At 52.5% G+C, this 57671-nt stretch carries 52 protein-coding genes, 1 tRNA gene, 1 other RNA gene and 1 pseudogene (1 of these 55 running past the window's edge); 6 read left to right on the forward strand and 49 right to left on the reverse strand.

Annotated features, from left to right (window positions below; genetic code table 11):
• From ET33_RS32940 to ET33_RS32970, 7 genes are all read right to left on the reverse strand, one after another.
• The coding region (locus tag ET33_RS32940; protein ID WP_051775963.1) for a condensation domain-containing protein at positions 1–1420 on the reverse strand (1420 nt) is incomplete at its 3' end.
• A 38-nt stretch (positions 1421–1458) separates the two neighbouring features.
• The gene (locus ET33_RS32945) at positions 1459–1857 is read right to left on the reverse strand and encodes a 3-hydroxyacyl-ACP dehydratase FabZ family protein (protein WP_036692473.1); all 399 of its coding nucleotides are present in this window, start codon (positions 1855–1857) and stop codon (positions 1459–1461) included.
• Between the two features lie 22 nt (positions 1858–1879).
• The gene (fabF, locus tag ET33_RS32950; RefSeq protein ID WP_081890616.1) at positions 1880–3124 is read right to left on the reverse strand and encodes a beta-ketoacyl-ACP synthase II; all 1245 of its coding nucleotides are present in this window, start codon (positions 3122–3124) and stop codon (positions 1880–1882) included.
• A gap of 33 nt (positions 3125–3157) precedes the next feature.
• Complete coding sequence (locus ET33_RS32955; RefSeq protein WP_036692476.1) at positions 3158–4843, reverse strand: thiamine pyrophosphate-binding protein; 1686 nt, start codon at positions 4841–4843, stop codon at positions 3158–3160.
• Positions 4840–6063, reverse strand: coding sequence for an aldehyde dehydrogenase family protein (locus ET33_RS32960; RefSeq protein WP_036692489.1), 1224 nt, complete (start codon positions 6061–6063; stop codon positions 4840–4842). The genes ET33_RS32955 and ET33_RS32960 overlap by 4 nt, the downstream gene beginning before the upstream one ends.
• 48 nt (positions 6064–6111) lie before the next feature.
• Entirely contained in the window at positions 6112–7572 is a 1461-nt protein-coding gene (locus ET33_RS32965; protein WP_036692492.1) for a class I adenylate-forming enzyme family protein, read from the reverse strand.
• Positions 7573–7661: 89 nt separating this feature from the next.
• A complete protein-coding gene (locus ET33_RS32970) occupies positions 7662–8396 on the reverse strand; it encodes an enoyl-ACP reductase FabI (protein WP_051775965.1) in 735 nt (244 codons plus the stop codon).
• 649 nt (positions 8397–9045) lie between these two features.
• Between ET33_RS32970 and ET33_RS32975 the strand changes: the two genes are divergently transcribed.
• A complete protein-coding gene (locus ET33_RS32975) occupies positions 9046–9660 on the forward strand; it encodes a DJ-1/PfpI family protein (RefSeq protein WP_036692503.1) in 615 nt (204 codons plus the stop codon).
• Positions 9661–9862: 202 nt separating this feature from the next.
• Positions 9863–10507: an SGNH/GDSL hydrolase family protein gene (locus ET33_RS32980; RefSeq protein WP_036692504.1), complete on the forward strand. Its 645-nt coding sequence runs from the start codon at positions 9863–9865 to the stop codon at positions 10505–10507.
• Between the two features lie 12 nt (positions 10508–10519).
• Here ET33_RS32980 and ET33_RS32985 read toward each other — a convergent pair whose 3' ends face one another.
• From ET33_RS32985 to ET33_RS36855, 4 genes are all read right to left on the reverse strand, one after another.
• Entirely contained in the window at positions 10520–12904 is a 2385-nt protein-coding gene (locus ET33_RS32985; protein ID WP_036692506.1) for a polyprenyl synthetase family protein, read from the reverse strand.
• 363 nt (positions 12905–13267) lie between these two features.
• Positions 13268–13732 (reverse strand): hypothetical protein, encoded by a 465-nt coding sequence (locus tag ET33_RS32990; protein ID WP_200879268.1) that lies wholly within the window; start codon positions 13730–13732, stop codon positions 13268–13270.
• Between the two features lie 57 nt (positions 13733–13789).
• The gene (locus ET33_RS32995) at positions 13790–14746 is read right to left on the reverse strand and encodes an NAD(P)H-binding protein (RefSeq protein WP_036692510.1); all 957 of its coding nucleotides are present in this window, start codon (positions 14744–14746) and stop codon (positions 13790–13792) included.
• Between the two features lie 213 nt (positions 14747–14959).
• Positions 14960–15406 carry a hypothetical protein gene (locus tag ET33_RS36855; protein WP_051775967.1) on the reverse strand — a complete coding sequence of 149 codons (447 nt, stop codon included), beginning with the start codon at positions 15404–15406 and terminating at the stop codon, positions 14960–14962.
• A gap of 179 nt (positions 15407–15585) precedes the next feature.
• Here ET33_RS36855 and ET33_RS33005 point away from each other — a divergent pair, with 179 nt between their 5' ends.
• Entirely contained in the window at positions 15586–16716 is a 1131-nt protein-coding gene (locus ET33_RS33005; protein WP_036692513.1) for a DUF4261 domain-containing protein, read from the forward strand.
• A 181-nt stretch (positions 16717–16897) separates the two neighbouring features.
• Here the strand turns inward: ET33_RS33005 and ET33_RS33010 are convergent, their stop codons facing one another.
• The 3 genes from ET33_RS33010 to ET33_RS33020 form a co-directional block, all read right to left on the reverse strand.
• On the reverse strand, positions 16898–17377 hold the full coding sequence (locus tag ET33_RS33010; RefSeq protein ID WP_036692517.1) for a DUF6530 family protein: 480 nt from the start codon (positions 17375–17377) through the stop codon (positions 16898–16900).
• 205 nt (positions 17378–17582) lie between these two features.
• Positions 17583–18791 carry an MFS transporter gene (locus ET33_RS33015; protein ID WP_036692521.1) on the reverse strand — a complete coding sequence of 403 codons (1209 nt, stop codon included), beginning with the start codon at positions 18789–18791 and terminating at the stop codon, positions 17583–17585.
• A gap of 2 nt (positions 18792–18793) precedes the next feature.
• A complete protein-coding gene (locus tag ET33_RS33020; protein WP_036692524.1) occupies positions 18794–19273 on the reverse strand; it encodes a DUF6530 family protein in 480 nt (159 codons plus the stop codon).
• A 288-nt stretch (positions 19274–19561) separates the two neighbouring features.
• Between ET33_RS33020 and ET33_RS40110 the strand changes: the two are divergent.
• Positions 19562–19747 (forward strand): annotated as a pseudogene (locus ET33_RS40110) (IS3 family transposase); the annotation flags it as partial.
• 156 nt (positions 19748–19903) lie between these two features.
• Here ET33_RS40110 and ET33_RS33030 read toward each other — a convergent pair.
• The 13 genes from ET33_RS33030 to ET33_RS33085 form a co-directional block, all read right to left on the reverse strand.
• Positions 19904–21916, reverse strand: coding sequence for a stalk domain-containing protein (locus tag ET33_RS33030; RefSeq protein ID WP_036692527.1), 2013 nt, complete (start codon positions 21914–21916; stop codon positions 19904–19906).
• Between the two features lie 246 nt (positions 21917–22162).
• Positions 22163–22526, reverse strand: a transfer-messenger RNA (tmRNA) gene (ssrA, locus tag ET33_RS37090).
• A 238-nt stretch (positions 22527–22764) separates the two neighbouring features.
• Entirely contained in the window at positions 22765–23244 is a 480-nt protein-coding gene (smpB, locus tag ET33_RS33035; RefSeq protein WP_036692530.1) for an SsrA-binding protein SmpB, read from the reverse strand.
• Between the two features lie 88 nt (positions 23245–23332).
• The gene (rnr, locus tag ET33_RS33040) at positions 23333–25807 is read right to left on the reverse strand and encodes a ribonuclease R (protein ID WP_036692532.1); all 2475 of its coding nucleotides are present in this window, start codon (positions 25805–25807) and stop codon (positions 23333–23335) included.
• A 29-nt stretch (positions 25808–25836) separates the two neighbouring features.
• Positions 25837–26640 carry an alpha/beta hydrolase gene (locus ET33_RS33045; protein WP_036692534.1) on the reverse strand — a complete coding sequence of 268 codons (804 nt, stop codon included), beginning with the start codon at positions 26638–26640 and terminating at the stop codon, positions 25837–25839.
• Positions 26641–26772: 132 nt separating this feature from the next.
• Positions 26773–27012, reverse strand: coding sequence for a preprotein translocase subunit SecG (gene secG / locus ET33_RS33050; protein WP_025845137.1), 240 nt, complete (start codon positions 27010–27012; stop codon positions 26773–26775).
• A gap of 120 nt (positions 27013–27132) precedes the next feature.
• Positions 27133–27843, reverse strand: coding sequence for a M50 family metallopeptidase (locus ET33_RS33055; protein ID WP_036692537.1), 711 nt, complete (start codon positions 27841–27843; stop codon positions 27133–27135).
• 175 nt (positions 27844–28018) lie between these two features.
• On the reverse strand, positions 28019–29311 hold the full coding sequence (gene eno / locus ET33_RS33060; RefSeq protein WP_036692539.1) for a phosphopyruvate hydratase: 1293 nt from the start codon (positions 29309–29311) through the stop codon (positions 28019–28021).
• Positions 29312–29356: 45 nt separating this feature from the next.
• The gene (gpmI, locus tag ET33_RS33065; protein ID WP_036692541.1) at positions 29357–30901 is read right to left on the reverse strand and encodes a 2,3-bisphosphoglycerate-independent phosphoglycerate mutase; all 1545 of its coding nucleotides are present in this window, start codon (positions 30899–30901) and stop codon (positions 29357–29359) included.
• Position 30902: 1 nt separating this feature from the next.
• Positions 30903–31655 carry a triose-phosphate isomerase gene (gene tpiA, locus ET33_RS33070; protein ID WP_036692544.1) on the reverse strand — a complete coding sequence of 251 codons (753 nt, stop codon included), beginning with the start codon at positions 31653–31655 and terminating at the stop codon, positions 30903–30905.
• A gap of 12 nt (positions 31656–31667) precedes the next feature.
• Positions 31668–32849: a phosphoglycerate kinase gene (locus tag ET33_RS33075; RefSeq protein ID WP_036692547.1), complete on the reverse strand. Its 1182-nt coding sequence runs from the start codon at positions 32847–32849 to the stop codon at positions 31668–31670.
• A 264-nt stretch (positions 32850–33113) separates the two neighbouring features.
• Positions 33114–34118 carry a type I glyceraldehyde-3-phosphate dehydrogenase gene (gap, locus tag ET33_RS33080; protein WP_036692549.1) on the reverse strand — a complete coding sequence of 335 codons (1005 nt, stop codon included), beginning with the start codon at positions 34116–34118 and terminating at the stop codon, positions 33114–33116.
• Positions 34119–34217: 99 nt separating this feature from the next.
• Positions 34218–35246, reverse strand: a complete 1029-nt coding sequence (locus ET33_RS33085) for a sugar-binding transcriptional regulator (protein ID WP_036692552.1) — start codon at positions 35244–35246, stop codon at positions 34218–34220.
• A gap of 308 nt (positions 35247–35554) precedes the next feature.
• Here ET33_RS33085 and ET33_RS33090 point away from each other — a divergent pair.
• Positions 35555–35629 (forward strand) — tRNA-Arg (locus ET33_RS33090).
• Between the two features lie 123 nt (positions 35630–35752).
• On the forward strand, positions 35753–36334 hold the full coding sequence (gene clpP / locus ET33_RS33095; protein ID WP_010500415.1) for an ATP-dependent Clp endopeptidase proteolytic subunit ClpP: 582 nt from the start codon (positions 35753–35755) through the stop codon (positions 36332–36334).
• A gap of 150 nt (positions 36335–36484) precedes the next feature.
• On the opposite strand, the gene ET33_RS33100 is transcribed toward clpP, so the two are convergent.
• The 22 genes from ET33_RS33100 to lgt form a co-directional block, all read right to left on the reverse strand.
• On the reverse strand, positions 36485–38260 hold the full coding sequence (locus ET33_RS33100; protein WP_036692556.1) for a stalk domain-containing protein: 1776 nt from the start codon (positions 38258–38260) through the stop codon (positions 36485–36487).
• A gap of 188 nt (positions 38261–38448) precedes the next feature.
• Entirely contained in the window at positions 38449–38718 is a 270-nt protein-coding gene (locus ET33_RS33105; protein ID WP_010500412.1) for an HPr family phosphocarrier protein, read from the reverse strand.
• 258 nt (positions 38719–38976) lie between these two features.
• Positions 38977–39906, reverse strand: a complete 930-nt coding sequence (gene whiA / locus ET33_RS33110) for a DNA-binding protein WhiA (protein WP_036692559.1) — start codon at positions 39904–39906, stop codon at positions 38977–38979.
• A 5-nt stretch (positions 39907–39911) separates the two neighbouring features.
• Positions 39912–40901, reverse strand: coding sequence for a gluconeogenesis factor YvcK family protein (locus ET33_RS33115; protein ID WP_036692561.1), 990 nt, complete (start codon positions 40899–40901; stop codon positions 39912–39914).
• A complete protein-coding gene (rapZ, locus tag ET33_RS33120; RefSeq protein WP_010500408.1) occupies positions 40898–41797 on the reverse strand; it encodes an RNase adapter RapZ in 900 nt (299 codons plus the stop codon). Before rapZ ends, ET33_RS33115 begins: the two co-directional genes overlap by 4 nt.
• Positions 41798–42118: 321 nt before the next feature.
• A complete protein-coding gene (locus ET33_RS33125) occupies positions 42119–43069 on the reverse strand; it encodes an ROK family glucokinase (RefSeq protein WP_036692564.1) in 951 nt (316 codons plus the stop codon).
• A gap of 487 nt (positions 43070–43556) precedes the next feature.
• Positions 43557–44504, reverse strand: coding sequence for a thioredoxin-disulfide reductase (trxB, locus tag ET33_RS33130; RefSeq protein ID WP_036692566.1), 948 nt, complete (start codon positions 44502–44504; stop codon positions 43557–43559).
• Between the two features lie 36 nt (positions 44505–44540).
• Positions 44541–46289, reverse strand: a complete 1749-nt coding sequence (locus ET33_RS33135; protein WP_036692568.1) for a tetratricopeptide repeat protein — start codon at positions 46287–46289, stop codon at positions 44541–44543.
• Positions 46290–46452: 163 nt separating this feature from the next.
• Positions 46453–47403, reverse strand: a complete 951-nt coding sequence (locus ET33_RS33140) for a ribose-phosphate diphosphokinase (RefSeq protein WP_036692571.1) — start codon at positions 47401–47403, stop codon at positions 46453–46455.
• A gap of 112 nt (positions 47404–47515) precedes the next feature.
• Positions 47516–48343, reverse strand: coding sequence for a histidinol-phosphatase HisJ (gene hisJ / locus ET33_RS33145; RefSeq protein ID WP_036692573.1), 828 nt, complete (start codon positions 48341–48343; stop codon positions 47516–47518).
• Between the two features lie 67 nt (positions 48344–48410).
• Entirely contained in the window at positions 48411–49094 is a 684-nt protein-coding gene (gene hisIE / locus ET33_RS33150; protein ID WP_036692574.1) for a bifunctional phosphoribosyl-AMP cyclohydrolase/phosphoribosyl-ATP diphosphatase HisIE, read from the reverse strand.
• Positions 49091–49849, reverse strand: a complete 759-nt coding sequence (hisF, locus tag ET33_RS33155; protein WP_036692576.1) for an imidazole glycerol phosphate synthase subunit HisF — start codon at positions 49847–49849, stop codon at positions 49091–49093. Before hisF ends, hisIE begins: the two co-directional genes overlap by 4 nt.
• Before the next feature lie 21 nt (positions 49850–49870).
• Positions 49871–50599, reverse strand: coding sequence for a 1-(5-phosphoribosyl)-5-[(5-phosphoribosylamino)methylideneamino]imidazole-4-carboxamide isomerase (gene hisA, locus ET33_RS33160; RefSeq protein ID WP_036692578.1), 729 nt, complete (start codon positions 50597–50599; stop codon positions 49871–49873).
• Positions 50600–50700: 101 nt separating this feature from the next.
• Positions 50701–51309, reverse strand: a complete 609-nt coding sequence (hisH, locus tag ET33_RS33165) for an imidazole glycerol phosphate synthase subunit HisH (RefSeq protein WP_036692580.1) — start codon at positions 51307–51309, stop codon at positions 50701–50703.
• Positions 51310–51312: 3 nt separating this feature from the next.
• Positions 51313–51924 (reverse strand): imidazoleglycerol-phosphate dehydratase HisB, encoded by a 612-nt coding sequence (gene hisB, locus ET33_RS33170; RefSeq protein ID WP_036692583.1) that lies wholly within the window; start codon positions 51922–51924, stop codon positions 51313–51315.
• Positions 51917–53206, reverse strand: coding sequence for a histidinol dehydrogenase (gene hisD / locus ET33_RS33175; RefSeq protein WP_036692584.1), 1290 nt, complete (start codon positions 53204–53206; stop codon positions 51917–51919). The genes hisB and hisD overlap by 8 nt, the downstream gene beginning before the upstream one ends.
• Positions 53207–53259: 53 nt before the next feature.
• On the reverse strand, positions 53260–53901 hold the full coding sequence (gene hisG / locus ET33_RS33180; protein WP_036692585.1) for an ATP phosphoribosyltransferase: 642 nt from the start codon (positions 53899–53901) through the stop codon (positions 53260–53262).
• 13 nt (positions 53902–53914) lie between these two features.
• Positions 53915–55120 carry an ATP phosphoribosyltransferase regulatory subunit gene (locus tag ET33_RS33185; RefSeq protein WP_036692588.1) on the reverse strand — a complete coding sequence of 402 codons (1206 nt, stop codon included), beginning with the start codon at positions 55118–55120 and terminating at the stop codon, positions 53915–53917.
• A 275-nt stretch (positions 55121–55395) separates the two neighbouring features.
• Positions 55396–55515, reverse strand: a complete 120-nt coding sequence (locus ET33_RS40115; RefSeq protein ID WP_374701700.1) for a putative holin-like toxin — start codon at positions 55513–55515, stop codon at positions 55396–55398.
• Positions 55516–55639: 124 nt separating this feature from the next.
• Positions 55640–56146 (reverse strand): acyltransferase, encoded by a 507-nt coding sequence (locus tag ET33_RS33190; RefSeq protein WP_036692591.1) that lies wholly within the window; start codon positions 56144–56146, stop codon positions 55640–55642.
• Positions 56147–56149: 3 nt separating this feature from the next.
• Positions 56150–56797, reverse strand: coding sequence for a pyrophosphatase PpaX (gene ppaX / locus ET33_RS33195; RefSeq protein WP_036692594.1), 648 nt, complete (start codon positions 56795–56797; stop codon positions 56150–56152).
• Positions 56798–56801: 4 nt separating this feature from the next.
• Positions 56802–57671: the 3' portion of a prolipoprotein diacylglyceryl transferase gene (lgt, locus tag ET33_RS33200; protein ID WP_036692597.1), read on the reverse strand. The gene runs 126 nt beyond the window's last position; the window shows 870 of its 996 coding nt (coding positions 127–996); the start codon falls outside the window, past its right edge — the gene reads right to left on this strand; it ends in the stop codon at positions 56802–56804.

The raw sequence follows: 57671 nt of genomic DNA on the forward strand, positions 1-57671 counted from the left end.
GCGTCCGCTCCACCTGCTCCTCGAACAGCTCATGAATCGTCTTCTCTTGAGGATACTCGGCAGCCGTATCGTTAAACAGCGTCAAGATGGTATGCTTTTCTTCTTCCGAAATCAGCGATAGGTCCGAAATTTTTTGATGCGGCTTGTAAATCATATATTTAACAATGGTGAGAAGATGCTGAATAAATCCCGCTATTTCTGTTTCTTCGAATAGATGGGTACGATAATCCACATGGAAAACTAGCCGGTGCTCATCTAACAATTCCACGATACGCAGCAACATATCGTTAACTTCTTCCCCGTTAAAATCATAATCAGTTTGAATTTCTACTCCGCCCATATCTTCCCGATCCAATTGCCTGTATTCCATAGAAATGCCAAATAGCCGTTGAAGGTCCGGGCTATGATGCAAGGCCCTTAAATCTTGAATTAATTGATTGTACGGATACCTTTGATGACGAAGTATTGAAATTTGTTCCTTTGATACCGTTTGAATAAAGCCCAGTAACCCCAATTCGGGATCTACATTTCCCCGAGTTGCAGCCGTGCTTACGAACATGCCCATTGTGTTTTTTTCTTTCTTTGTGGTTCTGTTCGCGTAGGATGCACCAATAACAATATCCTGCTGATTGGTAACTTTGTGTATGTAAATATACATCGAAGCCATAAAAAAGCTGAACAAGCCAATATTGTTTTCCTTGCAAAAAACTTTGAGATCATTATACAAAACGGTATCTACAGTAAATTCTGCACGTTTCGCTTCCGTGCTTAGAGTCAGTGGATTATAAGCTTCCAAACCCGTAATTTCAGGCAAATAGGAGAACTTGTCCAGCCAATATGCCCGGTCCTTCTGGTAACGTTCCGACTGTTCGTAAGATTGCTCCGTTTCTATATAATCTATATAAGAATACAACTCAGTGGGCTGGGGCTCCTCCCCCTTAAGCAGACTGAGATAGTTTTCCGTAATTTTTTCCACGAAAATACCCATGGAAATTCCGTCAGAAATAATATGGTGAACCTTCATCGTAAACCAGTACTCATTCTCATCTATATTAATAAAAACAAATTGATAAAGAGTGGAATCAAACAGCTCCATGGGGGTTTGCCGGAACTGCTCCAACCATTCCTCCAGTTGAGCCGGGCTTTCAAAATCGGAAATGTCCAAGCACTGAAATTCCGTCTCTTCACATGGCACAACATATTGCTGGGGTATCCCATTCTCTGCCGTGATGCGGGTACGAAACGAATCGTTGTCCCGAATCAACATATGGATAGACCGCTTGAAGGCATCCATGTTTATTTTGCCCTTCATCTTCGTGGTCGCCAAAAGCAGGGACGCCGACGTATTGGGGTACAGCAACTCCGTATACCAAATCCGTTGCTGAGCTTGGGTTAACGGAAATAAATGGACATTTCTCATTGTCACTTTCTCCTCTCGGGTGATTTAAAACTAGCTGCTTATGTTTTGATGAATGATACGATTTCTTCCGCTTTAAGAATGATCCGATCTCCCACGCTGGCCAGTCCCTTGCCGAGAAGATACCCTTTTCTTCGCTTGGTCACCTCGAAATATAGATCCAACCGGTCCCCGGGCTTCGCCAAGGAATGCATCTCGACTTGGTTAAGCGAGGATAAAAAGGAGATGCCTTTTTCATCGATCGCAGCAAAAGCGCTCAACTGTGCCAAGGCTTCAACGACGAGCGGATGAGGCATGTACGGGCAATCTTGAGAAATAAACCATTCATTCCACGTAATATTCTTGTAGCCTTTGGCATAAACGGACTGCTCAGCTTCGACAATCCGATCGATCATAAGAAAGGGAGCGCGATGAGGCAGCACATCAGGAATATGGAACATGGGTTATTCAACTCCTTGCGAATCAATGTCCCCGCCATTTGCGAACTGCCAAGCATACATTGTGGCCGCCGAATCCGAACGAATTGCTTATGGCAGCCTCGATTTCCCGTTCCTGAGCGACATGTGGCACAAAGTTCAATTCCGGATCTTCCGGATCGTCGCAATTTAACGTTGGCGGCACTTTGCTGTGAACGATGCTTAATACGCTGGCAATCAGTTCGACGCCGCCTGCTCCGCCCATCAAATGGCCGGTAATCGATTTGATGGAGCTAATGGCCAAGTTCGGAGCGTGCCCGCCGAATACCGTCTTGGTCGCATTGATCTCCATTTGATCATTGAACGGAGTACTCGTCCCGTGCGCATTGATGTAGCCGACATCTTCCGGCGACAGTCCCCCGTCCTTTAATGCGATTCGGATGGCTTCCGCAGCGCCGAACCCTGTCGGGTCGGGAGCGGTGATATGGTGCGCATCCGTCGTACATCCATAGCCAACCAATTCGGCCAGGATAGGAGCCCCACGTTTCAAAGCATGCTCCAGCTCTTCAAGCACCACGATTCCCGCGCCTCCGCCGATGACAAACCCGTCGCGATTGCGGTCAAACGGACGGCTCGCCTTCTGAGGTTCATCGTTTCGTCTCGACAGCGCGTGGATATTCGCAAACGACGCCAAATCCAGTATACCGAAATTGGATTCCGAACCGCCTGCAATCATGACGTCCACCGTACCGTACTGGATCGCACGCAGCGCCTCGCCGATCGCATTGCTTCCGGTCGCGCACGCCGTAACGACGGCGTAAGACGGACCTTTTGCCCCTAATGCAATCGAAATTTCCCCTGGTGCGGAATTAATCATCATCGATGAAACGTAATACGAGCTCACCCGCTTGGGACCGTTCTGAAAGAGCTTATTGTAATTCTCTTCCACCACATCCGTGCCTCCGGCTCCGGACCCGACAACGACGCCAACGCGCGAGGCATTGGTTTCATCAATGCGCAGCTGCGCCTGCTCCACGGCTTGCATGGTAGCCGCCAAAGCAAACTGGGTGAATTGCGCCATTTTGTTCGCGTCCTTTTTGCTCATATAGAGCAAAGGATCGAATCCGTTGACTTCCGCTCCAATTTTTGTCGGTATGTCTTTTGTATCAAACAAGGTGACAGGACCGATCCCGCTTTTCCCCTCGATCAACGATGCCCAGAATTCATTCACATTCAATCCTACCGGCGTGATGGCTCCTTGTCCCGTGATCACTACGCGTCTCTTCAACACGATTCCCACCCTCTGTCGCAGTATTCTAGCCCGTTATTTTTCATAAACCGGAAAATCACCATAAATATGCTGGATCTTATCGTGCACATCCTCAATCGCTACAGGAACGATCACCACGACCAGCTTGTTCGTTTGATACTGGGCAAAAGCCAAGCGCAGCTTCTCACTCAACTCTTGCTTCTCTTGAATGACGATTTGTTCCACGTAATCATGCTGCATTACGTTCATATGCTCGAGTGGCGTTTCCGATACGAACCGGAACGGCTCACCCGGAAGTTCCAGTTGATTCAGTTGATACTGCAGCCAGCCGTAGCCTCCGTTGTTCATCACGATATAGATAAGCGGAATACGATACCGGACAGCCGTACTCAGATCGGACTGGAACAGATTGAAGGCCCCGTCCCCCACAAGAGCCACTACCGGACGGCGGTCGGCCAAACTTGCCCCGACGGCTGCGGCTGCGCCGAATCCCAAGCTGGTTTGATCGCTGGGGACGATGGAAAAGCGGTTCCCCGTAAACCGGTAGTACGGATAAAAATAAGACCACATATCCTGAAGACCGTTTTCTTGTACCAGGATGCAATCATCCGGAAATTCCGCCTGCATGGCATCCAGTACTTCCGATACATGGATATGGGGCATCGTTCCGACTTGACGGATATACGCCTCTTTGCTGCGGAACGCTTCTTCTTTACAGCTTGCGATTCGAGCGAGCCAATCCCGATCAGGCTGACGATGGAATCGCGATAACCAGTGCTCGGCCGCCAAGTACCCGTCTCCCAGCACCTTCACGCCACGATACTGATGCGAGAAATCGTCCAAATGGACATTCACCTGAACGATCGGCGTATGCGTCAGCACCACATCCCACTCGAATGTCGCCGTTTCCTCCAACCGACTGCCCAGCGATACAACGACATCGGCTTCCTGCCAAATGGTTCTCATGCTTTTATCCGTATACAGACCCGCTACTCCGCAAAATAAAGGGTGATCCTCGTCTACCGTGCCTCTGCCCGATGCGGTAGTAAAAATGGCCGCACCCCATTTGACAGCCAACGGCTCAATAAGCCCTTGTACTCCCGGTTTCATCCCTCCGCCGACCAGAAGCACCGGTTTACTTGCTTGCGATATCGTATCCCAAGCCGTGTCGAGATCGCGGGAAGAAGGGGAACTGCTCAATCTTTCCAGCGGTTGGAACGGAAGGTCTACCGCCACGGCTTGATCCGCGATGTGTTCCGGCAGTTCAAGATAAACTGGGCCCTTTCCCCCGTTAACGGCCATAAACGCCGCTTTCTCCAACGCCCATACCAACCGGTCCGGATGCTCGACCCGATACGCCCATTTCACCAGAGGCTTGACCAACGAAAGCTGATCCGCTTCCTGAAAAGCTTTCGTTCCCAGCTTATCGCTGCCGGTTCCAAGCGCAATTAAGAGCAAGGGAGCTCCCAGATGTTGAGCTTCCAGCAATCCTGTTACCGTATTGGTAAGAGCCGGCCCTTTCCCCACAATGCACACCGCCAATTGGCCGGATGTCAGCGCATAACCGGAGGCCATGAATAGACTGTTCCTTTGATCTTTGCAAATGATCATACGAATGTCCGATGATTGAAGCGAGGACAACGCTTTCAAATCGTCGCTGGGCAGACCGAATATCGTTTCCAAGCCTAGAAATTGAAGATAACGGACGATTGCATCCCAGGCCGTCATACTTGTTTTCATACTTCGATCCTCTTTTCGGAAAGGAATTCCGCAACAACCTCGGAAATCAAAATCGGTTTCGAGACCAGCTGCATATCGTAGAAAATATAGTTTGACATCGTTCCGTGCCCGCCGAATGCTTTATTGCCTTGCTCCACGTCCTCCAACGTTTGGTTGATCGTAAGCGTATGTTTTCTGCGCAGCTTGTCGGCCAAATGCTCCGAGCCGTACAAGCTGCACCCCATGGCGCGCTCGCTGAAGTAGCTGGAACCGATCAATTTCATGAGCTGTTCATCGTTCGGGTAGCTGACCACATTGAATACCGGAGAGAAGTACTCCGCAATTTCCAGCCGGTCTTCCAGCTTGCTGTATAAAATCGTCGGCTCCATCTTCTTCGTACGGAAATCAATGCCCCCGCCATAAGTGATGTACTTGTCGTTATTGTTAAAGTACTCCGACATGGCCGTCAGGATATCTTTATAAAAAATAGGCGAATAGTTGGCGTTCGGATCGTCATTGGCTCCGAAGGTCAGTGCTTCCACTTTTTCTAGCAGCAGATTTTTGAAGCTTTCCGCAATGCTTTCGTGGGTCAATATAATATCCGGCCCCAGGCAGTCTTGTCCGGAATTGAACAACCTCATCCGAATCACATCGTCGGCAGCCAGCGACAAGTCCGCGTCAGGTCCGATAATGAACGGGTTGATGCCTTGTCCGAAAAAGATATAGAGCTGTTCCCTTCTCAATTGCTTCTTGATTTGTTCCGCATTCTGATAGGTACCGGTAAACACGACAATATTCCCTTGGCTGACGGAATTCGCCATGAAAGCCTTTTGACTTACTTTAAGATTGCTGATCGGCAGCTGATGCACCTCTTTCAGCTTGTCGTGCAGCAGGCCGACATATTCCGCAACGTGCGAGGAAGCTCTGAATTCAATTCGGTTTACAAATAAAGAAGGAATGAGTAAATACAGCGCATAGGAATACAAAATCACATTGGAAGGCATAAAGACGGCCATCGAATCCTGACAAGCCGGACGATACGTCTCCACTTCCTGCAAAGCGCCCTGCAAGGTTTTAATCGTGGAATCGATCTCGGCATTGGCCGCCCGATAGGACGAGATATTGGATAAAATGCTTAAGATTTCACTTCGATGGGTCGTTAAATATTCGACGCACTTTTCGATGCTTTCGTATCTTTCGGTAAAAAGAGTATTTCCCTTCGTTCCCAAATTGGTCGTCATTACTTCGCTTCCCTTCGTTTTGTTTTTTGGGATATGGATGTTTATATATCACACTTCTTGCACCATGACCCGTTCCTGAGCCATACGTTCAAGCTCCAGTCGGTCGAGTTTTCCGTTCCGGTTTAAAGGGAACTGGGTGACAAGCAGCAGAATATCGGGATACATGTAAGTAGGAAGCATCCGATTAATATTTTTGCGGAGCTGAGACAATTCTTGCGTCGATTCGCTTTCGACAAATACGACGAGCAGCGTGCCTTTTTTCTCATCGTCCAAGGGAACGACACAAGAACGGTGGCCTAACCGGCTGATCTGGTTCTCGATATATACCGGAGAGAACGTATATCCCATTCGGTTGATGGATTTGCCGTTCCGCCCAATCACATGTAGGTTTCCTCCTTGCAAGAAGCCCAGATCGCCCGTCTTGAACCATCCGTCTTGAATGACCGCGCGGGTGAGCTCCTCCTGATGGAGATATCCCTCCATGCATCCGGGCGTGCGTATCCAGACCTCGCCGACTTCACCTTCACTGCGCTCGATACCGCTTTGATCCCGGACGCTAGTCTCCACTCCGGGAAGAGGCCTGCCGCAGCCTTCGGGATTTTCCAGTGTCCCCATGGTGACATTGCCAAGCTCAGACAATCCGTAGCCGTTCAGCAGGCGGTGTCCGAATACTTCCGCGAATTTCTCCTCCAAATCCTTCGTCAAAGGCGAACCGCCTACACACCACATGCGTACCGAGGTATTTTTCACTTGTTCCAATTGATCCGGCTTTCTTAATAACATACGAATAAAGGCGTAAAAAGCAGAGGGATTTGCATCAACGACAGTAGCTTTTTCTTTGACTACACTGCTGACGACACTCCAGAGATTCTTATGGTTGCAAATGATCAAGGAGCATTGCGTCAACCACCACGAAAAAATAAGGGAGATTCCGTAAAAATGGGAGAAAGGAACAATTGGGAGCAAGCGATCGCTCGACACATAGTTCATGGCCTCTACGGATAACTTGATATTATCCATAAAAGAACGGCCCGATTTCACTATGCCTTTGGGCTTGCCTGTCGTTCCCGAAGAGAAAAGGATCAGTGCATCTTTCATTTCCATCCACTTATCGAAATGAATCGGCGAAGAGTTTACCTCCTCGGCCCAATATTCGTAAACCGACTTCTCCTGAATCATGCTCTCGATGATTAAAATCGTCGCTTCCGGAATATCCGGAGCAGCATCGGTCAGGATGCAGCCGGCCCCGATGTCCGCATAAATTTGACCCAGCTCGTCCGCCTGGATTTGCTCATCCACCACGGCGATCGATACCGCAAGCTGGCACAAGGAGAACAACGTCACCACGAACCAATACGAATTGCCCGATTTCAGGATGACTCTGTCACCCTCGGAGAGTCCTCGAACGCCTAACATTCGAGAGAACACTTGAACATCTTTTTCAAACTGATCCTTGTTATAGGTATAGCGAGGAGTAATGATCTGACTTTCGGATTGAGCAACAATCAATGTTTTTCACTCCTATGATGTATTATCGATGGGCGAATGATTGACTCATGTTTACGACTGCTTAAGAGGGTTCCTCCTTTTCTTCAAAATTACATGCCGACAATGTGGTAACCGGCGTCGACATGGATCACTTCTCCCGTGATTCCCCTCGAAAGCCCGGAGAGCAGGAATAGTGCCGTATCGCCAACTTCGGAGGCGTCGATACTCTTGCGGAGCGGCGTTATTTCTTCGATCTTTTTCAACATCGTATTAAAATCTTTTATGCCGTAGGCGGCCAAGGTACGAATCGGACCTGCAGAAATCGCATTAACCCGAATGTTAAATTGCCCCAGATCATTGGAAAGGTACCGTACCGAAGCTTCCAGCGACGCTTTCGCCACCCCCATGACATTGTAATTTTTAATGGCGCGTTCGGCCCCGATGTAGGTCATCGTAACTATGCTTCCGCCTTCCGACATCAACGGGTAGATTCTTTGGGCGACCGCTGCCAAGGAATAAGCGCTTACTTCCTGTGCAAGGCGAAAGCCATCCCGCGAAGTTTCGACAAACATCCCGTCCAAATCCTCGCCCTTGGCGTAGGCCACACTGTGAACGTATCCATGCAGGACACCGACACTTTCTTTCAAAATTTGCCCTAAAGCATCAATTTCTTCATCGACGGTTACGTTACAGGCATAGGCTTCGGCCCCGGGCAGCGTTGCAATCAGACTGCGGACCCGCTCTTCCACCCGCTCGTTTTCATACGTGAAAATAAGCTTAGCCCCTTGACTTGCCAAAGATTGCGCCGTTGCCCAAGCGATGCTTCGATTATTGGCAACACCCATAATTAAAATATTTTTTCCAGTTAACAGTTGAGAAGCCACAACGAATCACCATCCAAATGTCGAATTTTATCCTATAATTCAAGAATAAATGAGATTCATTTAATAACATGTAATATTTCCATCATAAACCTTCTAGCATAATATTTCCCATAATATCACGGAGCAATTAATTTGGAAACTATATTTATAAAGATTTATATAAAATTTGTAAACAATTCGACTCCATAGGGACTAAAGATCTAGATGTACAGACAATTAAAGATATCGTTCGTGTTCCCATCAAGCCTTGAAATATAAGGAAATTTTCGCACTACTTACATTTGTTAAGCAGAATTCGACAATCCATTTAGTACGATAGACCGATCTTTTTCCATTGCAACTCTATTACTTAAGATGAACTCCGTAATTTATCTAATTTTGTAAAAATTTATCATAATATGACGACTTGGAGCATGAAGTAGTGTCCGATAAGCCGCCGCGAATCACGATAGTGCACAATTTGTCGAAATTCCGGAGCTCCATCTAAAAATAGCACCTTGTAGTTATTTTATGTTCGGGGTTCTGCCTATATAATGTACCAATAAGCGCAGCTTGGCGGAGACAGACCGTTGAAGGCGAGATTTGAAAATTAAACCGAGGAGGAGATCGTATGAAATCTTGGAATGTCGGTATTTTGTTGTTTGATCAGGTGGAAATTCTTGATTTTGCCGGGCCGTACGAAGTGTTCGGTCTTGCTGTGCACGACCGCTATCAACCGACCGAACGCTTGCTGTTCAACGTCACCACGATATCGGAATCCGGGAGTCTGATTGTAACAGAGAACAACTTGAAAGTGACTCCCGATTACAGTCTGACCACCGCCCCTGCCTACGATCTGCTCGTGATCCCCGGGGGGCCGGGAGTGAGGAAGGCTCTCTTGAATCAAACTCTTGTCAACTGGGTTCGCGCCCGTTCGGGCGATACGCCATGGATTACTTCCGTATGTACGGGGGCACTGCTGCTGGCTCAAGCGGGTCTTCTGGACGGGAAAAAGGCAACGACTCATATTGACAGTATCGATTGGATGCGTACACAATTTCCGGCGATCGATGTCATCGATGGCGTCAAATACGTGGACGAAGACCGGATCGTGACTTCGGGAGGCGTTGCCTGCGGCATGCACATGTCGCTGCATATGGTGGACCGCCTGGCGGGAAGGGAAGTCGCCGAGGATGTGTCCCGCATCATGCAATTCGAGACGGACTTCGATAAATACTCTTGCTGAAGAGGAGCACATGTAAAAAGGAGCTTGCCGCCGTATTTTCAGCGGCAAAGCTCCTTTTTCATTTTGCGCGAAAATCAAGCCTCCCAGACTTCTTCTTAATCCAACTTAACCCCCCTCTCCTAAAATCGCTAGCGTCCACACAACATGTACCTGACTGCAATATGATATTTTATGATCAAAAGTTGGAGTTGGTGATATCTTGATGATCTATACAGCTCTTGGAGATTCCATTACATTTGGCGAAAATGCCTCCTCTTGGGCAAAGGCCTATCCTCAATTGACCGTGTCCGCCTTAAATTCGGATTCGCGCAAGGTTCGCGGGGTTGTTCTGGCGCGGTCCGGTTGGAGCAGCGATGATCTATTGGATGCCGTGATATGGCGGGGGGCCTCCGCGATCGCCCTTTCCTCGGTCGTTTCGGTCTGGATTGGCGGAGTGGATTTAGCCAACGCGGCGCTGGCTTCCTTTACAACCAAGCAGCCGCTTGCCGTAAAATACCTAATAGCCGGCTATAGGCGTAATGTCAATGCCATTTTGACCCGAATCAAAAAAGGGAGCCGGGCCCGGATCGTTTGCTGCACGCAATACAACCCGTTTCCGAACACCCCTCTTGCGGTAGAGGCGATAGGACAATTGAATCGGATGATCACCGAGCTCGCCCATCGCTGCGATGCCACTGTAGCTCCCACTCATACGTGGTTTGAAGGTAAGCAGGCAGAGCTTGTGCATGGTTTTCGAAACGGAAAGGTGGAAGACGCGTTAAGCGGATCGTTGCCCATCCATCCGAACGATCGGGGGCACCGGGTGATTGCCACGGGACTGGCCCCGTTTCTGATTGCCCGCAAGTAATCTTTGTTCATCCTAACGGTTTCTGTTGACCATATAATCCAACAAATGCCTCAGAAAAACGGTACGGCGCGGCATTTCCTGCAACGCTTCCATGGCAGTATAGTAATGCTCCCACATCCTTTTGTTGGCGCCCTCCTGTCCAAGGATGGTGACGAACGTCGAATTGTTGTTTTCAGCATCCTTGCCAACAGGCTTCCCAAGCAACCGCGCGTCTCCTTCCAAATCAAGCAAATCGTCCTTGATCTGAAAAGCAATGCCTGCATGATAAGCGAATGTTTTCAACACTTCGATTTCCTTCTCGTTCACCTGCGCGAGAATAGCGGGCATCACCAAAGCGGCCTCAAACACAATGCCGGTTTTGTAAAAGCAAATCGTATTCAACTGCTCCAGAGTCAATGCTTTCCCCTTGGAGCTTAAATCCATCGCCTGTCCTACACACACGTTTTCCGCCATTTCGGCCGAATATTTCATCAGGGCAAGCACGGTTTTCGCATCAAACCGATCCAATGAAGCTTGTTCCTGAATGGCCTTCTGAATCAGCAACAGACCGGTCAATTCCGCCGTGGCGCTATTATGCACCCGATGCAGTGTCGGACGCCCTCTACGGATCGACGCGTTATCCTGGGACGGCAAATCATCGAAGATCAGGGAAGCGGTATGCATATATTCCAGCGATCTCAGCAAGGGAAGGATGGACTCTGCACGGAGTCCATATTCTTGCACGCCCATGACCCAGGTCACGATCGGACGCAGACGTTTCCCGTTCCCTTCCAGACTGTAATTTGCCGCATCAATGAGCGACTCTTTCATCGCCGGAACGCCGTCAGGCTTGGCAATCTGCAAAGTGTCGTTGATCTGCCGGCGTACCGTTTTGACGGTTGCGGCGAACTCTTCTTTTTCGTCCCGGTCTCTTTTTAAAATGGCAACCAGTTGGTCCCGAAGCAGCTTATCGAAAAATTCCACATCTTCCGCTTTTTCAACCATATGTTGAACAAGCCGGTTGAACGCCGGATTTTCCGAAGCAAAACTCTCCATAATGCGGTTATATTTTTCGGTGCCGATGCGCGTTTTGCAACGTTTTAGACCGTTGATGGCACGAGCCAGGATCACCTCGCGGGCCTTCGCATCGGAGCGATACACGTCATGAATGAGATGGGCAATGACCGTCCAGTATAATTCAAAGGGATTGATCAGATCCGGCCGTTGGTCACGGTACGTTAAATAATAGGTGTAGGGCGTCACCGCGCCGTCTCTCCTATCGTCGAACATATCCGCGAAATCGTCGGCTAGCTGGTTGAAGATACCATAAAAGAAGGTTCGAGCCTCAAAGCCTTCGTCCAAGGGAACGCGAAGGATCGAGCGGGCAATCAAGCGGGAAGAGGCGGACTTTAAAATGATAGGTACATAAAGCTCTTCATTGGTGTACGTGGCATGGGTCAGCTCCTTTGCACGGTCCAACTCTTGCGAGTGAAAGAAAACGTAGGCTTGCTCGAAAAACAAATGTTGGGTTTCCGGCCGCTGGCGGCTTTTCATATATTCAAAGGCTTCCCGCAGCTCTGCGTGCACGTATAGAATCATAGCTTTACGGGCTCCGGACCACTCGCCCAATTCCGGCACCGATCCCGTAAGAAGCGCAGTCCGTATCATATCGGAATAATGTGTTTTCTCTTGAGCAGTTAAGACCTGCGCATCCAGAAGATCGTCGATGAACGGATAGGTGAGACCATAGGAATAACCGAGCCGGATCGCTTCATCAAGTCTCCAGGCACGCTCTTCAGGTGATGGCTCATTGCCCATCTCTTCGATCGCATGCATGACAACCCCAACAATGATCTTGATCAGTTTGCGCTGGGCATCCTCGGCATTCATTTCCTCCGGAATATGGGCCGCTACGCTCTTCAGCTTGTCTATCACCCATATCGCGGCCGTTTCAATGCCTTCTTTCTGAGCCCATCGATACAGCCCCGCAAAACTGACAAACGCCGGCCGTTCTTCCCGGTTGGTTGCGGCGGGGAGAAGCAAGCGATGCTTGACGTCGGCAGCTGCACGCTTCATCTTGGCCTGAGCTTCAGGAGAATCGATGGCTTTGCCCAGATCCCGCATGTAAATATAGGATACGCTTCGATCCAGGTAATCATCTAATTTGCCCGTATGCTTCAGCCATTGGATATAGCGGTGATACTCCCCGGCATCGGACTGCCGCTTGCCTCGCGCGACAATGGACAGCCACGATTGACTGCGAATATGATCTCTTTTCCACCATTCGAAATCTTGCGTAAGGACAGGCACATACGTTTTTTCCATGACTTGCCGATAGAGCGTCGCAAAGTAGCCGGCAGCCTTCTGCTCAGCCCGCCGATAACAGGCATCGGCATGAATTATATATTCCTCATTCATAGGGGTACGACCTCAACTTCTATTGTTGGTATAGGGGTAAGCTTTTTGGGGAGGATGAGGTTTGCCGCAAGCTGTATCGGATTGAAGTTGGAGTGCCTTCCGCAGCAGCTTCGTCGGCTCCGTTTCATGTTTTAAATACGGGAGAGGATATTTTAGGTTGCGAATCATGATAAAGGAACGTCTTGAACCGCCCGAATCATTCTCGTATTACAATATGCGGAAGCTGCCTGCTAAATTCAACGACGTAATTTAAATGCCATTTGTACTGGACAAAAAAGGGGTACCTCCTTTTTTGGACCAAACGGTCTAATAATTTTCAAAAAAGAACGAAGCGTCCGGCCATGCAGCCTAGAAGCGCTCCGTTCAGGAATCAAGCGCAGAAAGCGTCACTTGTACAATATCGTCCAACACTTTCGGATCCGAAGTTAATTTAGCGGCTTGCGTCAGCGAATATCTGGAATGATTCAAATAGCGGGCAAGCGCCCTCAGATCGCCATGACGATCGCTTAATTCACCTTGTTCGTAAGCACGCATCAATGCCTGATAGAACGCCTCTTCCAGTTGGGAGGCATCTTGCTCTAAGAAAGCGGCAATTTCGGGAACGTGAGGAACCTGGTCGATCGCACTGTGCATGATGAAGCATTCCTTGCGCCGGGCCTCGTCTTTCAACACCGCCGCGATCTCGCGAAAAATATCGGTAATGGCCGCCTTAACCGAACCGGGACGATCAAGTCTTGTGAGCACGGCCGCACTTTCTGTCACCGCACACAGAATCGCGTGGTTAAAGCTTCGTTTTCTTGGATGCGTATAGATAATAAGATGATTCATTCCTTTCCTCTCCAATATTGGTAGTGATCAATCAATTACTTTTGGATAGAATGAAAGTTATTTTTTCTTCTTCAACGCGCGCATCGTATTCGTGATTCCTTCTTCAAAGGACGTCGCCCGCACCGGTCCGATCAACCGCATGTATTTGTCCCCGCTCAGCACAAGCGGCTCTTCGGTCAAATAGAGCATCTCCACGACCTCCTTCATGACCGGTACGGCCATGCCAAGCAAGGATAGACCGCCTCTTCCGAGCGGAATGACCGGTTTGCTGCTCCCGCTTGCTTGCCGGGCAATTCGCACGATTTCCCTGCCCGAGATCAAGCCCGCGCCCGGAATATGCCAGTTCTCCCCGTAAGCCTCGTCCCTTGCAGCGAGCTCCGTAATCATGAACGCAGCGTCCGGCAAGTAGACATACTCCCGCGGGACACGCATATTTCCGATGAAAAAGGCCATTTTGCCCGCCGCGATAGCTTCGAGCGTAGAGCCCAGATAGGAAGCCTCGTTCGCCGTGGGACCGTAATAGTCCGGCAAGCGAACGATCAACACCTTGGCCTGGCTCCATCGATCTTCGAACAGCATCTGCTCGTAAGCGAGTCTAATCTTGCCTTTCCTCGTATGCGGTTGTTTTGGATGATTCTCGGTCGCCCGGTCCATCCGTCTTCTTCCATAGGGATAGATGCCGTCTATCACGACTACCTTCAGGCTAAGCTGGTTTGCGGCTTCCATCACGGATTCACCCAGCGGAATCAGCTTGTTTACCATCTCATGATACGGCACGTTTGCACAATGAAACAGAACGTCCGCACCTTCCGAAGCCGTGACGATGTCATTCGGACGGAAAGCGTCGCCTACGGCAATCGTCAAATGATGCGGATTACCCAGATTAGCCTTGAGCTGTTCAAGCTTCCCACGGGATCGCCCGAAGGCGACCGTTCGAATCCCTCGTCTAACTAGTTCCTCCGTAACCGAAGCGCCGGTACCGCCAGTTGCACCTACCACAATTGCTTTTTTCATGGGTTTCACCTCATCAAAAGTTATTGATCAATCACTAACTTAATGACAATGTATCATGTCATTAGTGATTAGTCAATCACTAACTTTGTCGGGAATCGCCAAGGCTGCGGCAATGCTGCATAGCGCCCCGCAAGCCAAGAGCGAGAAAAACGAAAGATGCCTTGGCCGCGATAATTTAAGCTTGTTCCGCGACTTTTGCGGCTTCTTGCCTTTTTAATAGCGAGCATTCACCATACGAATTTTGCATCCCAATAGCTGTTCAACCATTCTCAACTGCTCTACTGTCACTTCTTCCTCGGGGTTCTCGATTTCAAAAATGAGGCGCGAGAATCCTGCCGGGAAATCATAATGAAGACGGTGAAGAGTACTATGCGCCGAACAGCAAGGGAGCTGCACGTCCAAGTCCTTGAATGCGCTTTGCCATGCGCTATCCATCGCTTGGTGCCACCATTTTAAATCAATCACCGTGCCGCAGCTCGGACACGTAATTTGAACGAAATTTTCGCCCTGATCGACGAATTGAATCTCTTTTGATTGCTCGATGGATATCTTATCGGCAGGGAATATGGAAGCTAGATAGGACCTAACTTGCTCGACATTTTCTTTTTCCGGCACAAAATGTACATCCTCAGGTATCAACTTATAGATGGTGGATGACATGAATTTCACCTCCTGTATTTTTCAACTTCAAAATATAGCCCCATAATCATATTAACTATATTGAAAAGAAATCTCCACTTTAACGCGGGATAGGAAGCAATCTACTAAACCAATTTGCATTCATCGTTTAGTAGTATATACAATGGATAGAGCGCATACTTCTACTAGGAGAGGATACAATGACAGCCCAACAACAAGCCGCAATGCAATCCATGATTAACTGGCTATCGGACGAACGCGAGCTCGGCCGCAAACCAAGTAAAATCGAAATCGCAGGAGAATTTGATTTGCATGACATGCATTACTACATATTCAAGTACAAAAAAACATTGCTCGGAAAATGGCTCCTTGCTGTCTGCGGCGGCTATGAAGATCCATCCGATACGGAGCATTGCGGCCACATATTCAGTGAGATGCAGCCCTATGACCCGGCTTCTGCGAAGCAGGAAGCCATTGCTATGGTAGAAATGATCCGCGAATACTGGATGAAGCAGGCGGCCGCTATTGAAGCTGCACAGCAAGAAGGCGGCGCGGAATCTCAGGACGATTCATCCGGGTCCGGCATTTTTAACGGGTTCGTTCTGCTGAATTCTTCGGAGTGCGATCTTGAGCAGGTGAAGGAGAACCTTCTGAAGGATTGGAACATCTCCTCTTCATCAGCAGAGGGAGAAAGTCACCCCGAGGAAGAAAAAGAAGGAATCCTTGTCTTCGAAGTGGACGGCTTCACTGCAGCCTTAAGCTTTGTCGATGCTCCTGTACCGAACGGAGAAGCAGAGCATTATGCGCAGGGCAACTACCTCTGGCGGGAGGCCGCGGAGATTACCAAAACCCATGTGTCCCAAATTATTGTGGCCGTATTTACTCGATCCGGCTCCCCGTTGGACAGCGGCAAGCTTTACACTAAGCTGGCGGCGAGCTGCTTGAAGCTTCCCAATGCGATCGGGCTCTACTCATCCGGTACCGTGTTTCAACCGGAGCTTTTTCTGGAAATGGCCGAAATGATGAAATCGGATGACCCTTTTCCATTATTGAATTTGGTTCACGTTGGTCTGGTCGGAACCGAAACAGGAATGAACGGCTATACTCACGGGCTGAAATCCTTTGGCAAAGATGAAATCGAAGTGTTGAACAGTCAGACTTCCCCTGCCGAGCTGCGCGATTTTCTGATCGACATTTCCGGTTATATTGTGGAGTATAACGTAACTTTAATGGACGGAGAAACAATCGGCTTTAGCGCTGAACAAAAGCTGCCGATTACCCGTTCGGAAGGCGTATATGTTAACGGAGAGAGTCTTAAAATCAAGTTCTGATCTCCTGAATTTCCACAAAACAAAAGCACCGGCCGCCTTAGGGCCGATGCTTTTTACTTTATGGAGACCAGTCGCGGCTTGATCATACCTGCTACCCGCCGCCGCGCGATACTGAGATGGAGCGGTAGGCGAAAAACGAAAACAAGAAGCAAGCTAATCATTTTTCAGTATTTCATCTTCTTCAATATCCCATATCCTTTAATATTTTTGATAACGTACGCAGGCGTTCGCTGATCATTTCATCGTCCTCACTTAAAGCTTGGCTGAACAGTTTGATATCTTCATTAATTCTCTCATTGTCCGTACATATCGCTACGGTCATGGCATCCCCTTGCAGGCCAACCCGGTCGATGACAGGCTGCTGCGGATCATATAGATGCTCGTATCTGTAGGCTTCGCGAAAATGCGCCAAGGACCGACAAATCAGAATGGACAAATCAAGAACGCGATGAAGCGGCAGTTCCTCCGATTGCCTTGACCATTTTTCTCCCGTGTATCTCCATACCTTAGCGGAAATATCGATCTTCCCTCTATCATTCCACTGTGCCAATCCTAAAGAAAGGCCTTTTGCATCTGTATTTCGAGCGAGTCGGCCGTCAATCTGCTCATAATTTTCCGACACGACAACAGGCTTATGCTTTAAGGTCGTAGGTATTTTCATATTCGTTCCCTCTTTCATTTACTGATTTACTGACCCACTAAATGACTGTTTCATCTTATCTTGGATTTCAACGTTAGTCAATCTGCGTGAATCAAAAGCCCCCGGTAAATGAACAAGCGGCAGTCTTGGGTGGAAAAAGGTCCCGGACTACCGCTGTTTTAAATGATCTTAAACTAATCTGCCTTAGGCCCCCATAGCCAATCCGTTATGATGCCTTTCCTCTCTCATCTTTTCGTCCCTTCTCAACAATAAGAGGGGTTAGCATGAGTACACCGGCAATAATCAAAACACCGCTTACGACATATACGGTCAGCAGGGAAAACGATTCCTTCAAATAGCCGGATAGGAACATGCCAATCACCATCATCCCCATAAAAACAGGCGTGATCACCCCGGATACTCGGCCCATAAATGCGCCTTCCGTATTACGGACGATAAGCGTCTGGATTCCGCCATGAATACACGGGTAAAACAATCCGCTAATCACCAATAGAACAATGGTCAGCCAGATTATGGAAGAGGCGCCTATTCCCATTGTACAGACGGCGGCGACAAGCAAGCCTATCATGAGCAGCAGCTGCGGCTTCACCTTTTTGGCTATTCCCATTATGACAATTCCGCCTACGAACATGGCTGCCCCGTTGGCCATAACAAACCATTGCAAAGATTGTTTGTTCAGTCCCAATTTCTCGATGACAAGGAAGATCTGAAGAGGTTGAGTTAGTCCTGATGCCAATCCGACAGCCGAGAAGGTCAAGCAAAGTGTTCGTAAGGCTTGATTGGACCCGATATAGCGCAGACCGGCCGTTAATTCTTTCATAAAGCCGCCGGCATCCCCGGACTTCGGTTCCTCCGCATCGCGTGGAAGCGATGATAATATAAGCGAAGATCCCAGGAACAGAACCGCCGTCAGGATTAGAGATACGTTAATTCCAAGCTGTATGAATATAAACGTGCCAATGACCGGACCCAAGACCGTAAAGACAGCGACAAGAGTTTGGGAAATCGCCATAACGCCCTGCAGTTGTTCACCCGGCACATGCCGCTTGTATAGTTTCATGGCCGAAGGCTGAGAAAATTGAGACAGGCTGGCGGAAATGAATGATCCGATGAGAAGAGCAATCCATCCGCCGTTCATGACGGCGAGCAGTACAGCCACAACGGACAAGGCAGACAGCAGGTCGCTCCATACCATGGTCCGCTTCGGCCGCCATCGGTCGGCAAAGGTTCCGCCAATAAGTCCGAATATAAAGATCGGAGCGAATTCCGCAACCGAAATCAGCGATACATAAACCGGATTATTGTTTGTCAAATCGGTAACATAAAGAAGGACGGCATAGTTCCGGATCCATATTCCCAACTGCAATAGCACCCGAGAAAAGATAATAGTTCGAACATAACGATTGGAAAACATTTTTAATACCCCATATCCTTTAATATTTGCGATAACGGACGCAGACGCTCGCCGATCATCTCATCATCTGCGCTCAAAGCTTGGTTGAACAGCTTCATATCTTCATTGATTCTCCCATTACCCATATAGATCGCCACGGTCATAGCTCCCCCCTGCAGACCAATCCGGTCAAGGACGGGCTCCTGAGGGTCATAGAAATACTCATATCTGTACGCTTCGCGAAAATGCGCCAAAGACCGGCAAATCAGAATGGACAAATCAAGAACTTGATGAAGCGGCAGTTCCTCCGATTGCTTTGACCAATTTTCTCCTGCGGATCTCCATACCTTGGCTGAAATAGCAGCCTTTCCTCTGTCGCTGCACTGGGCCAACCCCAGGGAAAGACCTTTCGCATCTGTGTTCCTGGCGAATCGGCCGTCAACCCGCTCATAGTTTTCCGACACGACAATAGGCCTGTGCTTTAAGACAGCAGGTAATTTCATATTTCACCCCTCATTTCATTTACTAAATTACTTAATTATTAATTTACTGATTTACTAAATTACTGCTTCAGTTTATCTTGGATTTCATCGTTAGTCAATCTTTTTTTATCGCCATCTCGGCCCAAATCATTGGAGAAACGAAAAATAGGCCGATAAAGCCGACCAAAGCCTTGAATCCGAATCACCGTCAGGAATCCTGTAATGGCTTCGGCCAAACCAGAAAAAAGCCGCATTTTATGCGACTTTTCAATTTCTGCTCTTGTTCGGCCACATAATCCAGCTCCTAATTTCCATAGTGACCGAGGTTTCCAATATACAGGAAAAACATTCAAGAAAAAGCGTGCATTAACAATGGCCCGATGGAGTCATTCTGGGGTGTTGAAATCCGAAATGTATTATCTCAATAAGTTCAATACGTACGAAGAATTGGAAGCAGCAACTGTGGAGAACAGCGAATACTACAATAATCGTTGATACCAGAAGAGACTAAACTTTATGACACCATTGGAGTACAGGCAATACCTTCTCAGTTCAGCAGCATAAAAATGGCACCAACCATAACGATATGGCCGGTGCCAGAGCTTTTTGTTTTTTCACTGTCTACTTGACGGGGGGCACTTCATTTTAAAATTAACGCAGCTGCATTAGATTGGCATCGTTAATGTCGTACAAGGTGCCATGATTACTTTGCACAAGCTTGATAATTTGCTCATTGGCCAGTCCGCTTTGCGGTGCAATGGCATCAAGAGTAACTTGATTCGCTTGCAGTTTAGCGTTAATTTCTTCAAGAGAGAAGCCGGCCATTCCTGGCGAGGTGCCTTTATCGTGAACAGGGGCATCGGTTATAAAGATGATTCTTTTGGAGCTCTTGCTCCCTGATAATTTTTGGACCGCCTTATCAATAGCCTCCAGTCCGGATTCCTCCACATCTTCTCCGCCGGAAGCCACTAAGCTATCTAATTGAGCTTTTAACAAATCTTTATTATTCGTGAAATCAAAAATCTCGAAATCCGGATTATAAATATCCACAAAATTAATATCCCGATAAGCAACGATAGCAAAATTAGAGCCGGATGGGACGGAATCCACGAAGTTGCTGACCGTTTCTTTCACATAGTCGATGACTTCCCCCATACTGCCTGTAACGTCAATTACAAAAACGATATCCGAGGAGTCCGTAATCCCTTTCGATATCTTTTGTAAAATAGGCGAAGAAGCCGACGATTCAGATGGTTCTTGCAATCCTTCTTCAATTGCAGTTTTCTCGCTTTCAGCGGTTGTAGGAATAACGGGCTTATTTTGAAAAACAATAACCGACTTGGATGCCTCGTTCCACTCTACAACTCCGCCTAGAGCTTCACTCACGAAGCGAACAGGAACCATGGTACTTCCATTGATTAATTGTGCGGGTGCACTCAAAGTTACAGGAACGCCATTCACGTAAGCTATACTGGAACCAATCGTTAATACGATCGTTTTGCCTTCTCTTGTTGCCGTGACCGTTTGGGTGGTGCTTTCCCATTCCACTGCTGCGCCGAGCGATTCGAAAATGGCCCGAAGCGGAACAAGCGTACTTCCGTTCCAATTTACAGGCGCCTGCGTATAACTTTGCATTTGTCCGCCAATAAAGACTTGAATAGTTTGCGGCTCATTGTTAATCGGAACGAATTGAGGGATCGATGCCGCCAACCCTCCCGATTGATTAATAGTCTTCAAGTAAAAGTAATATCCCCCCGATGGCAGCCCAAGCTTGCTCAGTGAATAAGTTGAAGGGCTATTGGAGGTAACCCGGATTTGCCTAACGAGCTTGCCCTTCGCATTTTTGACCATTAAATAGGTAAAATAGGTCGGCCGTGAAGTTGCAGCTGTCGTATTCACCGTGAGTGTATGATCCGGGTTTAGCGCAATCGTACCGGGAAAGCTTGCTCCACCAGGTACTTGAAATTCCGGTTTAACGGCAGTATTGGGAGAAGGAGCTGCAACCGCGCCTGACGGAGGATTCGGTGTAGATTCCCCGCGGGATGGCTGGACACCGGTAATGGAAGTTTTGGGAAAATAAAAGTAAATTTTCGACTTCGCGCCCGGTGCCCGGCGTTTTTCTAAAATCGTTACCGTATTATTCTCATGGTTAAAAGTAAATTCCGAAGAGCGGACTTTAGAACCATCTATGTATAAACTAACATTTTTACTAGAGTTGATGGTATACCGGGAAGTTACTTTAAAAACTCGCGTGGACCCATCCCCCTCGGAAAGAGCATTTCCAATTTTGTCTGTGCCCGACTCCCCTTCTCCCCATTCAAAGGTAGGGCCAATTAAGTATTTAATGGAAATTTCGGCCCCTAAGTCGGGAGCGTGGCGCATCGTTATGGTGTAATTTTCATAATCAACCGTATACTCCTTAGACTCAATTTCACGTGAATTGATAAACAAGCGAAGCTTCGTATTCGTGGCCGTAATTCGATTACCTGGCGTGAATTTAAAAACGCGCTCCTTTCCATCCCCATCTCGAAGAATATTTACCAGATAATCGCCCTCTCTGAAATCAAGCCGGTCATCCGCACTTGCAATTCCGGCATGAAAATCCAAGGCTCCGAGAAGCAACACGAAAACAATAAACAAACTAATCATTTTTCTACTATTCATCTACTTCACCCCGTTACGAAAGACATGGTTAAATATTATGCTGCAAAAAAAAATACTCTGCGATAAGTAACTCCGATTTCTTGACCCCATCCTCTCTGATAATTGAAAATAAACTTTCATTAGAATCTGCTCTGCCATCCTTACATCTATATCGGAAAAATCACACATAAAATGTTACATTCTTCTGCCTTCGTTTCTCCTAAAATAAAAAGCACCGACCATTTTCGGTCGGTGCTCTTTGTACTTTAATGGAGACGAGGGGAGTCGAACCCCTGTCCGAAGATAACGCCACACAGGCTTCTACGGGTGTAGTCACAGTTTTGATGTCACCCGAGCAACGCCCCGTAACCGGCTTTGCGTTGGGTCAGCCTGATTGTCTTCTTCAGCTAGCCGCAGGCGGAGACTAGACAGCGTATCCCACTAAAGTTGAGCCCCTATCCCGGCACATGGGCGATGCAGAGTAGGAGCACGCTCACAGGTTATTAAGCTGCGAAAGCGTAGGATTGTTGTTGTTTGCCATTTAATTGGCTTTAGCGTTGATAAAGCGGACGCGTCCCCACTACCCGCAACCCATGCTCGAACTATCCCCGTCGAATCCAAGAACGTCCCCGCATAGGCGGGCCTCCCATCGGATGAGAGACCCTAATATAAAGGTTATGAAATAAAACTTATCTACCTGTAAATCTAAACTTGCTACGCTACGAACAACTTCTGCTGACTTTTACTTGAAAAGTTGTGCACTTCCCCAAGTGCTCTTTCATTATAACATATCCTTGAGCAAAATGAAGGGGCGAGTTGTTGGAAGCGATACCAGAACCTAAACATACTGGCGGATTTCCGCCAAAACGTTACCTTGCGACCTTCTGCTTCTCGCGCAGCGCCCGCTGAATATCCCGCTGAGCATCGCGCTTCGCCGCCGTATCGCGTTTGTCGTATTGCTTCTTCCCTTTGCCCAAGCCGAGCAGCAGCTTCGCGTAGCCGTTGCGCACATATACCTTGAGCGGCACCAGCGTATAGCCTTCCTGCTTCGCATGGCCCAGCAGTTTGTTAATCTCGGCCTTCTTGAGAAGTAGCTTGCGGGCCCGCGTCGGATCGCTGGGGTTAAACCGGTTGCCTTGCTCGAATGGGCTGATGTGCATATTGTGCACGAACGCTTCGCCGTTCCGGATCGTCGCGAACGCGTCGCCGATATTGGCTCGTCCGAGCCGCAGCGATTTGATCTCCGTCCCGGTCAGCACCAGGCCGCATTCGTAAGTATCCTCGATAAAATAATCGTGAGACGCTTTTTTGTTCTGCGCCAGCACTTTTCCATCGCTTTTTTTGCTCATGCCCCCGTAGCCGCTCCTTCCCATACCGATTTCCAAACAGAGGGATGGAGTCCATTGTACCAACTCCATCCCCGGAAATCAAGGGGAACTAGCGCTTGACGGTCTTTTTGCGCTTCTTCTTGGCGAAACCGATGCCCACGCCGCCGCCTTTGGCCGTTTTACCCACGGCTTTGGCGCTTTTGCGCCCTGCGGCACGGCCGGTCGCCGTGGCGCCCTCGCCGGTGCGCACCGCCTCCAGCGCGCGCGTCTTCGCCGCTGCCGGGCCCTTCCCACGCCCGCTGCCGCCCGCGCCTCGCTTCCCGGCACGTTCGCTGCGTCCAGCGCGTGCTCCGCCTGCGGCGGCTTTGCCTGCCCGGCCGGGACGGCCGTCGCGCTTGGTTTTGCGCACGGCGTTCAGCGCGTCGACCAGGCTCATTTTCTGCGGCCGCGGCTTCATATCAACCATCTCGAAATCGATGGTATGCTCCTCCATGTTCACCCGCGAGATGCGCACCTTCACTTCATCGCCGAGGCGATAAATTTTGGACGTGCGCTCGCCGATAAGCGCGTGCTGAGCGTCATGGAAGTGGTAATAATCGTCCGTCAGATCGGATAGACGAATGAGCCCTTCCACGGTATTTTCCAGCTCCACAAACATCCCGAAACTAGTCACGCTGCTGATAATGCCGTCGAATTCCTCGCCGACTTTGTCGAGCATGAATTCGGCTTTCTTCAGCGCCTCCGTCTCCCGCTCCGCATCGACGGCCACCCGCTCCCGCTCGGACGATTGCTTGGCAATATCGTCCATCCGCGAAGCCAAGTATTCGTGCCGCGCTTCGCTGAGCGTACCGCTCTCCAGCACCTCGCGAATAACGCGGTGTATGATAAGGTCCGGGTAGCGCCGGATCGGCGACGTGAAGTGCGAGTAAAATTCCGCGGCCAGGCCGTAGTGGCCCAGGCTCTGCGAATCGTACTTCGCCTGCTTCATCGAGCGCAGCATCACCGTGCTGATGACCGTTTCTTCCTTCGTTCCCTTGATTTCCTCCAGCAGCGTCTGCAGCGCCCGGGGATGCACCGAATTGCCTTTCCCCCGGACAACATAGCCGAAGTTCGTGATGAACTCCATAAAATGCTGCAGCTTCTCCGCGTCCGGGTCCTCGTGAATCCGGTACAAGAACGGTACCTTCAGCCAATGAAAATGCTCCGCCACCGTTTCGTTTGCCGCAAGCATGAACTCTTCAATGATCATCTCGGCGATCGTCCGGTCCCGCTTCACGATATCCGTCGGCTTGCCGTCCGCATCGACCAATATTTTCGATTCCTGAAAATCGAAATCAATCGCACCGCGGCGCATCCGCTTCGACCGCAGCTTCATCGCCAGATCTTCCATTAAACGGAAATCATCCATCAGGTACGCGTATTTTTCCAGCAGCTCCGGCTCCGGCGCTTCCTCGGTCAGCAGCTTGCGGACGTTCGTATACGTCATCCGCTCGCTTGTCTTGATCACACTTGTAAAAATATCATGGCGCACCACGTTCGCATCCGCGTCGAATTCCATCTCACAGGACATCGTAAACCGGTCCACCTGTGGATTCAACGAGCAGATCCCGTTGGATAAACGATGCGGCAGCATCGGGATGACCCGGTCTACCAAATACACGCTGCATCCACGGTTGTACGCTTCATTGTCGAGCGGCGAGCCCTCGCGCACATAATAGCTGACGTCGGCGATGTGCACGCCGAGCACATAGTTGCCGTTCGGCAGTCGCTCCACGTTGACGGCATCGTCCAAGTCTTTTGCATCTTCTCCATCAATGGTAACGATACGCTTCCCGCGCAAATCGCGGCGGCCCTTCAAATCTTCTTCCGAGATCGTATCCGGCGCGGCCGACGCTTCTTCCATCACCTCGTCCGGAAACGCTTCGGGCAGCTGGTGCTTGCGGATAATGGAGAGAATATCGACGCCTGGATCGTTTTTATGACCCAGAATCTCCACCACTTCGCCTTGTGCCGCCGCGCGTCCTTCCGGGTACGATACGATTTTTACGACAACCTTGTGCCCGTCCATGGCACCGCCGAACGATTCCTTCGGAATAAAAATATCCCGCACCACCCGCTTGTCGTCCGGAATGACAAACGCATACTCCTCATGGGACTGAAACAGACCGACGATCTGCGTATTGCCCCGGCTGACCACCCGTACCACTTCGCCCTCCATCCGGCCGCCGGACGGGCTCTTCGAAGTGATCCGCACGAGCACAATATCCCCGTTCATCGCCGTCCCCATGTCGTTGGCATGGATGTACACGTCCGGATGATCCCGGTCGTCGGGAATGAGGAAGCCGAAGCCTTTGGCATGCGCCTGCAGCTTGCCGCGCAGCAGATTCATCCGCTCCGGCACCCCGTACCGTTCGTTGCGCGTACGTAGAATAAGTCCTTCATTCTCGAGCTCATTGAGCAGCTTCAGGAACTCCTTGAACTCCTGCGCGCTCTCCAGCACGAAGTGCTGCTCCAGCTCATGGTACGTCATCGGCTTATAAGCCGTTTCTTTCATAAAATCTAGCAAAGCTTCACGCGTTATCAATGTTCTCACCTGCCTTTTCTTTCTATAACCTATGTCTGAATTTCCACGACCGCCTGTTTCCATGTCCCGGCCTGGTCAAGCCTCGCCAAAAAACGGGATATATCTTCGTATACCCGTTCCCGCCACTCGTCAAGCAGCAAGCCATGAGAGGAATGGGGGTAATACTCGATTTGACGGACAAGCGAGGAGACATGCCGGTAAATGTACTCCGCGCTTTTCGGAAGGACCATCCCGTCTTTCTCTCCCTGCCCGACAAATAACGGTGCCGACACTTGGCCCAAGTCCGCCTTTACGAGCTTCATCAGCTTCCGAAGATCGACCACGCACCGGACCGGCGTCTTGTCATATGTACAGGCTTCCTCCACCAGATGCGCAGCCGCCGCCGGCCTCCGTTCGATGTATTTGATAAAATACTGCAGCAGCAGAGCCAGCGAGGTTTTCCGGCTGGACAAAAACATCGGCGCCGCCAGCGAAACCACACCGTCAAGCCTTCGCTTCATCGCCAGCTCCAAAGCCAACAGCCCTCCCATGGAATGGCCGATCACCACAATTTTGCCCTCGCGAGCCCGACTGGCAGCCATCGCATCATAGCTGCGCAGTATATGACCGGACCAATCGTGCAGGCCAGTTCGGATCATATCCTCCGGCGTCGTTCCATGCCCCGGCAGCAGGACCGCATTAACAGTATAGCCCAGATCGTTCAAATAATAGCCAAGCCGCCGAAGCTCCGACGGGGAACCCGTAAAGCCGTGAATGAGCAGCAGTTGCGTCGAAGCCCGCTCACCGGTACCTTCCAGCCGAAAAGGCTCCGTTGTCTTGTATACTCGTTTCAAGCGCCCCGCCTCCGTCTCGCACCCTTCGGGATATTCAAGGCCGCCTCTTCCTTCCTGGAGCGAGCTCTATCCATGTGAAAAGCTACAAAAAAACAGCAGGAGTAATATTCCCCTGCTGTCGCCTTTTTATGTTTACGCGCCTTTTACAAAGTACGCCACAATCAAAGATAAGACGAAGAATACAACGGCGAGACCCATTGTCAAACGGGACAAAAACAGCTCCAGCCCCCGCGCCTTCTTCTTTCCGAACAGATGCTCCGCCCCTCCGGAGATGGCACCGGACAAACCTGCGCTTTTTCCCGGCTGCAGCAAAACGGCTGCAATCAAGCCAAGCGAAGCGATGACCAGGATGATCTTCAATGCTAATTCCATGATTCCACCTCCTGCAAAAATAAACGGACTTGTCCGAAAATAGACAGCATGCTTAGTATACCACAAAAAATACGCACTGACAAATCCTGTTGGATCGTCTAGGCGTATTTTACAAAATCTTTACTCTTCGAACTGCTGCCGGTACGCGGGGCGGGAGGATCGTGACGATTTGCGTCCGCCGAGAAACAATTTCAGCGCCCGTACTGCGCACCATAAGGAAAACAGCGTCAACAGGACAGCCCACCCGATCGCCGGGATCGGAGTCACCAGACTGAGGTTCGTCGCATCGCCCGCCTTCGCCGGATCGTTCCAGGCATACAGGATCAACGAGAACGGTCCGAAAACCGACTCTTCCAGCGTCAGGAAGGCCAGCAGCAAGTAATACAGATCGCTGAGCCAGCGCGGCATAAACGCCAGCATGATCGTATTTAAGATAATGAAGCCGAGCAGCCAAAAGATTCCGAACTCGTTGCGCACGAACAGGATCAGAGCCACGATGGCAATCGCCGTCATCACCTGCAGTCCGAGCCGCTGCTTGTCACTGGCCCGCATCCGGAACATAAAGAGTGCAAACAGCGAGGCCGTCGTGTACCCTGCCAGCGCAATCGGAAGGAGACTCCACCGGCTCGTTACCTGCGAATACGTCACGCCGCTATGATTCGCGAACAGCTCGATGTACATCACTTTGCCGGAGAGCGCCAACGTCACGATCGCGTGGCCAAACTCGTGAATCATCGTATCGAGATTGCGGAAGAAATCACTGAAGGGAATCAGATGCGTAAGAAAGGCCGATAAAATCAGAAAAAATACGGTCTTTATCAAATTACTCATGTGATCCCCTCCGGGTGAGTGTCAGTCGTCGTTGTAGGATTAACGTTCGTACGGTTACGGGTATTGCTGTCCCCCTGCTACAGGGGACACAATACCCTTCACCTTCGTGCCGTCAAAAAACAATACCGTCTGACAGTTATTTTATTATTAAGTCCTGTACTTTACAACTGTAAACTTACTTGAAGTTTTTCAGGTTGTAAAATGCGGATTTGCCTGCGTATTGAGCGACGCTTGCCAGTTGGTCCTCGATGCGGAGCAATTGGTTGTACTTCGCTACGCGGTCGGTACGGGAAGGCGCACCGGTTTTGATTTGGCCTGCGTTCGTAGCTACTGCGATATCGGCGATCGTGCTGTCTTCGCTCTCGCCGGAACGGTGGGAAATCACCGCCGTATAGCCCGCGCGTTTTGCCATTTCGATCGCGTCGAACGTCTCGGTCAAGGAACCGATTTGGTTCACTTTAACGAGGATGGAGTTGCCGATATTTTGCTCGATGCCTTGGGACAGGCGATTCGTGTTTGTTACGAACAAGTCGTCGCCGACGAGCTGTACTTTGCCGCCAAGCTTCTCGGTGAGCAGCTTCCAACCTTCCCAGTCGTCTTCGGAGCAGCCGTCTTCGATCGTGATGATCGGATATTTGTCTACCCAAGAAGCGAGGAAGTCTACGAATTCAGCGGAAGTGAACGACTTGCCTTCGCCTTCGAGATGGTACTTGCCGTCTTTGAAGAACTCGGTGGAAGCTACGTCCATGCCGAGGAATACGTCGACGCCCGGCTTGTAGCCTGCACGCTCGATCGCCGTGATGATCGTTTGAATCGCCGCTTCGTTGGAGCTCAGGTTCGGAGCAAAGCCGCCTTCGTCGCCAACAGCCGTGTTCAGGCCTTGTTCTTTCAATACGTTTTTCAAGCTGTGGAAAATTTCCGCGCCTGTACGCAGCGCTTCTTTGAAGGTTGGAGCGCCTACCGGCAATACCATAAACTCCTGCACGTCTACGTTGTTGTCCGCATGAGCGCCACCGTTGATGATGTTCATCATCGGAACCGGAAGCGTCTTGGCGTTGAATCCGCCGAGGTAGATGTACAGCGGAATGTCCAGCGCTTCAGCCGCTGCGCGTGCTACCGCCATGGATACGGCGAGAATCGCGTTGGCGCCAAGCTTCGCTTTGTTCGGCGTTCCGTCCAGCTCGATCATACGCTTGTCGATACCGACTTGATCGAGGGCGTTCATGCCGATGATTTCCGGTGCGATTGCGTCGTTCACGTTCTCAACGGCTTTCAGTACGCCTTTGCCGAGGTAACGGCCTTTGTCGCCGTCGCGAAGCTCTACAGCTTCGTAAGCGCCTGTTGATGCGCCGGATGGAACGATAGCGCGACCGCGCGCTCCGGATTCCAGATATACTTCCACTTCTACCGTCGGGTTACCGCGGGAGTCGAGCACTTCACGTGCGTATACATTGGAGATTATAGTCATTGCTAGAACACTCCTTCTCGTTTTTTTATTCCGTTTGCACAAGGGTTAACCGCGTGTTGCAACGATCGATTTCCCGGTCATTTCCGCCGGCTGCGTCACGCCCAGAAACTCGAGCATCGTCGGGGCGATATCCGCCAAAATACCATCGTTTCTTAGTGTAACATGACTATCGGTGAGAATAAAAGGGACCGGATTCGTCGTATGTGCGGTATTGCGCGAACCGTCCGGATTCGTCACAATATCAGCGTTGCCGTGGTCGGCCGTAATCAGCGCAACCCCGCCCTTCGCCAGAATAGCGTCGACGACTTTGCCGAGGCACTCGTCCGTCGCTTCGATCGCTTTGATCGTCGGCTCCAGCAGACCGGAGTGTCCAACCATGTCAGGGTTGGCGAAGTTCAAGATGATGACATCCTGACGCTCGGCCTCGATCTCCTTCACCGCCGCTTCCGCCACCTCGTAAGCGCTCATCTCCGGCTTCAGGTCATACGTCGCAACCTTCGGGGAGCTGATGAGAATACGCGTTTCGCCCGGAAGCTCGACGTCGCGGCCGCCGCTGAAGAAGAACGTGACGTGCGGATATTTTTCCGTCTCGGCAATTCGGAGCTGCTTCAGGTTGTTCTGCACCAGCACCTCGCCGAGCGTGTTATCGAGATTCTTCGGTTTATACGCAACGTAGCCGCCCACGGTTTCGCTGAACAGCGTGAGGCAGACGTAGTACAAATCTTTCGGCCACTTGTCCCCGCGGTCGAAGCCGCGGAAGTCGCTGTTTGTGAACACCTGCGACAGCTGGATGGCCCGGTCCGGACGGAAGTTGAAGAACACGACCGAATCGCCGGACTCGACCAGACCGACAGGCGTGCCATCCTTCTTCACGATGACCGTCGGCATGACGAACTCGTCGAATACGGAACGGGAGTACGATTCCTTAATCGCGTTCATTGGGTCCTCAAAGGTCGGTCCTTCCCCGTATACCATCGCGCAGTACGACTTCTCCGTACGCTCCCAGCGCTTGTCGCGGTCCATCGCATAGTATCGTCCTTGCACCGTGGCGATGTGGCCGACGCCGAGCTCCGCAATTTTGTTTTGCAATTGCTCCATGTAGTTCGCGGCGCTGTCCGGCGCCACATCGCGGCCGTCCAGGAACGCATGAATGTAGACTTCATGGAAGTCTTCCTTCTTGCATACTTCAAGCAACGCGAACAAATGTGCGATATGGCTATGTACGCCGCCGTCGGACAGCAGACCGTACAGATGAAGCTTTTTGCCGTTCTCGCGGGCATGACGCACGGCGCCCAGAATTGTCTCGTTCTCGAAAAACTCGCCTTCGCGAATCGACTTAGAAATCCGCGTCAAGTCCTGATACACGATCCGTCCGGCTCCGATGTTGAGATGACCCACTTCCGAGTTGCCCATTTGTCCTTCCGGCAGCCCGACTGCCTCGCCGCAAGCGGTCAGCGTCGTATGGGGAAACTGGTTCCAATACCGGTCGTAATTCGGCTTGTTCGCCTGCGCTACCGCATTGCCCTGCGTTTCGCCGCGAAGGCCGAAGCCGTCCAAGATGATCAATGCTACCGGTTTCAGTCTGGCCATTTTACTCGGCCCCCTTGATCAAATCGATATAGGATGCCGGCTCCAGACTCGCGCCCCCTACCAGTGCGCCGTCAATGTCCGGCTGCTGCATATACTCGGCGATATTGTTCGGCTTCACGCTGCCGCCATATTGAATCCGTACCGCCGCTGCCGTCTCAGCTCCATACAAGCCGGTAACCAGCTCGCGAATGTATCCGATCACGTCCTGAGCGTCCGCCGCAGTCGACGATTTGCCCGTTCCGATCGCCCAGATCGGCTCGTAAGCGATGACGACTTGCGCCGCCTGCTCCGCGCTCAAGCCGGCAAACGCCGCTTCGGTCTGCACTTTGCATACGTTTTTCGTTTGGCCCGCTTCGCGCTCTTCCAGCTTCTCGCCGATGCATACGATCGGAGTCAAGCCGTGCTTGAACGCCGCTTGCACTTTTTTGTTCACCGTTTCGTCGGTTTCCGCAAAATAAGCCCGGCGCTCGGAGTGTCCGATGATCACGTACTCTACGCCGAGATCTTTCAGCATCACGCCGCTGATCTCGCCCGTAAACGCGCCGTTGTCTTCGAAATGCAGGTTTTGAGCGCCGACCTTCAGCGTCGTGCCCTTCACCGCTTCTACCAAGGCAGGAAGGTTCGTAAACGGCGCGCAAATGACGCTCTCGACGCCCGCCGCTTCCGCCTTGCCCTTAACCTCGCTGACGAAGGCCAGCGATTCCCCTACCGTTTTGAACATTTTCCAGTTGCCTGCAATGATCGGTTTGCGCATATGCCCCGCCTCCTATTTATCGTTCAAAGCCACGACGCCTGGAAGCGCCTTGCCTTCCATAAATTCAAGAGAAGCTCCGCCGCCGGTGGAGATGTGATCCATTTTGTCGCCAAGATGGAATTTCTCCACAGCCGCCGCCGAGTCGCCGCCGCCGATGACCGTATAGCCGGCCGTCGCTGCGCAAGCTTCCGCTACCGCTTTCGTTCCGTCCTCGAACGGCTTCAATTCGAATACGCCCATCGGCCCGTTCCATACGACCAGCTTGGATTCCGCAATCGTTTTGGCAAACAGCTCGCGGGTTTTCGGTCCGATGTCGAAGCCTTCCCAATCCGCCGGAATTTGGTCGACATCTACAATTTTCGCATTTGCCGAAGCGCTGAAATCGTCGCCGACGACAACGTCAACCGGCAGCAGGAAGTTCACGCCTTTTTCCTTCGCTTTGCGCTCGAATTCCTGCACCAGCTCCAGACGGTCGTTGTCCACGAGGGATTTGCCGATCTCGTAGCCTTTCGCTTTGAAGAAGGTGTAGGACAGCCCGCCGCCGATGATGATGTTGTCCGCAATCTCGATCAGCTTCTCGATAACGGCGATTTTGTCTTTGACCTTCGCTCCGCCGACAATCGCGGTGAACGGACGATCCGGGTTGTTGAGTGCTTTGCCGAGAACGTCGAGTTCTTTCTCCATCAGCAATCCGGATACGGCCGGCAGATGATGCGCAATGCCTTCTGTGGAAGCATGAGCCCGGTGTGCGGCGCCGAATGCGTCGTTTACGTACAGATCCGCCAGTTCGGCAAAAGCTTTCGCCAGCTCCGGATCGTTCTTCTCTTCGCCCGCGTAAAAGCGCACGTTCTCAAGCAGCAGCACGTCGCCGTCGTTCAGCTTGGCAATTTGCGCTTTGACCGCGTCGCCAATCGCTTCGTCGGCCTTCGTAACCGGCTTACCGAGCAGCTCGGACAAGCGTGCCGCAGCCGGAGTCAGCCGCATCTCTTCGACGACTTGTCCCTTCGGACGACCCAAATGGCTGGCCAGAATGACTTTCGCTCCGCGATCCGTCAAATACTTGATCGTCGGTAGCGTTTCGCGAATCCGCGTATCGTCGGTAATTTTTCCGTTCTCCAGCGGCACGTTGAAATCGACCCGGACAAATACGCGCTTACCGCTAACTTCTACGTCACGAACGCTTTTCTTATTCATCTTCCATGCCTCCCAGCGGTTTTGTCTCTTCCTACCCACACACAAAAAATTGTGGGGACGGTCCCTCAGGCTAAGAAAAATATCTCGCGCGGCAGCAGATGGGATGTGCCGTAGAGCGTTAGCGCGGCTCCTTTGAACTCTCGTTTCCTCAACTACCTTTAAATCAAGAAACGAGAGTTCAACAGAGCCCGGAGGTACATCCCATTTGACCCGTCATAGCGAGATCTTTTTCAAATGCTTCAGAACATCACCACAATTTTACCATTACAGACCTTTTTTCGCGATAAAGCTTACCAGATCGACGACACGGTTGGAGTAGCCCCACTCGTTGTCGTACCAGGATACCACTTTCACCATGTTGTCGCCGACAACCATCGTGGACAGCGCGTCGATCGTGGAGGAAGCCGGGTCGCCGTTGTAGTCGCTGGATACGAGCGGCTCTTCGGAGTAGTTCAAGATGCCTTTCAGCGGGCCGTTAGCGGCTTCTTTCAGAGCGCTGTTGACTTCGTCAACCGTTACGTTTTTGCTCAGCTCAACAACGAGGTCCGTAACCGATACGTTCGGCGTAGGTACGCGCATTGCCATACCGTTCAGCTTGCCTTTCAGCTCTGGCAGTACGAGGGAAACGGCTTTTGCAGCGCCCGTCGTCGAAGGAATGATGTTTTCAGCAGCTGCACGAGCGCGGCGCAGGTCTTTATGCGGCAGGTCGAGCACTTGCTGGTCGTTCGTGTAGGAGTGAACCGTCGTCATCATGCCTTTAACGATACCGAATTTGTCGTTAATCACTTTGGCGAAAGGAGCCAAGCAGTTCGTGGTGCAGGATGCGTTGGAGATGATCGTATGTTGAGCCGGATCGTATTTATCTTCGTTAACGCCCATAACGACCGTGATATCTTCGTTCGTTGCAGGTGCAGAGATGATAACTTTCTTCGCTCCGCCTTTCAGGTGAAGCTCGGCTTTCTCTTTTGCGGTAAAGATCCCTGTGGATTCAATGACGATTTCAACGCCGTTTGCAGCCCAAGGCAGGTTTTCCGGATTGCGCTCGGCGAATACTTTAATCGTTTTGCCGTTCACGATGAGCGCGCCTTCGGTAGCTTCCACCGTAGCGTTCAGACGGCCGTGAGTCGTGTCGTACTTAAGCAGGTGAGCCAACGTTTTTACGTCCGTCAAGTCGTTGATAGCGACGATCTCCACCTCAGGATTGCCAAGTGCTGCGCGGAATACGTTACGACCGATACGTCCAAAACCGTTAATACCAACTTTTACCATGTTGAAAGCCTCCTAGAAATGATTTGGTGTCCGCTGCTCCCGGCAAGGTTTCGTAGAAATATGACCGCGGCAGCGATATGTCAAGACAGGCAGAGCCCGTCAAGATAGCAAACGATTAACAACTTCCCAGGCAGCCGCCTCGTCGGTGACCAGCACGTCCTCGTGACCGTGCTTCAATACCGAAGCGATCGACTCGCCCTTGCTTTTGCCTCCGGCAATTCCGATCACATGGTCCATGCTGTGAATGTCTTCGATGCGGAGTCCGATGGTCGGCATTTTGTGCAAAATGTTTCCGTCCCGGTCAAAATAGTACCCGAACGCTTCCGCAAGCGCGCCGTCGCGCCGCAGGCTTTCGGTCGTCTCCGGGTCCACCTTGCGCCGTCTGGCCATTACCATAGCTTCTCCGATGCCGTGAACGACAATCCGCGCGCCGCGGATGAAGGCGATGATCTCGGCAATGTGGCTGTCCTGCATCAGCGACTGATACGCTTCCTCGCCTAGATGGTCCGGTACGTGCAGCAGCCGGTAGCGGCCGCCCGCTTTCTTCGCCATCGTCGAGGCGATCGTGTTCGCCTGAAGCTCGACGCTTTCCCCGAGTCCGCCGCGGGCCGGTACGAACCAGCAGCCCTTCATCGGAGTCGCCGGTGTCAAATGATAGGCCACTTCAGCCATCGTCGATCCGCCGGTTACGGCAATAGTCTCGTCCTCGCCGACCAGCTTCCGCAAGACGGAGGCGCCGGCACGACCAAGCTCTTTCTTCGTATGAGGGGAAACGTCCGAATCGCCGGGGACGATGATCACCTGCTTCAAGCCGAAGTGCGAACGTATGCGTTCTTCCAGCTCCGTCAGGCCGAACAAATCTTTGACGATCGGTTCGAGCCGCTCCAGCAGTTCTCTGCCCGCCACGCTGATCCGCATGCCGGAAGCTTCGACTTCGATCAAGCCCTGCTCCTTCAGAAAATCCACTTCCGCGCGGAGCACCCGCTCCGTCGCACCCACCGACAGCGCCAGCGTCCGACGGCCCACCAAACCGGATACCATGATGTGATGCAGGATCGTATATCGCTTTTTCATGGTGTCGACCAGATCGGGCAAAAGCTGCTTTTGAATGTCGAGGATTTCTCTCATGGATTCACACCCGCTTAAGATCGCAGCTTTGCTGGACACTTTTTGTCCCGGCGCTGCATTTTAAGTCCCACATACTCTAAAAAAAGTACTAAGTTGTTTCACTTAGTGTCCCCATTATAACCCATTCTTCCTCTCACATCAAGTGTCTTCGTCACCGTTCGACATTCCGTTAGCCGTCCAAAGCCGCTATTGTTGCGGCCATGAAGTAAGGAAAAAATTTTTATCGCCAAAAGGTTGCTTTTCTTGGGCTTATGGCTTATAATAAATTTTGCTGTCACTTATGAGACACAGCACACCGAATTGAATATGCGCCCGTGGTCCAATGGATATGACGTAGGCCTCCGGAGCCTGAGATCAAGGTTCGATTCCTTGCGGGCGCGCCATTTACACACCAATCAGTTTGCTCAGAACTGGTTTTTTTTATTTCCTCGGTTTGACCTTTCTTGACCTTTGTTTGTTTTTCGTTTATGATGGTTATAGTTTGAATATAAAGGAGGCTGCAGCCGATGAGTTTTATTCCAATGGTCGTCGAACCGGATGCAAGAGGAGAACGCGCTTATGACATCTATTCGCGTCTGCTCAAGGACCGGATTATTTTTCTCGGAAGTCCGATCAACGATGTTGTAGCCAATTCGATTATCGCACAAATGCTGTTCCTGGCCGCAACCGATCCGGATAAAGACATCAGCGTGTATATCAATAGCCCTGGCGGCTCCATTACGTCGGGGATGGCGATCTATGACACGATGCAGTTCATCAAGCCGGACGTGTCCACGATCTGCGTCGGCATGGCGGCATCGATGGGCGCCTTCCTGCTGGCCGCAGGAGCGAAAGGCAAGCGCTTCGCGCTGCCGAACAGCGAGGTTATGATTCACCAGCCGCTCGGCGGAGCCGAAGGCCAAGCCAGCGATATCGAGATCCGCGCGAAGCGCATCCTGAAAATGCGCGATAAGCTAAACACGATTCTCGCCGAGCGCACGGGCCAATCGTTCGAGCGCATCGAGAAAGACACCGACCGCGACAACTTCATGTCCGCAGAGGACGCGAAAAACTATGGCTTGATCGACAAAGTTATCGAACGCGTATAACCTGATCAAGTCAGCACGAAAAGCCCGGCCGTTCCACGGCGCATCTTTGGATGCCACCGTGCGAATGGCCGGGCTTTTTTGGGCTTTAGAAAAAAGGCCGTGCTCCGCAACCGCATTGACGGCTGAAGAGCACGGCCTTGTTATTTTGATTTATTCCGCACGCTCGTCAAGCGGATAGAAGATCAAATCGATCGGCAGCGCCGAGCCGGCCGGCGGACTGAACTCGATATCGAGCGAATCTTCTTTGCCCGTCGTCTTGGCCAAAATCTGCATGCCGTCGAATGCGGTCATTACGCCGGATTCGGGCGCCAGACGGATGTCGCCGTTAATTTTGAACGGTCCTTTGTATACGCCGCCCTTAGGCAAAATCATGACGGCCATCTTCCGAGGCTTGTCGGCATGAATCTTATAAATGACGCCGTAGTTACCATCGTTCTTCACTTCCTTCTTGCGCATCGGATCGTATCCCGGCTGGAACGGATCGGTAATGCCGTCGCCAATAACAAGGCGGGACGGCTGCGTAAAGGAAGATGCATCGATCTTCCACGTCATCTCAGAAACCGGGAATGACCCCCTCACGTGCCCGTTGAACGCGAGCAGCGGCAGAGTCTGCGAATTTTGGGAAATTTCGCGGTCCACCACGAACGAGAACTGCACTTTTCCGTCCGTCTCGACATCGTAGAACAAGTTAACGCCCTGATCCGGATAGAAGTCCGGCATTTGCTTGTAAATAAACGTTTGGTGAGCCGGAATCGTCATCGTATCGTTGATCTGGTCGTTCATCAGAAAATCGACCGTCGCTTCGCTGCCGATCAGATTGGCATACACCGAAGGCCATACTTCGCCTTTGTTCGTCGTTTTGATCGTAATCGGCTTGTCTGTCATGTTTTTGGCAAGAATCGCCAGGCTGAGCTTTTCCTTCGTCCCGTTGACGTGATCGGCATACAAACGCCCTTTGCCTTCCACTTCATCCTGGTACAAAATGCCCCGCTCCGTGAACGTCTCCGGGCTATCGCTGACGAGCAGCTTGCGCGAACGATCTTCACTTACCGTCTTCGGCAGCTGCGGCAGCTCCCAGAACGCTCCCCAGAGCATGCTCCAATCGGTCTTGATAAACGATCCGACCGGTTTCATGAAGATCGGATATTCGATCGCACTCAGATAAGTCTCGTTGGTGATGACCAGATTCCGGGTATATGTCTCACTCTTATTGCCGTGAATATCCGATACGGTCAGCGTGATCGGATACGTCCCCGGAGTGAAAAAGGCTTCCTGCTTCCCGGTCCACTCATACCGCTGGATGCCTTCCGCATCCGGGTCATAGCTGAGATCCACGTATTTGACCGGTTCTCCGATCTTGTAGCTCGGCTTGGCAAACGTAAATTTCGCTACCGGATTCGAGTTGCCCCGATTCGGATCGTAAATCCCCGTCGGCGTCTTCACATGCAGCACTTCCACGCGGCGCAGCTCGTTGTTGTACGTATACTTCGCTCCCATGTAATCGGCCAGCCATGTCAGCTTAATCATCAAGCGGCCGTTTACGATTGCAGCTACGTCGTCAAACTTCATCCAATAGCCGTTAATCCACACCGACTTGTTGTCGATGTCGATCATAATGTTGTGGGTCGGCGTCTCCATGTTGATCTGACGCGTCTTGTCGTTCCATTCGACCTTCATCCCGAACGCATCGCCCAAAAACTTGGCTGGCACGAACGTCTTGTCCTTCAGAATCGTCGCAGGCGCATCCAGCTTCACCTGCTTGCCATTCAAGAAGGCATCGGGCTTATCGATATACAGCAGCACATAGGTCGTTCCGGACGCCATCGGCGCTTCTTTCTCTGCGGCGGATGCCAGCGGCGCAATGCCAAACGACAACAGCATGGCCATAACCAGCAGAACGACCCATTCTTTCTTCAACGGCTTCATTCCCTCTACTCCTCTTTCTGCGCTTCTAATGGTGCCCGATACAGAAAAAACCTTTTCCGGTTCAAAGACACGTCAAATTAGACGCATCAGCCCAAAAAAGGTTGCGCTTTATTTACAGGTATCATATGTGACAAAATAAGGAACGCCGCAAAGAAAAAAAGCTTCCGGATCGGAAGCCCTGTGGCGGTTTATTGGTTTTCCAGCTCTTCCTTGCTGACCAATGTGACTAAAGCGTTTACAGCCTGTTCGGCGTCCGAACCTTCTGCACTTATGTGAACTTCGGTTCCTGTGCTGATGGCCAAACTCATAATGCCCATAATACTTTTGGCATTGACCTTCTTCTCGTCCTTCTCCACAAAAATCTCCGAAGAAAACTTATTCGCTTCCTGTACGAAAAGCGCTGCCGGTCTGGCGTGAAGGCCTGTTTTCAACTTGACGACTACTGGGCGTCTCGACATGCAACCAATACCCCCTACAATCTTTGAATTCCTAAAATAAGGAAGGGCATAACGCCCTTAGCGTAAACGAATACATCGTCCTGCGGGACATAAACAAACGGTTTACCAACGATTTCGGCTTTGAAGCGCAATCTGGAAGACAGTCTACCCGAAACCGATTTAAAAAAAGCGATTTTTCAAACATTATATCATTTTTCGGCAGTTTGCACTAGAATTATTGCAAATTTACACAAAAAATCTATAATTGGCCGATTCTACTCACGATTTTCGCAGCTTTTCAGCCAATTCATCGATCTTGCGCAGCCGGTGGTTTACCCCGGATTTGCTGACTTTGCCTTTCAGCAGATCGCCGACCTCTTTAAGGTTCATATCTGGATGCTTGAGCCGGATCTCCGCCACTTCCCGCAGCTTGTCGGGCAGGTTATCGAGCCCCATTTCCTTTTGCAGCAGCCGGATGTTGTCGATCTGCCGGACGGCAGCACCGATCGTCTTGTTCAGATTGGCGGTTTCGCAGTTGACCAGACGGTTCACGGAATTGCGCATATCCTTCATAATCCGAACGTCCTCGAACCGGAGAAGCGCTTGGTGAGCGCCGATCAGGCTTAGAAACTCGATGATTCTCTCGCCTTCTTTGATGTACAGGACAAAGCCCTTTTTCCGCTCAATGCATCTGGCATTCAGATCGAACTCGTTGGCCAGCCGCACCAGAGCCTGACAGTGCTCCTCGTACATCGAATAAATCTCCAAGTGGTACGACGACCCCTCCGGATTGTTCACGGAGCCACCCGCAAGGAACGCCCCGCGCAAATAAGCTCGCTTGCAGCAGTCGCGTTTAATGATCTCCGACTCGATGCCCGGGGTGAACATAAATCCTTCGGAGACGATATGCAGATCCGAGAGTAGGACCTGCACTTGATTCGGCACGCGCACGATATACACGTTATTTTTTTTGAGCCGCATTTTTTTGCGGACGAGCAGCTCGGTATGCACCTTGAACGATTTTTTGAGCAGCGAATAAATGCGTCTTGCGATCGCGGCGTTTTCCGTCGAAATATCGAGGACGATCTTCTGGCTGGTCAACTGCACAGCCCCGTTCATGCGGATGAGAGCGGATAGCTCCGCTTTCTCGCAGCAGCTCTCCGACTCCAACATGGTCAGCTCTTTTTTCGTCTGGGCGGCGAAGGACATGGGAATCACCTCTTCTTGAACATCCAGCTCTCCACCAGTTGATAAATATGTTGACTCAGCTTCTCGGCGTCATGACGCAGATAGGTCCGGAACAGAACGAGCTGATCGGCAATGACCTTATAGCCCTGCTTCGTCACTTCGTCCAAATCGAGCGGAACGATCTTGGCCCCTTGCTCGGCATACTTGCTCTGCACCTGCTCCGGGATGTTCCCGTTGTTCACGATCACGTAGTCGAACAGCTCGCTGCCGACGTGGTCGCGCACCGCTTTGAGATGGTCGCTGACCTTGTAATCGTCGGTTTCGCCCGGCTGCGTCATCACGTTGCAAATAAAAATTTTGAGCGCATTCGAATCGACGATCGTTTTCGCGATTTCCGGCACCAGCAGATTGGGCAAAATGCTCGTATACAAGCTTCCCGGACCGACCAGAATCGCGTCCGCCTCCCGCAGCGCCTCCAGCGCCTCCGGAAGCGCCCGAACGTCCTTCGGCTCGATGAACAGTTGGCGGATGACGCCTCCTGCCTTCGGGATATTAGACTCGCCCTCGACAACCGAGCCGTCCTCCATCAACGCCCGCAGCACGATCGAGTGATCGGAAGCCGGAAGAACGCGCCCCCGCACGGCCAGTACCCGGCTTAGCTCGCGCACGCCGGTGACGAAATCACCGGTGATATCGCACATGGCTGCCAACATTAGGTTACCCAAACTATGACCTGCCAATCCGTTGCCTTTATCAAAACGATAATCGAGCAGCTGACCGAGCAGCGGCTCCACGTCCGCCAGTGCAGACAAGACATTACGAATGTCGCCCGGCGGAATCATTTCCAGCTCCGACCGCAAAATGCCCGAGCTTCCCCCATCATCGGCTACGGTGACAATCGCCGTAATGTCCACGGGCTTATGCTTTAGTCCCCGAAGCATGACCGACAGCCCGGTCCCCCCGCCGATCACGACGATACGCGGAATGTACGTTTCCCTCTCCCGGTCAAACGTCATTTCTTCACCTCAACCCGGTCGCGTTCGGAATCGCGGTGGCTGACCCGAACGACTTCCGTTTCGCTATTGCCCATCATTTTACCGAGATATTCGGCAATCGCCACCGAACGGTGCTTACCGCCCGTACAGCCGATGCCGATGACGATCTGGCTCTTGCCTTCCTTCTTGTACTGGGGAACGAGAAAGTGGAGCATATCGAGCAGCTTCGCGAGAAACTCCTGCGTTTCGGTCCACTTCATGACATATTCGTACACATCCGGGTCTTGCCCGGTATTGGGACGCAGATTGTCCACATAATGCGGATTCGGCAAAAAGCGGACATCAAAAATAAGATCGGCGTCGATCGGAATACCGTACTTGAATCCGAACGAGATGACGTTGATCGAAATGCCGCTGTTTTCGAGGTTGGTGAACCGGGATATGATTTTTTCCTTCAACTGCGCCGGCTTCAGGCTCGATGTATCGATCACCTGCGTAGCGTGGCCTTTGAGCTCCTCCAGCAGCTTGCGCTCCTGCTGAATCCCTTCCAGCGGGGCGCCTGTCGGAGCAAGCGGGTGCTTGCGCCGGCTTTCTTTATACCGCTGCACCAGCGTCGAATCCATCGCGTCGAGGAACAAAATCTCGTGCGTCAGCGTGTAGTTCTCGCTCAAGTAGCGCAGCGATTCGGACAGCGAAGTGAAAAACTCTCTCCCCCGCAGGTCGATGACCAGCGCAACTTTGCCGATCCGGCCCTTGGACTGCTCGATCAGCTCGGCAAATTTGGGAATCAACACCGGAGGAAGGTTATCCACGCAAAAAAAGCCCAAGTCTTCCAAGCTCTGCACCGCAATCGTCTTGCCGGCTCCGGACATGCCCGTAATGATAACCAGCTTTCCGAGAGTTTGCATATCTTCCATGGCTGCTCCTCCTGAGGACGCTCGGAGATCCGGTGTATGGCTGCGCGTCGGTGAAGGCCCTTCGGGTCCTGTTTAAATCGCGTTCCTATCAATATACTCACTAAGGCGGGAACGCGATTTAAAAAGGGACCACGTAAACTCTACGGGCTCTTCACCGCCGCTTTCGCCCATGGGATTCCTCGCTATATATCTATCTGTTGGCGCTTTGCAATTTCTCGCGCCGGTTGTTTATACGTGAAAATCCAGCCCGGGTTTCTAGGCTCCAGCGGTTTCCAGACCGATGCGCAGGCTTCATGAGCCGTGCAGATTAGTCGCCTGCCTCTAGCTGTGCAGGTTGAGGCCCGCCGCGCCGACGACGCCGGCATCGTTGCCGAGAACGGCAGGAACGATGTCCACGCCTTCTTTTGCTGTCTCCTGGGCATACTCGTTATAGTACTTGCGGATGGCATCGAACAGGATGTCGCCTGCCTTGGATACACCGCCGCCCACGATAAAACGCTGCGGGTTCAGAACGACGGAAATCGCCGCCATCGATTTGCCGAGATACAGCGCGGCGCGGTTAATGATCCGCAGCGCCGTTTCGTCGCCCGTTTTAGCCGCGTCAAACACGTCTTTCGCCATAATATTCTCGACAAGCGCCAGAGACGTATGCTCGCCCCGCTCTACGGCTTCTTTGGCCATGCGGATAATACCTGTCGCTGACGATACAGTCTCCAGACAGCCTTTCTTGCCGCAGCCGCATTCGATGGCTTCGAGATCTGGCACGACAACCATGTGGCCAAGCTCGCCAGCCATGCCGTTGTAGCCCTGATAGATGCGGCCGTGGATAATGACCCCGCCGCCTACTCCGGTGCCCAGCGTATAGCAGACGACATTCGGAATGCCCGCGCCTGCGCCGCTCCATGCTTCCCCAAGCGCAGCTACGTTGGCGTCGTTGTCGATTTTAACCGTTTTGCCAAGCTTCTCTTCCAGAATCTTCTTGACCGGCACGTTGCGCCAGCCCAGGTTGGGCGACAGCTTGATGAAGCCTTCGGGAATGTCCATGAACCCGGCGATTCCCGCACCGATGCCGGCGACTTGCTCCCATTCGTATGGAGATTCGTCAACCAGCTTACGCACATATTGCGCGATATTTTCCAGCACTACCTCTGCGCCATGTTCGGTACCGGTCGGGCCTTCGTACGTTTGCAGCAGCTTGCCCTGCGCATCGCACAATCCGACTTTAATCGCGGTTCCTCCCAAATCGACTCCTACATAAACACGTTCTCCCATACCTGTCGAATCACCTCGTACCCTATCCGTTATCTATAAGCTCCTGTTCCAACTATAAGCCAACCTCCCTAGAAGGTCAAGATTAGCCAAAGGGAAGCCGGAGACTCCTCCGAGAGTGTGTCGAGAAAGTGTCAATGACCGCTTTCCGACCGATAATCACGGAAAAGTGCCCCCAAGAAGCTCAAGACGTAACGTTATTTTTTTAGATATAGAATTTATAAGTTATCAGCCGAGCTGATTGAATTCTATATCGCAAGAAAAGCTTCCACTAAAACACGAATGTATTTTCCTCGAAAAGGCTTCGATAAGAAGCTTTTCTTAACGATATAGAATTTATAAATTTTCAGCGAAGCTGAACAAATTCTATATCACAAGAAAAACTTCCGCTAAACCGCGGTCGCTCATCCATGAATAGACTTCGATAGAAGTTTTTCTTATAAGCATGAAAAAGGCGTAGAACGCGGGGTTCCACGCCTAAATGGCGTTGTTACAGGGACTTGCTCCAGTCGTGCACCATATGTCCTTCCAGGAACTTCTCGCAGTCGAGCGCCGCCATACAGCCGCTGCCGGCCGCCGTAATCGCTTGGCGGTATTTGCTGTCCTGCACGTCGCCGCAGGCAAAGACGCCTTCGACGTTGGTCAGGGACGTACCCGGCTTGACCAAAATGTACCCGACTTCATCCGTGACGATTTGCCCGCCGAGGAAGTCCGTGTTCGGCTTATGCCCGATTGCCACAAAGATACCGTCGGTTTCGATAATTTCCTCTTCGCCGGTCTCGTTGTTTTTCACCTTCAAGCCGGTCACGCCCTTCTCGCCGGAAACAACTTCCAGCGGCGTGCGGTCCAGGCTCCATGTAATTTTCTCGTTTTGGCGCGCGCGGTCCTGCATGATTTTGGAGGCGCGCAGCTCGTTTCTGCGGTGCACCAGGCGCACTTCCGTTGCAAAACGGGTCAGGAAGTTCGCTTCCTCCATCGCCGAGTCGCCGCCGCCCACGACGATAATCTTCTTGCCGCGGAAGAAGAAGCCGTCACACGTTGCGCAGGTGCTGACGCCGCGGCCGATGCTTTCCTTCTCGTTTGTAATACCGAGCAGCTTCGCCGAAGCACCGGTCGAGATGATGAGCGATTCGGCTTCGATATCACCGAGGCCTTCCACATTCAGCTTGAACGGACGCTTGGACAGATCGACCTTGTTCACCCAGCCCGTTTTGAACTCGGCGCCGAAACGCTCCGCTTGTTTCCGCATGTTGTCCATGAGCTCCGGGCCCATGATTCCTTCCGGGAACCCTGGGAAGTTCTCGACTTCGGTGGTCGTCGTCAATTGTCCGCCTGGCTCCGGTCCTTCGATGACGAGCGGGTTCAGGTTGGCGCGGGCCAAATAGATGGCAGCCGTGAGTCCCGCCGGGCCGGTTCCGATTACGATCGATTTGTACATAGAGGTTCCTCCTATCGCATCTTCTCGATCTCTATATTAAGATTGAGACTCCATGCCGGTCAATTTTTTGAAAATAGCATCCATTTTCTCTTTCAAACCGCAAGCTTCGTCGATCAGCTTCGCATTCTTGCTCACCGTCGCCACCGATACCCCGTACCGCTGCGCCGCCTCGTGATAACTGATCGGACGCCGGTGCATCTTCGCCGTCAAATACTCAAGCGCAGCCGCCCAGCCTTCGACCTTGGTCATCTTGGGCACGTTCGGAAACACCCGCGATAAATATTCTACCCAAAGCGTCTGCAAATCGTACTGCTGCACCATATCGTAACGCCGAGTCATATGCCGCAGCGCCGTTTCCATGATAGCCTGCCACTTGCTCTCCCACACCGGAAGCCCAGGAGAGAACGGCGACGGCGCGACCGTCGTCCGCTTGCCGTTCAGCACGGCCGTCAGCGGCTCCTTCATCCCGATGCTGCGCAGCACGAAGATCGCCACCTGTTTCAAGTAATCGTCCTCGTCCGGCAGCATAATAAATTCCGTCAGCGCATCCTTCACTTCGTCGTCGGCAATCAGACCAAACGCTTGAATCACCTGCAGCTTCGTATCCCCGTCTCCGTGACGAAGCGCCCAGAAGAACGATGACCGGACAAGCGGATCACGTTTCATATGCTCCGGCAGTCTGCCCTCGGCGCGCTCCAGCCCGCGAAATTGTTCCTCGAACGGCAGATGGTAATGATAGCTGACCGGAGGCTTTCTCGTTTCCTCCCGGTGCCTATCCAGCAAATTCAGATAGAACTTCGGAATTTCCGAGCCTGGATCGAATTTCTCCGCCTGCTTCCACTGCCGCTGAGCTTCTTCGTACCGCCCCGTATTATAAGCGGCTACGGCGGTGTAATGGAACAAACAGGGATCGAGACCCGCTTCGCCCGTTTTCAACAGCCGCTTGAACAGACGGAACGCTTTCTCATGCTCGCTTAAGATCCCCATCGTTGTGGCCAGCTTAAATACGTGGTCCTGATGGAACGGGTACGTTTTGCGCAGCACTTCAAGCAATTCAGCCAAGCTCTCCTGGTCGCCAAAATGCTGGTAGAAGATCGCCAGGTTACAGAGCGCATGCAAATTGCCGGGCTCCATATCCAGCACCTGCCGGATCATGTCGACCGACTTGTCGAAATGCCCCATATAATAATAGGCCAAAGCCAAATTGTTGCGCGCAGCCATAAAATCCGCATGCTTGCTGATAATATTTTCCAAGAGACGAACCGCTTCGGAGAACTTTCCTTCCTCCAGCATCGAGCGTGCACGGTCGTGATCGAACAAGCCTTCCCGGCTCTTGATCGTCGACAGCTTCGCAGGGCGGTCCAACTCGTAGCTGAGCAGCTCCATCATTTCCTCGGACTCTTCCAGAAACTGTCCGGTCGGATCGTTCTCCAGGTAATGAATAATCGCTTTTTCCGCCGATTCGTAATTTTCCATGTTGGCAAAATTATTCGCCATATAGAAGTAGCATTCCGTCATCGTCGGATCGATCCGGTCCAGTACGTGCTGCAAAATGCGGTTGGATTCCTCGTAATTTCCCATCTCGGACAGCAGCCCGGCCAAATTGCAGTGATTGACCGGATTTTCCGGTTCGTACTCGGCCGCACGACGAAAATATTTCAATGCCTTATCATAATGATAACGGTCCAAGGACTGAACGGCTTTTTCGAAAAAGAACGTGGCGTCCATTTTCATCGGTATGACATTGGTGCTGGGTTTCGGCAGCACACGTTTTTTCTTCTCCATAATTCAGGCACCTCCGTGACCCGTCCGGAATTACATGAGAAACCCGCCTGTGCATTTCAGAGCTTCATTTCTACATCGCCGGAGTAATAATGATTCCTAAGTATAACACAATCCGGCCCAAAACCGTAAGGTTTCGACAGCCGGAGTCGTGTGGTAATAATTATTATACGCCGCCGTATTTGAACAGCGAGCTGAGCGAGCCGCCGGACATGATGATGTTGATCGCGTCCGAAAGCAGAGTGGCAACGGAGAGCACCCGGAATCTTTCAGGATGGTTGTCCGGAATAGCGATGGAGTCCGTAATGACGACTTCCTTAATGTTCGGATGATCCAGACGCTGCAAGGCCGGGCCGGAGAACACCGGGTGCGTCGCACAGACGTAAGCGTCGTGAGCGCCGCGTTCCTTCAGGCCTTCCACGACGTTGACGATGGTCGAGCCGGTATCGATCAGATCCTCGATGATGATCGGCGTACGGCCGGCTACGTCCCCGATGACATGCGTAATGACCGCTTCGTTGTGAGCCGGTCTTTTCTTGATCATCATCGCAAACGGCGCATCGAGAATGTTCGCCATCTTCTCGGCTGTCGTCGCGCGTCCCGCATCCGGGGAGACGATGATCGGGTTTTGGATATTAAGCTTTTTAATGTAATCGCTAACCAAGTCCAGCGCCGTCAAATGGTCCACAGGGATGTTGAAGAAGCCTTGAATCGCCGGGGCATGCAGATCGATCGTGATGACACGGTCCGCACCCGCTGTCGTCAGCAGGTCCGCCACCAGCTTGGCCGAGATCGGTTCCCGAGGCGCGGCTTTGCGCTCTTGGCGGGAATAACCATAGTAAGGAACGACAAGATTGATCGTTCTCGCCGAAGCCCGTTTGGCGGCATCCATCATGACAAGAAGCTCCATGAAATTCTCGTTGATCGGATGAGAGAACGTTTGCACCAGAAAGACGTCGCAGTTCCGAATACTTTCTTCGTAGAGACAATAAATTTCCCCGCTCTTGAATCGGGAAAGCTTGATTTTGCCGAGCGGCACTTTAAGCTCTTCGCATATGCGCTCCGCCAGTTTCGGGTTGGACGAACCCGAAAAAATCTTCATTTTGTCGCTGTACATGGTTACCTCCGCTTTTGCTTATGTTACAATGGGTCATTTGACGATGGATGGACCTTATCAAAAAGGCTCCGGTTGGCCGGTTTACACAATATTTAAAATGCCCACGTCCCCATTATACATGAAATGAAGCGAATCCAATAGGCACCATGGCGCGTTTCCTGCTTTTAAATGTGGCTAATTCGTTAAATCCTGCCTGCCGCAGAAGATCGGTCGCTTGGTCAAGGTACTGTGCAAGCCGCTCCGGCTGGTGCGCGTCCGATCCGAGCGTTACAGGAATTCCCAGCTCACGGGCGTACTCCAGCATGCGGAGGCTGGGGAACATTTCCTCCACCGGCATGCGCAAGCCCGATGCGTTCAGCTCGATGGCCATGCCCGCGTCCCGGACGACGTTCAGCGCCTGACGCTCCAAGTGCTCCACGTTCTGCTCCGGCTTGAAGCCGAACCGCTTGATCACGTCGATATGCCCAATGTAGTCGTAGAATCCGGTCCGGCATGCTTTACAGACCGCATCGTAATATTGCACATAGACCTCGTAGGCGTCCCGTTCCTTCCAGCCGTCCGTCTGCCGGTAATCCGTTATGTCCCATTCGCCGAGAAAATGAACGGACCCGATCACGTAATCCCACGGATACGCTTTGATGATTCGCTCGATTTCCGCTTCGTATCCTTCGATATAGTCCCCTTCGAGTCCGACCCGGATGTCGATCCGGTCTTTGTATTTATGCTGCAGACGAAGCGCTTCCTCCACATAGTTCGGCAGTTCGTCCATCGGCATGGCCATGCCCGGGTAATAGGAAGCCGGGTCTACATGCAGCAAGGGCATGTGATCGGACAGCCCCAGTTGGTCCAGTCCGATCTCAATGCCCTTCAGCACGTACTCCTCCAGCTCTCCCGACGCATGTCCGCACCGCACATGGTGCGTATGATAATCGATGCGCATTCGAGTGAATTCTCCTTTTAAGCGACGGAGGGCGGCATGGTCGCCAGCCTGCCCCCCTTCGGCGCCGTTATTTTTTGTGTCGGCGGTCCAGCTCGCGCATAACCTCGTCAAGCGGCAGCTTCGCTTCGCGCAGCAGTACCATCAGGTGAAAAATAAGGTCGCTCGCTTCGTATCGCAGCTCATCGTTGTCGCGATTTTTCGCGGCGATGATGACCTCGGCCGTTTCCTCGCCGACTTTTTTCAATATTTTATCGATGCCTTTTTCAAACAGATACGTCGTATACGCGCCTTCCGGCCGTTCCGCGTCGCGCTGCGCGATCACCGACTCCAGTCGGCCGAGCATGGCAAAACGGTCCGCAGACTCCGATTCTGCCGCAGCTTCCCCGCCGTCCGCCAAAGCTCCGAGCTTCACTTCGTTGTAGAAGCAGCTGTAACGCCCGGTATGGCAAGCCGGCCCTGCTTGATCCACAAGCACCAGCAGCGTGTCGCCGTCGCAATCGTATTTCAATGCTCTGACCTTCTGTACATGGCCGGACGTCGCGCCCTTATGCCACAATTCTCCGCGCGAACGGCTCCAAAACCACGTTTCGCCCGATTCCAGCGTCAGCTTCAGCGACTCCTGGTTCATGTAGGCCATCATCAGCACGTCCTTGCTTGCCGCATCCTGCACGATAGCCGGCACGAGGCCGTTCGCGTCCCATTGGATCACCGCCGTTAACTCCTCTAAGGTTCCTACCGTTTGCCCGCTCACCGGACCTCCACTCCTTTATGCCTGAGGTCGTCCTTAACCTCTTGGATCGTCATCTCTTTGTAGTGAAAAATCGTGGCGGCCAGCCCTGCGTCCGCCTTGCCTTCTGCAAACACGTCGTAGAAGTGCTCCTTCTTGCCCGCTCCGCCGGAGGCGATGACCGGAATCGATACGAGCTCCGAAACCGCCCGGGTGAGACGCAGGTCAAACCCGTCCTTCGTGCCGTCCGCATCCATGCTCGTCAGCAAAATTTCACCGGCGCCGAGCTCTTCGATCCGCTTGGCCCATTCGAGCGCCCGGATGCCCGTGCCGTTGCGTCCGCCGTGAGTGAACACTTCCCATTCGTTCCACTCTGGGTTATACCGGGCATCAATCGCCACGACGATGCACTGCGAGCCGAAGCGGCGCGCGCCGTCGGACACGAGCTGGGGATTGCGGACCGCAGCCGTGTTGATCCCGATTTTGTCCGCGCCTGCCCGCAGCAGCCGTTTCATGTCGTCCACGCTCGAAATTCCGCCGCCGACCGTGAACGGGATCGTGATTTGGCCGGCCGTCTGCTGCACGACATTGACCATCGTCGCCCGTCCCTCATGGGAAGCGGAGATGTCCAGGAACACCAGTTCGTCCGCTCCTTCGCGGTCGTAGATCGATGCGAGCTCGACCGGATCGCCGGCATCGCGCAAATTGACAAAGTTGACTCCCTTAACGACCCGCCCGTCCTTCACGTCAAGACAAGGGATGATCCGTTTGGCCAGCATAAGCCGTCCTCCTTTCTGCCTTTACACCCGTCCGTGCGCTTCCTCCAGCTTGATGCTGCCGGTGTACAGCGCCTTGCCGACGATCGCGCCGCCCACGCCGTCCGCCGCATGCTGCGCCAGCCGCTCCAGATCCTCGTAACGGCTTACGCCGCCGGAAGCGATCACCGACTGCCCTGATACCTTCGCCAAATGGACGATCGCCTCCACGTTCGGACCGCCCATCATGCCGTCGCGCGAAATATCGGTGAAAATAAATGTCTTCGCGCCTTCCTTCGCCAGCTCTGCAGCCAGCTCATCCGCCTTGACCGCGGACGTTTCGAGCCAGCCGCGGGTCGCCACATACCCGTCACGGGCGTCGATACCGATAGCGACTTTGTCGCCGTGCTTCTGAAGCACCCGGTTCACGAACTCGCGGTTTTCGATGGCCGCCGTCCCGAGAATGATGCGCGAAACGCCGAGCGACAAAATGTGATCCACATCCGCTTCCGTACGCAAGCCGCCTCCGAGCTGGACCGGAACGTTAACGGCTTTGGCGATCTCGCCGATCAGCTTGTCGTTGACCGGATAGCCCGCCTTCGCTCCGTCCAGATCGACGAGATGAATCCATTTGGCTCCTTGGGCTTCCCAAGCTTTGGCGACCTCCAGCGGATTTTCGTTATACACGGTTTCCTGATTGTAATCGCCTTGGATCAGGCGCACGCACTTGCCCCCGCGAATGTCGATGGCGGGATAAATGATGAATGAAGACATGAAAACGTTCCTCCAACCTTGGAAATATAAATCGAACCGACCGTTTGAAAGCCCGGCGAACCGGAATCGAATCCAAGCGTACGGCGACTGGCAAAGCCTGTCTACTTACGCGTACACAACGCAAGAAAATTGCCGAGCAGCTTCATGCCGACGCTGCCGCTTTTCTCCGGATGAAACTGCATCCCGAATACATTATTGCGGCCGACGATGGCCGTCACCTGCTGATAGTAATCCGTCACCGCCAGCAGATCACCCGGCTGCTCCGGCTTTACATGAAACGAGTGAACGAAGTACACGTGCCCTTCCTCTACCGCTTCAAACAGCGGGCTTTCCTGACATAATTCTAGTTTATTCCATCCCATATGAGGCACCTTGTAATCGCCGCGGAAGCGGACGACGTCTCCGGGCAGCAGGTTTAGCCCCTCATGCAAACCGTGCTCCTCGCTGCGGCTGAACAAAAGCTGCATGCCCAGGCAGATGCCAAGCAGCGGCTTTCCGCTTGCCGCATAACGCTTCACAGCCGCATCCAGCTTCGATTCGCGCAGATGGTCCATCGCATCGCCGAACGCTCCGACGCCGGGAAGAATGGCTCCTTCCGCCTGAAGCAGCTCCTGCTCGTCCGAAACGATCACGCCGCGATAGCCAAGCCGTTCCACCGCCGAAGCGACGCTGTGCAGGTTGCCCATGCCGTAATCGATGATGGCGATCATGGATTACAAGACCCCTTTCGTCGACGGCACACCCTGCACGCGGGGATCGATGCTCGTCGCCTCGTCGAGCGCCCGGCCGAGCGCCTTGAATACCGCTTCGACCATATGGTGCGTGTTATGCCCGTAGTGCACGATGACATGCAGCGTAATCCGCGCCTCCAGCGCAAATTTCCACAAAAACTCGTGCACCAGCTCCGTCGTAAAGCTGCCGACCGTCGCCGACGGATATTGGGCCCGGTATTCCAGATGCGGCCGGTTGCTGATATCGATTGCCACCTGCGCCAGCGCTTCATCCATCGGAATGAATACGTTGGCGTAGCGTTTGATTCCCTTCTTGTCGCCGAGCGCCTCGCGCAGCGTCTGTCCGAGGCAGATGCCGATATCCTCGACCGTATGATGATCGTCGATATCGACGTCGCCTTTGGCGTCTACTTTCAAATCGAACTGTCCGTGCTTCGTGAACAGATCAAGCATATGATTTAAGAACGGCACATCCGTTTCGATCTCGGATTCGCCGGTACCATCCACGTTAAATGCGAGCCGGATATCCGTCTCGTTTGTTTTGCGCGCGATTTCGGCCTGGCGCCCGGTTGCTTGCTTGTTTTGCTCAGCCACGCTGGTCCCCTTCTTTCTTCAAGCGAATTTCGATTGCCCGCGCATGCGCGTCCAGCCCTTCGTGACGGGCCAGCGTTACGATTTTCTCCCCATCACGCAGCAGCGCTTCCTTGCTGTAATAAATGACGCTCGATTTTTTCAGAAAATCGTCGACATTCAGCGGTGACGAGAACCGTGCCGTTCCATTCGTCGGCAGTACGTGGTTCGGTCCTGCAAAATAGTCCCCCACCGGCTCCGAGCTGTAAGGCCCGAGGAAAATCGCCCCGGCGTTCTCGATCCGGCTCAAATAATCGAACGGCTCGCGCACGATGATTTCCAGATGCTCCGGCGCCAGCCGGTTCACGGCACGGACGCCTTCCTCAAGGCTGTCCACGGTCAAAATCGCGCCGTAATCGCGAATCGATTGCGCGGCGATGTCGCGTCGCGGCAGCTCGCTCAACTGGCGGTCCACCTCCAGGCGGACCGCTTCGGCCAGCTCCCGCGACGGGGTGACGAGAATGGCCGACGCCATCTCGTCGTGCTCGGCCTGCGACAGCAGGTCCGCCGCCACATAGGCGGCGTCCGCCGTCTCGTCGGCCAGGACGACGATCTCGCTCGGCCCGGCGATGCTGTCGATGTCCACTGCGCCGAACACGCTGCGCTTCGCCAGCGCGACGTAGATGTTGCCGGGGCCGACGATTTTGTCCGCCGCAGGAATCGACTCCGTCCCGTACGCCAGCGCAGCTACCGCCTGCGCGCCGCCGACGCGGTAAATTTCGCGCACGCCTGCTTCCGCGGCCGCGACGAGAATATGCGGGTTGATGCCCTCCACCCCGGCTGTGGCCGGAGGCGTCACCATCACGATTTCGGGCACGCCCGCGACCTGCGCCGGGATCGCGTTCATCAGTACCGACGACGGATACGCCGCCTTGCCGCCCGGCACATACAGCCCGACCCGGCGCAGCGGGCGGATCACTTGGCCGAGAATGCTGCCGTCGGCTTGCAGGTCCATCCACGAATTGCGCATTTGCTTCTCATGAAAGCGGCGCACGTTCGCCGCCGCTTCGCGCAGCGCCGCCAGGAAGCTCTCGTCCACCCGCGCATAGGCGGCTTCGATCTCCTCCTGCGTGACGCGCAGCTCCTCTATCTTAACGCCGTCAAACTGCTGTGCGAACTTGCGCAGCGCGGCATCCCCGTCCCGGCGCACCTCTTCGATGATGCGCTGTACGCTTTCGTTTTGCTCGGGCGTGCCGTATTCGACCTCCCGCTGCAGCGAAAATTCCGATGCGGGCATCACTCTCATGACCGCGGCCTCCTTTGATGTATGCGAATTCTGTTTCTCTCTTCCCGGTAAGGCTATACCTTTGCCGTCACAGCGGCAATGACCGGCTGCAGCCGGTCACAGAGCGCCTGAATGGCGTCGTTTTTCATCCGGTAGCTGACTCGGTTGGCTATGAGACGGCTCGTAATCGCGAAAATCTGCTCATGCTCCGCCAGCCCGTTTTCCCGGATCGTGCTGCCGGTCTCCACCATATCGACGATCCGGTCGGCCAAACCGATCAGCGGGGCCAGCTCAATCGAGCCGTTCAGCTTGATAACCTCTACCTGCTGCCCCTGCTCCCGAAAATATTGCGAGGCCACGTTCGGGTATTTTGTCGCCACCCGCGGGTTGAGCACCGGCTGCCAATCCGGCAGTCCGATAACGGACATGCGGCAGCGCGCAATCCCGAGATCCAGCAGCTCGTATACGTCCCGGTTCTCCTCCATCAGCACGTCTTTGCCGACGACGCCGATATCCGCTACTCCGTATTCGACGTAGGTCGGCACATCGACCGGCTTCGCCATAATGAATTCCATCCGCGCTTCCGGAACGGCAATAATCAGCTTGCGCGAATCGTCCGTCTCCTCGGGGATCGTGAGCCCCGCTTCGCGGAACAGCTTGGAAGCTTGTTTATAAATACGCCCTTTGGGCATTGCCACCTTCAATAAGTCCTGCATGCGCTGCCCCTCCTTACTCCGTAAACGATATGATGTCGCAATAGCGGGAGCCGTGCACTTGCAGCGCGCCGTCTGCTTGCCGTACCGCATTCAGCCCTTGTTGTCCGTCTTCTAGAAGACGCGTCTCCGCAATAAAGCCTTCTCGCGAGCGGTACTCCCTTGCCTTAGCCAGTGCCGCCGCCCGATGACGCTCCGTGTAGACGATCAGCACGCGCTGCGGCGCTTCTTCCGCTTTGCTTTTGCCGATCACTTCCAAGATCCGGTTCGTTTTGAGCGCGAAACCCGTTGCAGGCGCCGGACGCCCAAATTGCGCCAGCAGGTTGTCATACCGCCCCCCGCTGCATACGGGAAAGCCCAAATCCGCAGCGTAGCCTTCGAACGTCATCCCCGTATAATACGAGAAATCGCCGATCATCGTCAGATCGATCAGCACATGCTCGCTGACGCCATGGACTTCCAACAAATCCCATATTTCACACAAATGCGCAATCGCATGCTGGGCAACAGGGTCCTTCGTTACCTGCCGCGCCTGATTGCAAATCTCCTGCCCGCCGCGCAGCCGGAGAATGCCTTCCAGCTCCTGCTGCACTTCGCGAGGAAGGCCGAGCGACTTGATCGTCTCCCGGTAGCCGACGTGATCGCGGCTGAGCAGGCACGCTTTCAGCGCGATCTGTGCGTCTTGGCGCTGCTGCAGCGTCTCCTGGAACAAGCCGTTGAGGAAGCCCACATGGCCGAGGGCGATCTTGAACTGCTGCACACCGGCCGCTTGCAAGCAAGCGATGGCTAGAGCGATCACCTCAGCATCGGCCTCACTGGAAGCATCACCGATGAGCTCCACGCCCGTCTGGAAAAACTCCGCATCCCGTCCCGCCTCGGCTTCGAACGCCCGAAATACGTTCGCTTGATACGAGAGCCGCAGTGGAAACGGATGCTCCTTGAGCAGCGAGGAGGCGACCCGAGCGATCGGCGCCGTCATATCGGAACGCATCACAAGCGTCGTGCCGTTCCGATCCAGCAGCTTGAACAGCTTTTTGTCCTCCGTCGAGCTGGCTACCCCAACGGTATCATAATACTCTAAAGTAGGAGTAATAATTTCTCTATAGCCCCAGCGCTCCATGCACTGCATGACTTTATACTCGATGCTGCGGAGCTTGGCCGCCGCTTCGGGGAGGTAATCTTTTACGCCTGTCGGCTTTTCAAACACCTTCGGTTTGGACACCGTCTTCACCCTGCTATCGTTAATTTTGCTTTAGTGCGCTACCATACTACCAAAATAAAGAATGTAATCGTAAGTTTATCACGGGAACGCTTGATTCGTCAATGATTCGATTGCATGGATCCCGGTTGCACGAATAAAGGCAAGAGCATATAATAAACAATACAAGGGAGCAACGGCTGCTACCGTGCTCCCTTGGTACAATAACCGCTTCAAAGGCGGTCGGCTGAATAAGGAATGATCGTGAAATAGACCGTATTCCATTCGCGATGGGCGGTCTATTTCTTTTTGTTTTGGATAAGAACTACGATGATGTTAACTATCAGCGTAAGCAGCGCAACAAGCAGCATCCCAAAGCCGATCATTAAAGTCAGCGTGTCCTTAACCTCCACAGGCATCACCTCCCTTCCGGGAGACTAGCCGACCGCCCTTGCAAGCCTTTTTATTGTACAAGCCGTATTATAGAACATAATGTTAACTTTTGCAAAATATTAAATTCGCAATTTGTAAAAACGCGCCGACTCATTTATCCTGCTCCGTCATGCGCACATCCTCCCGAATCACTCGAAGCGGATTCCCCGCCACAAAGCTGTACGGCGCGACATCCTTATGCACGACCGAGCCCGCGCCTACGACCGCATGATCGCCAATCGTCACCCCGGGCAAAACCGTCGTATTCGCTCCGATCATCACATGAGAGCCGATCTTTACCCGCCCGAGCCGGTATTCCTTGATCAAATACTCATGCGTTAGAATCGTCGAATTGTAACCGATAATCGTATTGTCTCCGACCTCGATCTTCTCCGGAAAAAACACATCCACCATTACCATCAACGCAAAGGAGGCATGCTCCCCTACCTTCATCCCAAGCACGCGGCGATAGATCCACCGTTTCATCGGCAAGGAGGGCGCATACCTCGAAATTTGAATAAAAATAAAATTGCGAACCGCCTTGAAACGGCTGATCGTCTTATATACCTGCCACAGCGAGTTCGGCCCTTCCACCGGATATTTGTCCGTGTTTCTCAAACGCTACTTCCCCTCGATCCCGACAATCGGCACAATATCGCGCATATCTTGTATGATATGGGTCGGGTTGTACTGTTTCAAATATTCGGTCCCTTTCAGCGACCAAGCGACCGCTACCGACGGAATACCCGCATTGTGCGCCGCTTCGATGTCATAGTGGCTGTCGCCGACCATCAGCGCGGACGAGAGGTCGCCACCGAGCTCCCGGATCGCTTTGTGAATCCCTTCCGGGTCCGGCTTCGGGTTCTCAACGTCGTCCACCGTTACGATCGTGCCGAAGTAGTCGTACAGCCCCGTCAGCTTCAGCCCCATTTCCGTCGTCTGACGGATTTTGCTTGTCACCACGCCCAGCTTGACGCCGGCGGCATGGAGCTTGGCCACCGTCTCGCGCACATAGGGAAACTCCCGCACCAACTCGTCATGATGCGCAATGTTAAACGCCCGGTACTTTTGCACCAAATCGTCCACCTGTTCCCGTCCGGAGAAGAACACCATCTGCTCGATCAACGGCCGTCCCATGTTCGGAACAATGTGTTCCCGGGTCACCGGCTCTTTGGTTATTCCCTCAAACGTATGCAAGAACGACTGAATAATCAACTCGTTCGTATCGACAATCGTTCCATCCAGATCAAATAACACGGTTTGTATCATGCTGCTACTCCTTTGCCTTTACGTCTGCTTCCTTGTTGCCATCCGGCCGAGTGTCTACATTACCGGCTCCGCTCGCTTCCTCCGGGGCTTGTCCGATCCGTACAATCGGATCGCTATAGCGCTCCGAAGCTGCGCCCGTCCGGCGACGAACGATGATAAGCGCAATCGCGGCCAGCACGATCAGTACCGCCAGAAGCTGCGAAATCCGCACATTGCCTCCGTAGGTCATGAATCCGGGCTCGAAACCGAGAGCTTTCATCGGCGACCACATGCCGTTCATCAGCGCGGCCAGCCAGCTTGGTCCCGTAAAATCAAGGCTGTCCGTCCGCAGCCCCTCCACGAAAAACCGCCCGATCGAATACCAGATGAAATAACCGAAGAAGAGCTCCCCCGCCCGCAAAAACGAACGCCGCCGCAGTACGAACAGCAGGAGGAGTCCTACGACGTTCCATAGCGACTCGTATAAAAACGTCGGATGGTAATACTGGCCTTCAATAAGCATTTGATTGACGATCCAATCCGGCAGATGCAGATTATTCCTGAGGAACGACTCCGCCACCGGTCCGCCGTGCGCTTCCTGATTAATAAAGTTGCCCCAACGCCCGATCGCTTGTCCGATGATTAAGCCCGGCGCGCAAATATCGGCAATGCGCCAGAACGAATAGCCTTTCCGCCGCACGTAAATGACCGCCGCGATAATTGCGCCGATCAACGCCCCGTAGATCGCAATGCCGCCTTTCCACACGGCAAAAACATCCCACAGGTTGTCTTGATAATCTTCCCATTTGAAAGCGACATAGTAAATTCTTGCGCCAACAATGGCCGACGGCACCCCGATTAGCACCAGATCCATGAAGAAGTCCGGGGACATGCC

The sequence above is a fragment of the Paenibacillus tyrphae genome, from assembly GCF_000722545.1.
Lineage (GTDB): Bacteria > Bacillota > Bacilli > Paenibacillales > NBRC-103111 > Paenibacillus_G > Paenibacillus_G tyrfis.

What these genes read in the sequence shown, in the direction of transcription:
- rapZ (WP_010500408.1), bottom strand. Translation starts at nt 41,797, where the DNA reads ATGGAAGATATGCAAACTCTCGGAAAGCTGGTTATCATTACGGGCATG.
- ET33_RS32975 (WP_036692503.1), top strand. Translation starts at nt 9,046, where the DNA reads ATGAAATCTTGGAATGTCGGTATTTTGTTGTTTGATCAGGTGGAAATT.
- hisA (WP_036692578.1), bottom strand. Translation starts at nt 50,599, where the DNA reads ATGTCTTCATTCATCATTTATCCCGCCATCGACATTCGCGGGGGCAAG.
- smpB (WP_036692530.1), bottom strand. Translation starts at nt 23,244, where the DNA reads ATGAGCAAAAAAAGCGATGGAAAAGTGCTGGCGCAGAACAAAAAAGCG.
- ET33_RS33105 (WP_010500412.1), bottom strand. Translation starts at nt 38,718, where the DNA reads ATGTCGAGACGCCCAGTAGTCGTCAAGTTGAAAACAGGCCTTCACGCC.
- clpP (WP_010500415.1), top strand. Translation starts at nt 35,753, where the DNA reads ATGAGTTTTATTCCAATGGTCGTCGAACCGGATGCAAGAGGAGAACGC.
- ET33_RS40115 (WP_374701700.1), bottom strand. Translation starts at nt 55,515, where the DNA reads ATGCCTGTGGAGGTTAAGGACACGCTGACTTTAATGATCGGCTTTGGG.
- ET33_RS32970 (WP_051775965.1), bottom strand. Translation starts at nt 8,396, where the DNA reads ATGGGTGTTGCCAATAATCGAAGCATCGCTTGGGCAACGGCGCAATCT.
- ET33_RS32960 (WP_036692489.1), bottom strand. Translation starts at nt 6,063, where the DNA reads ATGACGACCAATTTGGGAACGAAGGGAAATACTCTTTTTACCGAAAGA.
- hisG (WP_036692585.1), bottom strand. Translation starts at nt 53,901, where the DNA reads ATGCAGGACTTATTGAAGGTGGCAATGCCCAAAGGGCGTATTTATAAA.
- ET33_RS33005 (WP_036692513.1), top strand. Translation starts at nt 15,586, where the DNA reads ATGACAGCCCAACAACAAGCCGCAATGCAATCCATGATTAACTGGCTA.
- ET33_RS33015 (WP_036692521.1), bottom strand. Translation starts at nt 18,791, where the DNA reads ATGTTTTCCAATCGTTATGTTCGAACTATTATCTTTTCTCGGGTGCTA.
- hisJ (WP_036692573.1), bottom strand. Translation starts at nt 48,343, where the DNA reads ATGCGCATCGATTATCATACGCACCATGTGCGGTGCGGACATGCGTCG.
- ET33_RS33135 (WP_036692568.1), bottom strand. Translation starts at nt 46,289, where the DNA reads ATGGAGAAGAAAAAACGTGTGCTGCCGAAACCCAGCACCAATGTCATA.
- ET33_RS32990 (WP_200879268.1), bottom strand. Translation starts at nt 13,732, where the DNA reads ATGAATCATCTTATTATCTATACGCATCCAAGAAAACGAAGCTTTAAC.
- ET33_RS33030 (WP_036692527.1), bottom strand. Translation starts at nt 21,916, where the DNA reads ATGAATAGTAGAAAAATGATTAGTTTGTTTATTGTTTTCGTGTTGCTT.
- tpiA (WP_036692544.1), bottom strand. Translation starts at nt 31,655, where the DNA reads ATGCGCAAACCGATCATTGCAGGCAACTGGAAAATGTTCAAAACGGTA.
- ET33_RS33125 (WP_036692564.1), bottom strand. Translation starts at nt 43,069, where the DNA reads ATGGGAGAACGTGTTTATGTAGGAGTCGATTTGGGAGGAACCGCGATT.
- ET33_RS32985 (WP_036692506.1), bottom strand. Translation starts at nt 12,904, where the DNA reads ATGAATGAGGAATATATAATTCATGCCGATGCCTGTTATCGGCGGGCT.
- ET33_RS32980 (WP_036692504.1), top strand. Translation starts at nt 9,863, where the DNA reads ATGATCTATACAGCTCTTGGAGATTCCATTACATTTGGCGAAAATGCC.
- ET33_RS33075 (WP_036692547.1), bottom strand. Translation starts at nt 32,849, where the DNA reads ATGAATAAGAAAAGCGTTCGTGACGTAGAAGTTAGCGGTAAGCGCGTA.
- hisF (WP_036692576.1), bottom strand. Translation starts at nt 49,849, where the DNA reads ATGCTGGCCAAACGGATCATCCCTTGTCTTGACGTGAAGGACGGGCGG.
- gpmI (WP_036692541.1), bottom strand. Translation starts at nt 30,901, where the DNA reads ATGGCCAGACTGAAACCGGTAGCATTGATCATCTTGGACGGCTTCGGC.
- ET33_RS33100 (WP_036692556.1), bottom strand. Translation starts at nt 38,260, where the DNA reads ATGAAGCCGTTGAAGAAAGAATGGGTCGTTCTGCTGGTTATGGCCATG.
- ET33_RS32955 (WP_036692476.1), bottom strand. Translation starts at nt 4,843, where the DNA reads ATGAAAACAAGTATGACGGCCTGGGATGCAATCGTCCGTTATCTTCAA.
- hisH (WP_036692580.1), bottom strand. Translation starts at nt 51,309, where the DNA reads ATGATCGCCATCATCGATTACGGCATGGGCAACCTGCACAGCGTCGCT.
- ET33_RS33020 (WP_036692524.1), bottom strand. Translation starts at nt 19,273, where the DNA reads ATGAAATTACCTGCTGTCTTAAAGCACAGGCCTATTGTCGTGTCGGAA.
- ET33_RS33115 (WP_036692561.1), bottom strand. Translation starts at nt 40,901, where the DNA reads ATGACGTTTGACCGGGAGAGGGAAACGTACATTCCGCGTATCGTCGTG.
- ET33_RS33085 (WP_036692552.1), bottom strand. Translation starts at nt 35,246, where the DNA reads ATGAGAGAAATCCTCGACATTCAAAAGCAGCTTTTGCCCGATCTGGTC.
- ppaX (WP_036692594.1), bottom strand. Translation starts at nt 56,797, where the DNA reads ATGATACAAACCGTGTTATTTGATCTGGATGGAACGATTGTCGATACG.
- trxB (WP_036692566.1), bottom strand. Translation starts at nt 44,504, where the DNA reads ATGTACAAATCGATCGTAATCGGAACCGGCCCGGCGGGACTCACGGCT.
- eno (WP_036692539.1), bottom strand. Translation starts at nt 29,311, where the DNA reads ATGACTATAATCTCCAATGTATACGCACGTGAAGTGCTCGACTCCCGC.
- ET33_RS32945 (WP_036692473.1), bottom strand. Translation starts at nt 1,857, where the DNA reads ATGTTCCATATTCCTGATGTGCTGCCTCATCGCGCTCCCTTTCTTATG.
- ET33_RS33055 (WP_036692537.1), bottom strand. Translation starts at nt 27,843, where the DNA reads ATGAGTAATTTGATAAAGACCGTATTTTTTCTGATTTTATCGGCCTTT.
- ET33_RS33010 (WP_036692517.1), bottom strand. Translation starts at nt 17,377, where the DNA reads ATGAAAATACCTACGACCTTAAAGCATAAGCCTGTTGTCGTGTCGGAA.
- ET33_RS36855 (WP_051775967.1), bottom strand. Translation starts at nt 15,406, where the DNA reads ATGTCATCCACCATCTATAAGTTGATACCTGAGGATGTACATTTTGTG.
- hisD (WP_036692584.1), bottom strand. Translation starts at nt 53,206, where the DNA reads ATGAGAGTGATGCCCGCATCGGAATTTTCGCTGCAGCGGGAGGTCGAA.
- ET33_RS32995 (WP_036692510.1), bottom strand. Translation starts at nt 14,746, where the DNA reads ATGAAAAAAGCAATTGTGGTAGGTGCAACTGGCGGTACCGGCGCTTCG.
- gap (WP_036692549.1), bottom strand. Translation starts at nt 34,118, where the DNA reads ATGGTAAAAGTTGGTATTAACGGTTTTGGACGTATCGGTCGTAACGTA.
- ET33_RS33140 (WP_036692571.1), bottom strand. Translation starts at nt 47,403, where the DNA reads ATGTACAGCGACAAAATGAAGATTTTTTCGGGTTCGTCCAACCCGAAA.
- whiA (WP_036692559.1), bottom strand. Translation starts at nt 39,906, where the DNA reads ATGTCCTTCGCCGCCCAGACGAAAAAAGAGCTGACCATGTTGGAGTCG.
- secG (WP_025845137.1), bottom strand. Translation starts at nt 27,012, where the DNA reads ATGGAATTAGCATTGAAGATCATCCTGGTCATCGCTTCGCTTGGCTTG.